Source organism: Nostoc sp. UIC 10607 (assembly GCF_047228265.1).
GTDB lineage: Bacteria > Cyanobacteriota > Cyanobacteriia > Cyanobacteriales > Nostocaceae > Nostoc > Nostoc foliaceum_A.
In genome coordinates this window covers 1-57671 of sequence record NZ_JBIQNW010000031.1, presented here as the reverse complement: position 1 = coordinate 57671, position 57671 = coordinate 1, and the positions used below count along the sequence as shown (strand labels likewise).

Here is a 57671-nt window from a genome sequence, read left to right as displayed (position 1 = left end):
AAGATTTTCCTCCAGGTCATCGTCGATGCTTTCTGAAAAAGAGTTTACAAAAAAACCCTTAGCTAGACTTGATACCCTCGCAAAATAGCCACACAGCTGCGATAATTTTAATAAAATTTAACAATTTCCGCCGATGCTAAGACTTATTACTGACTTCGACGGCCCGATTATTGATGTTTCGGAACGGTACTACCGTGTTTATCAATTTTGCTTGGAAAAAACCCGTCGCCCAGACCAAGTAGTACAAGAACTTCCAAAAGCGGAATTTTGGCAGTTAAAGCGATCGCGTGTTCCTGAAAAACAAATCGCCTTAAATTCAGGGTTAGACGAAGCTCAAGCCCAAGAATTTGCCCAGTTGCGGCGGCAAACTGTCCATACAGAACCTTATTTCAACTATGATACTCTCGCACCCGGTGCTGTGGATGCACTGTTAAAAATTCAACAAGCTGGAATTGATTTAGCAGTTATGACCATGCGCCGAGTTCGGGAACTAGATTATGCCTTCAAAAAACACGATTTAGGGAGATTTTTCCCAGAAAATCGTTGTTATTGCCTGAGTAACGACTATGTTAAAACTCGTGATATTGAAGATAAGCCCTTGTTGATGGCTAGGGCATTAAAAGAACTGCCCCCGGCGGCTGATACTTGGATGGTGGGAGATACAGAAGCCGACATCACTGCTGCTAAAAATCACGGTATTAAGGTGATGGCTGTGGAATCTGGTATCCGCGATCGCACTCAATTGGAACTTTACCACCCCAACTTAATCGTTAAGGATTTTAGCGCTGCTGTAGATTTAGTTATAGAACCTAAACGCCTTGTCTAGAAAGGCTCTTTGACATACTCCCCCGAATTTAGGGAAGCGCATTCGGGGGAGTATGTCAAAAGTCGCTACACTATTTGCCGAGCCATTAACTGAGCAAATAGCCCTTCAACAGTAGCTAGCTCTTGAAAAGTTCCTTGTTGTACAACCCGGACTGCTTGCAATACATGGATGCGATGAGCGTTGCGAATGTACAATAAAAATCGGGATGACTGGATTCGAACCAGCGGCCCCTTCGTCCCGAACGAAGTGCGCTACCAAGCTGCGCCACATCCCGCCACAAAAATGGCATTGTAAATTAAGAATATCACACCTTGTGCCAAATGACAGAATTACATCTATATATATGATCGCTTCACCCAAGGCTTTGCTTGCTACGATTAAATTTGTATAACTCTAGTGGTAAAAGCGGATTGTGACTGTAAAACCAGACTGGTTGCGGGTAAAAGCACCTCAGCGTGAGCGCATCGGTAACGTTAAAGACATTTTGCGGGATTTAGCCCTTAATACAGTTTGTGAGGAAGCGTCCTGTCCGAACATTGGTGAATGCTTCAATGCCGGTACTGCCACGTTTTTGATTATGGGCCCGGCTTGTACACGCGCTTGTCCCTACTGCGATATTGATTTTGAGAAAAAACCCAAACCACTAGACTCCACCGAACCTGCACGACTAGCAGAAGCTGTTCGCCGCATGAAACTTAACCATGTTGTGATCACTTCTGTAAACCGAGATGATCTGGCAGATGGTGGCGCGTCTCAGTTTATAGCGTGTATTAATGCGGTTCGCACTGTTTCACCCAACACCACAATCGAGGTCTTAATTCCTGACTTGTGCGGTAATTGGAATGCTCTAGAGTTGATTCTACAAGCTGCGCCAGAAGTATTAAACCACAATACCGAAACTGTGCCACGCCTGTATCGCCGGGTGCGTCCCCAAGGTAACTACGATCGCACATTAGAATTATTACAGCGCTCTCGCCAAGTTTCTCCTAGCACATACACGAAATCCGGGATCATGGTTGGACTCGGTGAAACTGATGCCGAAATTCGCCAAGTCATGCAAGACTTGCGAACCGTCGATTGTGACATTTTGACAATTGGGCAATACCTCCAACCCAGTCAAAAACACTTGCAAGTAAATGAGTTTATCAACCCAGAACAATTTGCAGCTTGGAAGGCATTTGGCGAAGAAATTGGATTTTTACAAGTTGTTTCTTCACCATTGACAAGAAGCTCATATCATGCTGAACAAGTTAGGGAATTAATGGAACGTTACCCCCGCAGCCAATTTTAGATTTTAAATTTTAGATTGGTGAGCTAAGAGGATGGGGAGACTTTTGATTAATGACTAATTTAAAATCTGTAGCGATTCTTGGTGCGGGTGCTTGGGGTGCATCTCTGGCAAATCTTGCCGCAGCGAATGGTCATAGGGTGGGCGTGTGGTCGCGTCACGGTTCCCAAACTCTCCAAGCAGTTTTAAAAGATGTCCAAATAGTCGTATCTGCTATCTCGATGATTGGTGTGAGAGATGTTGCTTCCCAAGTCCATTCTTTCCCTCTTTCTCCAGAGACAATTTTTGTGACGGCGACGAAAGGCTTAGACCCCCAAACCATCTGCACGCCGTCGCAAATTTGGCAAACAGTATTCCCTAAACATGCAGTGGTTGTTTTGTCTGGGCCTAATTTATCAAAAGAAATTCAAATGGAATTACCAGCAGCCACGGTGGTAGCCAGTAATATTCCCACGGCTGCGGAAATAGTGCAGTTAGTATTTTCTTCTCATCGTTTCCGGGTATATACCAATCCCGATCCCTTGGGTGTGGAACTGGGGGGAACACTGAAAAATGTCATTGCGATCGCAGCGGGTGTGTGCGATGGTTTACAACTGGGAACCAATGCCAAAGCTGCTTTAGTTACCCGTGGACTTACAGAAATGGTTCGCATCGGCAATGACTGGGGTGCAAAGACGGAAACTTTTTATGGTTTATCGGGTCTAGGAGATTTGTTAGCAACGTGCAATAGTCCCTTAAGTCGCAATTACCAAGTCGGTTACCAGCTAGCTGGTGGTAAGTCACTTATAGAAACTCTCGCAAATTTACAAGGAACTGCTGAAGGAGTGAATACTTGCCGGGTTTTGATGCAACGAGCCAAGCAACAAAACATTCCTGTTCCAATTACTGAGCAAGTTTATCGCTTACTTCAGGGTGAAGTCACACCCCGACAAGCCCTTGATGAACTAATGCTGCGAGATATCAAACCAGAATACAACTACTAGTTAGTAGTCGTACAAGTTCAAATTAACGGCTTACAGGGGATACCGAAGAAGACGCAGGGACATTTTATTCTCTGCGTCTCAGGTCTCACCCTCTCTGTGTCAATAAAATTTTTACCGTTAATACTAATCACTTACTCGATATCTATGAGTTCTACTTATACCTGAATAATCCTGAGAAAAAATTGATAAATCGTCAGGATATTACTTTCATAGCCATGTAAATGTGACTATGCCAACTATAAACATGATATTCACTGAAGTATGTTTATACCCTGTTATAAAAGTTACTATCAGTAACCATCAAGGTTGAAATGTTAACTAAGTAGTTTAAATATTGAAAACCTAGCTGCGGATTTGAATAGCTATTGGTTCAATCAAAAGTTTAGCAGCCGATTAAGTTCAGTAATAGTGTATCCAATAGAACCATTACAACTAATTTCTAAAAAAATTGTAATGGAATCTTCAACTATGTTAGTTCATCGTGAATCACGGGAACAATAGCAACAGTTGAATAGCTGACCGTAATCTAAGCTGACCGAAATCTATTGTTACCTGGAGCCATTGAGACGATCTTTATGCCAGCAACATCTTTTTATGCAGATGCCCCCTACAACACCAAAAAGTCCCGCCAGGCTTTGGACTCGGATCTCACGGTTGATGAAAGTGAGTTATCGGTAGATGATTTACAGGAGCTAGAGATGGCTTCTGTTGACCATGCTAACTTTGCTGCTAGCACTAACCGTCGTAGTACAGACCTAGTACGTCTATATCTTCAAGAAATTGGTCGGGTTCGCTTGTTGGGGCGGGATGAAGAGGTTTCAGAAGCTCAAAAAGTCCAACGTTACTTGCGGATGCGGATAGTGCTTGCTAACGCCGCCAAGCAAGGGGATGAAGTGATTACGCCCTATTTAAGGTTAATTGAAGTTCAGGAACGTCTGACTTCGGAACTAGGACATCGCCCGTCTTTAGAAAGGTGGGCTGCTACTGCTGACATAATTTTATCGGATCTCAGACCGACTTTGGCAGATGGCAAACGTCGCTGGGCGGAAATTGCCAAGTTGACAGTAGAAGAGTTGGATCAAATTCAGTCTCAAGGACTCCAAGCAAAAGAACACATGATTAAGGCTAATCTTCGCCTAGTTGTGTCTGTTGCTAAGAAGTATCAAAATCGTGGTTTGGAATTGTTGGATTTAGTCCAAGAAGGCACATTAGGTTTAGAGCGGGCTGTAGAAAAATTTGACCCAACTAAGGGTTACCGCTTCAGTACCTATGCTTACTGGTGGATTCGTCAGGGAATTACACGGGCGATCGCTACTTCTAGTCGCACTATCCGCCTCCCTGTCCATATTACCGAAAAGTTAAACAAAATCAAAAAGGCCCAACGCAAAATTGCTCAAGAAAAAGGTCGCACCCCAACTCTAGAAGATTTAGCAACTGAGTTAGAGATGACACCGACCCAAGTACGAGAAGTTTTGTTGCGGGTTCCTCGCTCCGTTTCTTTGGAAACCAAAGTAGGCAAGGATAAAGACACTGAGTTAGGCGAATTACTCGAAACTGACTGTGTAACACCAGAAGAAATGTTAATGCGAGAATCTTTACAAAGAGACTTGCATCATCTTCTGTCAGATTTGACAAGCCGGGAACGCGATGTTATTTTAATGCGGTTTGGTTTGGCAGATGGTCATCCTTACTCTCTAGCAGAAATTGGCCGCGCTCTGGATTTATCACGGGAACGAGTCAGACAAATTGAATCCAAGGCTTTGCAAAAGCTACGTCAACCCAAGCGTCGCAACCTCATCCGCGACTATTTGGAATCTCTAAGTTAGTCATTTGTCATTAGTCATTTGTCATTAGAAAACTACACTTGACAAATGACTAGGGACAAAGGGCTGATTTGATCCCCAGATCAAAAGCCTTTTAAAGGCTTATAGCAAATTATTTGCATTTAATCGAATAATACTTTCCCCAGACCTTTGCTCAGATACCTTGAAGGTAGGGATCAAATAAACAATTCAAAATTTACTGATTCAAAATTAAAAGTCAAGGGATGCAATCGTTACAAGTATCCTAACTATTAACTGTAGGCAAATTAAATGCAGTACAGCTTAATACTTGAATTTTGATCAAGATTTGATGAATTGTTCTTAAATATTTAGTAAGAATTCTCAATAGGCAATGATTGTTGCAAATTGCTCCCAAGATTTGTTATATTCTCAATTAACGAGCTTTGTTGAGAAATATTAGTATGACTGTCTACACAACTACTTCACTCAAGGCAGAACTGAACGAACGAGGCTGGCGATTAACTCCCCAGCGCGAAACAATTTTACACATTTTTCAAGAACTTCCGCAAGGTGAACATCTGAGTGCGGAGGATCTTTATCAGCGACTAGAAACTGATGGTGAAGGGATCAGCCTGTCAACTATTTATCGGACTTTGAAGTTGATGGCCAGGATGGGAATTTTACGGGAACTAGAACTGGGCGAGGGACATAAGCATTATGAGATCAACCAGCCCTATCCTCATCATCACCATCACTTAATTTGTGTTAGGTGTAACTCCACCATAGAGTTTAAAAACGACTCAATTTTAAAAATTGGGTCGAAAACCGCTCAAAAAGAAGGTTTTCATCTGCTTGACTGTCAAATGACCATTCATGCAGTGTGTCCCAAGTGCCAACGGGCGCTGATGCCGCTTTAGCACTTGGTGGATAATAAGACGAAACTACTCAAATTAACCAAATAAGTGGAATTTTGAGCAGTTCGTAATTTGCTGTTACTAGAGGCAAGCAACCAGTTGGGAATTGATACTAACAACACCAAAGCGGATGTTAAAAGCGTCCGCTCTTAAGATCCTTGAGACTAATGCCGTAGAATTCTTGGGCTTGTTTAATCGCTTTTTTGGTGTCATCTGCCATCACACCATTCAACTTGCCTTTATAAAAACCCCGCTCCCGTAGTCGCGTTTGGATTTCTAGGGTATTAAACTCGCTTTTGCTAGCAGTATTAACTGAGCTATATAACTTAGCTCGCGTAGTTGGGCCAGCAACGCCACTTGCTGCCAAGTAATTAGCTGCCTGGAATCTCCTTACAGCATCGGCAGTATAGGGGCCATAGTAGCCATTTGGCTCTCCCTCTAAATATCCTGCCTGGATCAATTGTTCTTGAATAATTCTAACTGGCTCACCGCGATCGCCTACACGGAGTTTATCTCGATTGACTACCTTTTGGTTTTTGGGAGCCTCTTCTCCATCACCGATGCCAACTCCCGGCAATTTACGCAATGTTGCTGGGCCAACAACTCCATCAACGCTTAATTTGTAAGAATCTTGGAACCGCTTGACAGATTCTTCGGTAATTGGGCCAAATATCCCCGTGGCGTTTCCGTAATAAAAGCCTGCGACTCTTAAGCGTTCTTGCAAAACCCTCACATCTTCACCTTCATCCCCCTTAGAAAGGTAGTTGGGATTACGGCGCTGGCTACTAGCTGAACTAGTAGTACTGGGCTTTTTGGCTTGTGTACTTACAACAGTAGCTTTTTTAGCTTGTGTAGTTGTAGTACTGGGCTTTTTGGCTTGCCAGTTTTCTAATTTTTGCAGGGTGCTTGCTCCAACAATGCCATCCACTGGTAAACCGGCGGCCTTTTGGAAGCGCCGCACAGCTTCTTGTGTGGATACGTCATATACTTGGGTGACTGGAGCTTGATGAAAACCTGCTGTTTTCAACTTTTGTTGTAGATTTCTGACAGAAGGGCCTCGATCGCCTTTTTCTAGTGCCATGACGCTGGTAACAGCGCCAAGAATAGACAAGGACAGAGCGAGGGGCAACATATACTTCCAAGCCCTACCAGAAAGCCGTTTCCAGTCTGGTGCAGCTGCTTTGTTAAACAAAGAACTGAGGGAGACCAATTCACTGGGTGTGCTGTCTTCGTAGGCGAAAGCTAGGTGCAAATACGCAAGATTTTCCATATTTCTTTCCTACACCATTGATTTTTCTTCAATAACTGCTTCAGCTTGATGTACTAGGTTCCTCAAAGCTTCTAATGTTCCTATATTTACATCCTCCCACAAATTGCGCTTGTGTGCTTCTAATAATCTTTCAGCAATATCACGCAGAGCATAAGGGTTCTTTTGCTGAATAAATTCTGACACAACTGGATCGAGCAAGTAAGCTTCTACTATGCCTTGATACATATAATCTTCTACACATTTAGCTGTTGCATCATAGGCGAATAAAAAATCTACCGTCGCTGCCATTTCAAAAGCACCTTTGTAACCGTGGCGCATGGCTCCCGCAATCCACTTAGGATTAACTACGCGAGAACGATACACTCGGGCAATTTCTTCTTTCAGTTGGCGGACGCGTGGTTGGGCGGGTATGGAATTATCACCAAAATACGTTTGGGGATTTTTTCCCTGTAGAGAACGCACCGCCGCTGTTAAGCCACCCTGAAATTGGTAATAATCATCGGAATCTAGTAGGTCGTGTTCACGGTTATCTTGATTTTGCAGGACAACTTGCATTTGCGCCAAGCGTTGCTTGAAGGCTTCGGGGGAGGGAAGTGGGGACTGGGGACTCTTAAGAGGCAGAGGGGCAGGGGGCAAGGGGCAGGGGGAAGTAATTCCCTCTCCTCTGCTCCCTGCTCCCTGCTCCCCTGCTTCTGCTTTCGAAGAGTAGGCGTAAGAACTCCAATTAATGTAGGCGCGAGCTAAATCTTCGTCATCTGTCCAGTTTTGCGATTCTATTAAACCTTGGAGTCCAGCGCCGTAAGCACCTGGACGAGAACCAAAGATGCGATAGCCCGATCGCACTACTGCTTCTTCTACACTTAATCCTTGGCTTGTCCACAAATCAGTTTCTTGGCGAACTGCATCTGCGAGGGGATTTTGCTCTGGCGGTTCATTTAAGTCTGCTACTGCTGACACTGCTTGAGCGAATAAGTCAATTAAGTTGGGAAAAGCATCGCGGAAGAATCCTGAAATTCGCAAGGTGACATCTACACGAGGACGGCCCAAAATCGCCAGGGGCAAAATTTCAAAATCCACTACTCGCCGTGCTGCACCATCCCATACAGGTTGAACTCCCAGTAAAGCTAAGGCTTCGGCTATATCATCACCGCCTGTTCTCATGGTGGCTGTTCCCCACAATGATAAGCCTAGTGTTTTGGGATACTCACCATGTTCTTGTGTGTAATATTCAACGAGGGTTTCAGCTGCTTTTCTGCCGATATCCCAAGCTGTTTCTGTGGGAATGGCGCGAATATCGACAGAATAAAAGTTTCTCCCTGTTGGTAGAACTTCCGGGCGGCCGCGTGTGGGTGCACCAGATGGGGCACTTGGGACATATCCGCCATCGAGTCCGTGTAATAAGTGGGTGATTTCTTGGGGAGTTTTTTGTAGGGCGGGAAGGAGGTGATCGCGTATCCAGGTAGAGACGCGATGAATCGCGTCTTTGCTGGGGGGGGAGACGCGATGAATCGCGTCTGTACAAGAAGAATTTTGATTTATTAGCTGTTCTACTAGGAGGGCGGCGTGTTCTTCTAGAACTTCGACGATATCACCGAGGGTACGGCATTCTGTGCCATTGACTATTGAGTATTCACCGCTAGGCATTGACAAATCGGCTGTGAGGGGATCGAAATCTAGACCCCAATCTTGAGCTATGGCACGGGTAATGCCTGAAGAATGGCGATTGGGTATGCGAGCGATCGCTACTATTAAGTCTCGTAGCTGCCTTCCTTGGGGACATTGCCCAAAAATATGCAACCCATCGCGGATTTGGGCTTCTTTCAATTCACAAAGATAGCCACCGATGGAATTTAAAATTAAGGATTCAGACTTAAAAATTTCTGTTTCATTTTGGATTCCTAAATCTAAATGGAGATTTTCTTTGATCACCAGTTCGTGGATGCGATCGCGAATCACTGGCAAACGCGAAGGATCTAAACTGTCAGCTTCATAATACTCATCAATTAAATTTTCTAACTGTTGCAACGAACCGTAGAGTTCCGCGCGAGTCATGGGCGGCGTGAGGTGATCTATAATCACCGCTTGAGCGCGACGTTTAGCTTGGGAACCTTCACCAGGATCATTGACAATAAACGGGTACAGGTGGGGAAGTGCGCCGAAAGCTACTTCTGGATAACAATTACTGGATAAAGCCACACTTTTACCAGGTAGCCATTCTAGATTTCCATGTTTTCCCACATGAACTACAGCATCAGCACCAAAACATTCTCTTATCCAATAGTAGAAAGCTAAATAAGCATGGGTTGGTTCTAAATCCGGCGCATGATAATTCAAACTGGGGTCATTATCATAACCCCTTGCTGGCTGAATTCCCACGAAAATGTTGCCGAGTTGAATTCCGGGAACGGGGAAAGACGCAGAGGGGCGGGGTGCAGGGGGCAGAGGTGAAAACTCGTCTCCCCTGCTCCCTGCTCCCTGCTCCCTTGCTTCTTCCCCTACTCCCCACCTTTCACTAATACCTTGCTGAACTGCTGGCGGCACAGAAGCGAAATACTGTTGATAGTCTTCCCAAGAAACACTTTGGTTTACCGGAAGCGATTCTCGACCTTCCGGGTCATTTGTTACGCCATCTGTCAGCCGTTGAATCAACTCATCTCCTTGAGCAGGCGGATTTTCTACTTCATAACCAGCTAGATGTAAAGCTTGAAGGATTTCTACACAACTAGCTGGAGTGTCCAGTCCCACACCATTAGCAAGCCGTCCATTGCGGTTGGGGTAGTTTGCCAGAATTAGGGCAATTCGCCGTTCTTGGGGTGGTTTGGAACGCAGACGCGCCCAATTTGCTGCTAGTTTAGCAACGAACTCGATGCGATCGCTCACTGGTTCATAAATTACCACATCTGTCTCTAAATGGGGATTACGAGTTTGTACTGCTTTAAAAGACACAGCACGAGTAATAATCCGCCCATCTACTTCTGGTAGCGCCACATTCATCCCAATATCGCGGGGAGAAAGCCCTTGAAACTGTGACTCCCACTGCTCAATTGATCCGCCACTGAGGATCACCTGCAACACAGGCACATCTAATTTTTCCCATAGTTCAGTTTGGGGTGTTTCGCTTTCCAACCGTGCTAGAGAAAAACTGGTGGTATTCAGCAGCACAGCTATTGATTCGGCTTCTTTGGGTTGAAAAAATTCACTCAACTCAACCTGAACATCGGGTTCACGCAATGAGGAAACAAACACCGGCACAGGTTGTAAATTTTTCTGTACCAAGGCTTCGCATAAAGCATCAATTACCTTGGTATTTCCAGCTAAATAATGAGCGCGGTAGAAAAGGATGCCGATTTTGGGGATTGGGCATTGAAAAGAGGCAGAGGGGCGGGGAGCAGCGGGCAGAGGAGAGGAATTTTCCCCCTGCTCCCTGCTCCCTACTCCCATGCTTCTTCCCCATTCATACAATCCCACACGCGGAACTGGCCGGGGTGGCGGGGGATTGTATGCAGTTAACAGGCAAGTATCAGAGATAAATTGCAGAGCATTAACAAAATTTTCCACACCGCCTTCGCTAAAATACTGCCATATTTGGTTAACAATACCCAAAGGTACGGTAGAGTGGGAGATTAAATCGGGATCAAAAGCGTCGTCTCCTGGCATTACAATAAGAGTTTTACCATTACGTTGCACAATTTCTTGCACTACTTCTAACCCATAACCCCAGTAAGAACGTCCTCCTAAAAGGCGCAAAATAATTACCTGGGCAAGTTCCAAAACTTGCTCCCCATAAGTATCTATGCTTAATTGTTGCTGCAACTGCAACAGGTTGGCGACTCTTAATGCAGGAAAGCTTGTAGGTAATTTTGTCACCGCAGCTGCCAAAGTTTGAATGTCGGTATCAGCAGCCGTAATTAACACGAAAGGCGCTGGAGTTTGTTCTAGAAAAATTAAGCCCTCTGACTGATTCCATCCACCCGATATGCTACTTGTACGATGCATAATGCTGTATTACCGTCTTAAACTATATGGTTATTGCACAATCAAAACAAACCTTTTCCTTGCATTCAGCCCCCTCTTACCAGTAATGATTTAAAATGCTTAGTTCTCCTGATTTGAGCTTTTCTCGAACCTTGCCTATTGTTGTATTTAATCAGCTTGGGGAATTGTTGGAACAGATGGCTCAAACGGTGGGAAGTGCCGCTCTGATACTGACAGAAGCTGTATTGATGCGGATTTACATACCTGTGGAATGGCAAAGGCAAAGGTTTACGTTGGTGGTTTCTGAGCAGTTTAGTGCGCTGTTGATAGGAAACTTAGCGCAGGGGGAGGAAGGGGAGCAGGGAATTGACTCGGCACTCAATGCTAGTTTGACATTTAATTTAGAGGCGATCGCAACATTTGTCTACGAATTGAGAGACTTGTTTGAGTGCGATTCCTCCACTCACCAAAATCTCGAAGGCTATCGCCAAATTATTCGGCCCAATGATGCCACACTCCAAAGTCAATTCTCGCTGTTGTTATTAGAATATCTCTTAACTCAGCCAAACCAAGAGATAATAGCACCTCCAAGCTCAACTGCACCGACAGTTTATATCTGTCAGCCAGTGGAAGATGCTTTAAAAAAACAGATTTCCCAAGAACGGTTGTTAAATCAGGTAACAACGCAGATCCGCAAAAGCCTGGATTTGCCAGTGATTATGGCAACGGCAATTACACAGGTGCGTGAGTTTCTAGAATTAGACCGATTAGTAATCTATAAATTTGCAGGTTCCCAAGTCAAGACTCAACAATACCAGTCTGACACTATTCCCTTCAACGGAACCGCACTGGTAACAGGCATGGAACTGTCGGTTGGTGAACCTTCCGAAATCTATTTTTCTATACACAATAACAACGGTAAACACTCGCCTTCTGTGTCAGTCAATAATCAGCCATTACTAGAATACTGCCACAACTATGGTGGTTATATTGTCTATGAAGCCCGTGCTACAGATGCTATTACATCGGTGTTGAATTACACGGAAAAAAATTGCTTTATTCGAACCTCTCAATGTTGGAATAAGTATCGCCAAGGCTTTACTTTAGCTGTGGATGATGTCGAAAAAACTTATGCTCTGGAAGAGTGTTTGCTGAATTTTTTAAGGGAATGCCAAGTGCGGGCTAAGTTGGCTGCACCGATTATGTTTGAGGATAAACTGTGGGGTTTGCTGATTGCTCATCAGTGCGATGAACCTCACCAGTGGAATGATAGCGAAAAAAACTTCCTAGTTGCGATCGCAGAACAATTAGCGATCGCAATTCACCAAGCTGAGTTAATGCAAACGCTCACCCAAGAAAAAGAAACTCTCGAACAACGAGTTATTGAGCGCACAATGGCCCTGCGTGATGCCCTCCTCGCCGCCGAAGCTGCTAGCCGCCTCAGAAGTGAATTTCTAGCTACTATCAGTCATGAATTGCTCACGCCTTTAACTTATGTTATTGGGATGTCTTCTACATTGTTACGCTGGCCTTTAGGTGAATTGAGTCAACGACAACGGGGTTATCTGCAAACAATCCACGATAGTGGAGAACATTTATTAGAAATGATTAATGACATCCTCGATTTATCGCAAATCGAGGCTGGTAAGGCAGCTTTAAATATTGCGGAATTTTCTTTGGTAAATGTTGCCGAAAATGCTGTAAAGTCACTACAAAAAAAGGCAACAAGTGAACAAATTACTCTTAAACTTGATTTGCAAATCGATCCCAGGCGCGATCGCTTTACCGCCGATGCCGAACGAGTAGAACAAATTCTCTGGAATCTGTTAACTAATGCCATTAAATTCACTCCTGAAAGTGGCTGCGTTACCTTACGCCTTTGGGTGGAAGATGATACTGCTATTTTTCAAGTGGAAGACACCGGGATCGGCATTCCCGAAGAAAAATTACCATTACTGTTTGAGAAATTTCAGCAACTCGATACACCCTATCGCCGCCGCTACGAAGGCACTGGACTTGGACTAGCTTTAACTAAACAACTTGTAGAACTCCATCGGGGTCGAATTGAAGTAGAATCAACTGTAAGTATTGGCTCTATTTTTACTGTATGGATACCAACTCAGGCAATGAAAGTGGTAAGTTAGGAGTTAAGCAAGAGACGCGATGAATCGCCGTCTTTACAATAATCAGTCTTTTGTAGAGACGGCGATTTATCGCGTCTTTTTGATGATTTATCGTATCTTTGCGATCTAGAATTTTCATCAAAAAACCTAACCGAACCATCTTGCCTTTCCCCTTGTCTTTTTCTTCAATTTGAGGCTAGGCTAACGAGCATTTTTTCAAAAATTTTCAACACATGCTCCTCTCCATTGTCTCTAATAAAAATGCCAAAATTTGGGTGAGAGTTGATTTCAATTAACCAATATTGATTATCTCGATCTAATACAATATCAAAACCACCATAATCAAGGTCTAACTCTTCAAAAACTGGTTGAGCAAAATTAGCAATCTCTGACAGTATTTGTGGGTCGTTGATATACTTGGCTTTCGCACCATCCCAGTGGAGAGGACTGAGATTACCTGCAAATTTTGCATCAGTTATATCTTTTTCATAGAGAAGAACCAACTCTTTATTTAAGAAAACGGCTCTATATTCAAATTTTATGTGAATAAATTCTTGAGCGATCGCAACATAATCATACTTTTTATAATTGATATTAAAAATTTCTTTTAAAGCAGTTTCAATCTCATCTTTATTTTGGCATAAAAATACATTATCTCCACCAGCGCCAGAATTCTTTTTGACAATAACAGGTGTTTCAAAATGTTCTTTAATTTCTAATACGATATCTTGAATAGTTGGAAATTTTAAGTAAATTTTATACTGGAGTTCACAAAAAGGGGAAAGAAAACCTACTGTCCGAGGAAGTTTCACTTTTTGCTTTAAAATATGGTAAGTGTATTCCTTGTCTTTTAGGATTTGTGCTACTGCTTGATTTATTAACGGAGTACTATAATTACAAAAATAATGCTGTTTATTATTAAATTTAATTTTTAATAAGTTTTCAGCAGGATGAATAATTTCATAGCTGATATTTAAGTTTTTACAAGCTTGGAGCAATAGCGAAACGTTGTCTAACATAAATACTTAAAGTTAAACATCCAATTACGAATTATTTTAACTTGCTGTTTGCCGTTTAAAAATAACCATTTCAGTTCCAACAACTGGGTTACGCGCTATCAGCTTATCTTGGGAGTCGATAATTTCTAAATGGGTAAAATCAAGTTCTTGAGAGCGTTGTAATATCTCCGCAGCTAGTTTGTCTTGCTGAGATTCATTGAGAGTGTACCAATCATTACTAATTTTGACAGTCAAGTTACTTGTGCGGAAGTTAGCTTGAATTGACTTTATCAGACCAGAGGCAATGCGATCGCTAATTTCAGCTACCTGATTCTCAATAGCTGCAATCAAGGCTTGTTCTGGTGTCAATTCTATGGCTGGTGTTGGCGTTGGCGTGGGAATTGGTTCCGGTTCAGTTTCGGGTTCTGGCGGGGGTGTTATTTCCTGTGGTGGCTGTTGTACTTCTGGCGGTGGCGTAATTTCCTCTGGCGGCTGTGGTTCTGGTGCAACTGACTCCGGTGGAGTAGTTATGGTTGGTGTCGGTGTAGGAACCTCTTCAATCGGTGGAACAGTTGCTACTACAGTAGGTTTACCAGTAAAGACAGTTGCAGTCGTCCAAACAAGAACTACAGCAATTCCAGTAACAATTCCCATCAAAGCTGTATCTGATAACTTTGTTGACAAATTTGATGGTAAAAACAAGCGGATTGTCCTTAACAGTCCACCCCAACGCAACAGAAGCTGCTGGAAAAAACTGGGTGTTTCCTCAGTACCAGGTGGGGGTGCTGTCTCCAGTTTCTCCACCGTTACTTCTAAAACCCCAATCGTCCCTCGGAGAAGTTGGATAATTTTAGCCTTCCAAATTGACTGAACTCTCTGGTAAGGTTTTTGGGGAGGTTGATTTACCTGCTCATCCGTCGGTTTTGACTGATTGTCTTGTGACATGGAACTTTCACCAAAAGCAGCGAATCAAAGACAAACAACGTACATTATTACTGGTGCTGCCTTCTTTTGCCTTAATGTATCACTTCATTGCACATTGCTTCAGCTAAACTGACATTTATTAAATTTGGTGACTTATGAATCTAAAACGCCGTCAATTTTTATTTTTAAGTAGCCTCAGCGCCGTTGGTACAGGATTTTTCAGTTGGATGTTAGCTCATCAAAATCATCAAAGTGCTGATATTACGGATTTAACAACAGCTCTAGCCGCTAACCCAGCCAAAAAAGACTTGTTATTACGTTTTGTGTCTGTGGCTGATACAGGGACTGGGGCTAAAGGACAGTATGCTGTGGCTGGAGCAATGAACGCGTATCACAAACAAAATCCTTATGATTTAGTCGTTTTAGCTGGAGATAACATTTACAATAACGGCGAAATCGAGAAAATTAATGCAGTTTTTGAGCGTCCCTATCAAGCTTTGCTAAAGCAGGGTGTGAAATTTCAGGCTTGTTTAGGTAATCACGATATTCGTACTGCTAATGGTGATCCACAAGTCAAATATGCCGGCTTTAATATGAAAGGAAAACGCTACTATACATTTAGCCGTGGCTCTGTGCAATTTTTTGCTTTAGATACTAACAGTAATGCTGATTGGAAAAACCAGCTACCTTGGTTAGAAAAAGAATTAAGTCTTAGTAAAGCTCCTTGGAAAGTCGTATTTGGCCACCATCCAATTTATTCATCTGGTGTCTATGGGAATAATCCAGGTTTTATTAAAACTTTTACTCCTCTATTTAAAAAATACGGCGTTCAACTTTATATCAATGGTCACGAACATAATTATGAACGCACTCGTGCTATTGATGGTACAACTTATTTAATTTGTGGTGCCGGTGCAGGGAATCGTCCTGTAGGGCGTTCTGAGTGGACAGAGTATTCCACCAGTGATTTAAGTTTTGCCTCTTATGAAGTGTATAAAGATAGGATAGACGTTGCTGCGATCGCTACTGATAAGCGTGTTTTTGATAAAGGCATTATTCAATTAAAATCAGCTTAGTTATATGACTCATTAAGTGTTTCCTGCGGAACGCAGCGCGAACGAATTTAACGGGAGTCCTTTTACTCCATTAAGATAGGTTCAAGTTCCCAGGAGCAACATTTCCTGAACATGGGTTTAGATTTTGGAAAAACCCTTTGTTATTTACATCGGGTTATAAGCATATGTTTTCTGAAGTTAAAAAATGTCTCATGTTAGCCGTACCTTTGGCAGCAGCACAACTGGCTCAATCTGCAACTGCTTTTGTGGATACGGTAATGATGGGCTGGTTGGGAAGTCAGACTATTGCATCTGGAGGTTTGGCAGCTGTTCTCTCTAGTTTTTGTCTGTTGATCGTTAGTGGTATCGTTTCTGCTGTCAGTCCGTTAGCTGCCCAAGCATACGGAGCCGGAAATAGAGAAAAAGTTGGCACAATTGTCCGGCTTGGACTAGGGATATCTCTGGTACTAGGAATACCAGTTACATTGCTGCTTTACAATGGAGGTGCTTTACTACTTTTACTAGGGCAGGATGCTAACACAGTAGCAATAGCAGAGATTTATTTAAAAGCGATCGCACTGGGTTTTATTCCTGGTTTGGGCTTTGCAGTACTTAAAAGCTTTCTTTCTGCTCTGTTGCAACCGCAATTAGTGATGGTGACTGTGGTTTTGGGTACTCTGCTCAACATCACAGCTAATTATGTGTTGATGTTTGGCAAACTGGGATTTCCTGCGCTGGGTTTAGCTGGTATCGGTTGGGCAAGCACACTCTCACTTTGGAGTATGTTTCTTACTTTGGCAGTTTATATATGTAATCAGCCTCAGTTTGCAGTTTACGGTATTTTTAGAACTTTATCTAAAAAAGCTTTTCCCCTAGAGCATCGCCGGATCATTGGCGAGATTTTTCAGGTTGGATTGCCAATTGGGGGGCTGATTGCGGTCGAAGCAGGACTGTTCACCGTTGTTACCTTCGTAATAGGACGATTAGGAACAAACGCTCTTGCTGCCCATCAAATTGCTTTACAAACAATTTCAATGTCATTCCAGATTGCACTAGGCATTTCTCTAGCGACAACAGTACGTGTTGGGCAGTTAGTTGGACAGAATGACCTGCTTGCTACTCGTCTAGCTGGATATGTAGGTATTGCGATTGCAGGTCTATCTATGGGTGTAGCAGGTATTACATTTTGGTTAGTGCCAAAGTCGATTATTTCTCTTTATATTGACATCAGCGATCCAAACAATGCAGATGTGGTTGCCCTCGCGGTGAAATTGCTGGGAGTGGCAGCGATTTTTCAAATAGTTGACGGTGTGCAAGTTACTGCGGGGGGAGCATTACGCGGACTAAAAGACACTCGAATTCCGATGTTGATTGGTATTTTTGCTTATTGGTGTATTGGTTTATTCACTGGTTATACTTTCGGAACCTCGTTGGGGTATGGAGCTATTGGTCTTTGGTGGGGACTGGCTATTGGTTTAGCGATCGCTGCCATAATCATGACTTGGCGGTTTAGCAACAAAACAACTAACCACTGATAAACAAAGAAGAATTATCTGTAGCTATTAGTAAACTTATGGCTGCATATCAATTGCGTTAAAATTAGCCGAATTCTCACCACAAAACTTTATGATTCTTGAGGCAGTTATTCTTAATGTCAAATCTGGTCTAGAATTCGATTTTGAAGCTACTTTCAAAAAAGCTTCTAAAATTATTTCCTCAATGGACGGATATTTATCCCATGAATTGCATAAATGTATAGAAATCCAAGGTAAATACTTATTACTTGTAAGATGGGAAACTTTAGAATCTCATACTGTCGGATTTAGAAGTTCTGCTGAGTATCAAGAGTGGAAAAAACTTCTGCATCATTTTTATGAGCCATTTCCTACTGTTGAACACTTTGAAGAAATGAAAATATGAAAAACAAGATCCCCGACTTATTTGAAAAATCGTGGATTTGTGGCTATATGATAATACGGTTCAGTTAAGGGTTATTGGTGTAGATAATTGGTATTTTAAGACGCGATAAATCGCGTCTCTACATGAGGGTTTTGTTGCTCATTTTGAACTGTATTGGGCTATATCACTCTACTCGTTGCAACTGCGCTACTCTTGGGTCAACAATTTTTTGTCCCAAGCTGGAAAATTTAATTGCCACAGACATCTTATTACCTGTTCCAAAAACATGAGTAATTTCACCAAGTCCAAAGGTTTTATGTAGTACTCTATCGCCTACTTGCCAATTCTGTGTTGTGTCTTGTTTACTACTAGAAGTAGAGGCACTTTTAGTATAACTTTGACGACTCATGCGTTTGGTAGATAATAATTCTTCTGGTAATTCGTCGAGAAATTGCGATCGCATCGCAGGTTCACGAGAACCATACAAACGGCGTTCCCGCGCATGTGATAAATACAACCTCTCTTGGGCGCGAGTAATCCCTACATAACACAGGCGGCGTTCTTCTTCCAAAGATGCGGGATCACCCAGCGAACGGTAGCCGGGAAATAGCCCTTGTTCTAATCCCACCAAAAATACTACGGGAAATTCCAAACCTTTGGAAGCGTGCAAAGTCATCAAAGAAACGGCTGTTTGCCCTTCTTTTAAGTTATCCAAATCGGAACTAAGGGCAGCACTACTCAAAAAGTCTCGCAGGGAAACCTCTTCGTTTTCTTCTTGAAATTGCAGTGCGGCGTTGTAAAGTTCCTGGACGTTTTGTACCCGATCTGTGGCTTCATCTGTGCCTTGACTCATCAAGTCTTGAACGTAACCAGAATCTTCTAGTATTCCTTGCAAAACCTCAGTTACAGGAAGCGTGCCGATTTGTGCTTGCCAACGGCTGATCATTGCGGCAAAGTTATTTACAGCTTTTGTCGCTCGTCCAGCTAATGTATTAACTGATGTTTCATCGCTGAGTATTTCCCATAGGGTTGTCCCCAATTGTTGGGAGGCGTTCATTAAAGCATCAATAGTGGTTTTGCCAACTCCCCGCCGGGGAGTATTGATAACTCTTAATAAACTAACTGTATCAGATGGGTTAGCGATCGCTCTTAAATATGCGATGACATCTTTAATTTCTTTGCGATCGTAAAATCTCATTCCCCCCACAACTGTGTAAGGAATTTGATATTTTACCAACAATTCTTCAAATGGCCGAGATTGAGCATTTGTCCGATAAAGTATGGCAAAACTGCCCCAGTCTAACTCTGGATTTTGGTTTTCTAAAGTGCTAATTTGATTAATCACAAATGCCGCTTCTGCAAGTTCTTCATCGGCTTTGTGACAAGTAATCTGCTCACCCGGCCCCCGCGTTGCTTTTAGGATTTTATCAATCCGTTGGGTGTTATTTTCAATCAGTTCATTAGCGGCTTGCAGAATGTTTTCACAAGAACGATAGTTTTCTTCCAGCTTAACCATCGTTCGAGTGTCATCATCTACTAAACCATCACCAAAATCTTCCTGAAATCCCAGCAAGATGGTGAAATCTGCCATCCGAAAGCTGTAAATTGATTGATCTGCATCGCCAACGACGAAAACTGAGCGATTTTCCCATTCCCATTCGCTCTTTTTGGTTTCGGCATTAGTAACTAATAAATTAATAAGTTGATACTGAGTGCGGTTAGTATCCTGATATTCATCTACGAGAATATGGCGAAACTTGCGATGCCAATAACCCAAAACTTGCTCATTTTGCTGAAATAATCTAGTCGGTACGAGAATTAGATCGTCAAAGTCGAGAGCGTTGTTTTCTGCTAATTTATCTTGATATAAATTGTAGACTTGGGCAATTACCCGTCCGCGATAATTTGGTTGATCTTGCTCAAATTCTTGGGGCGATAAGCCTTGATTTTTAGCGTTACTAATAGCGTAGCGGACAGAGCGAGCGTCAAACTTTTTATCGTCTAAATTTAACTGTTTATTGACGATTTCTTTAATCAGAGTCATCACATCTGATTCGTCAAAGATAGAGAAATTGCGATTCCAACGCCGTCCTTTTTCGTCTACGTATTTTTCAATATCAAAGCGGAGAATGCGAGAAAATAGACTGTGGAAAGTGCCACACCACAAATCTTTGATAGTGCTTTTGTAAACTTGCGATCGCAGTTGTGTTTGTTGGTATTCTGTCAACAAATCCAACCGCTGACCGTGTTGTTTCATAGCCAGTTGTTCAGCAAACAGCCGTTGAATCCGTTCTTTCATCTCCCGCGCGGCTTTGTTAGTAAAAGTAACCGCCAAGATATTTTCTGGATCAACACGGTGTTTCAGAATCAGATTGGCAATGCGATAAGTCAGCGCTCGTGTTTTACCGGAACCTGCGCCAGCAACAACTAGCAACGGGCCGCAGTAATGTTCGACGGCTTGACGTTGGCTAGGGTTAAGGTGACTGAGAAAGTCGATGGTTGTTGTCATGGATGTGAAAAAGCGATTGCCTGGCGTCACATCAATAGAGAGTTGCTATTGCCCAGGTTACAATATCCTAACGAAACTTGGTCAATAAAGATTGTGTGGCAATCTTCTTAACCAGAATGGTACTGTATCATGATTTATATTGTTGTAAATCAAAAAATACTGAGATTTAGGCAAGGTTTGTGTTGTGGCAATTCATGATTGCCATGACAAGACGTTAACTTTTCTACATAGATAAGTTAGCGACCAGTTATTCCTGCGCGTTCTGTCGTAAAATCAGCGACGAGGAATCAAACATCATAAAAATACTGGGCAAGCTCTCACTTGTTCTGTTGTCAACAGTAGGGGCAATTCATGAATTGCCCCTAAAGATTTTCGTAGAGACACGGCAATGTTCCATAGCCCGTGGTTTATTTACTTGAAAAACACTGTAATACCTAACCGAGAGTATTGTCACCAATAGGACTATTCACTCCTTAAGTGCCCAATTGACATTGGGTAGCAATACACGATAAATGATGATTCAACCGTTAAATTTTTCAAAATGAAAAATTTCTTTAATTGCAGGTTTAACCAGTATAAAGAGGGGTGGATATGGATTTTAGCTTAATTGTATCCAACATTTTGAATCCGCCAATCCTGTTTTTCTTTTTAGGCATGACTGCGGTTTTTGTCAAGTCTGATCTAGAAATTCCCCCACCAGTGCCCAAACTCCTTTCGTTGTATTTGCTGTTTGCCATTGGTTTTAAAGGAGGGGTAGAACTAATCAAAAGCGGACTTAATCAGGAAGTGATTCTAACACTCCTGGCAGCAATGATGATGGCTTGTTTTGTTCCAATTTACACCTTTTTTATCTTAAAGTGGAAACTGGATACTTACGATGCAGCGGCGATCGCAGCAACCTACGGTTCTATCAGTGCCGTCACTTTCATCACTGCTGGCGCTTTTCTTAGTGAGCTTGGTATTCAGTATGATGGCTATATGGTAGCAGCTCTGGCCCTGATGGAATCTCCGGCGATCATTGTTGGTCTGATCTTGGTGAGTATATTCACCGCCGATGAAAAGCGAGAGTTTGCTTGGTCGGAAGTTTTGCAAGAAGCATTTCTTAATAGTTCAGTTTTTCTACTAGTTGGTAGCCTGTTAATCGGTGTCTTGACAGGAGAACGTGGTTGGCACGTATTAGAACCCTTTGCTCAAGGGTTGTTTTATGGCATTCTCACCTTCTTTTTACTGGATATGGGACTGGTGGCTGCCAGAAGAATTAAAGACTTACAAAAAACCGGAGTTTTCCTGATTTTATTTGCCATACTAATTCCTATACTCAATGCAGGCATTGGGTTAGTGATTGCCAAATTCATCGGTATGCCTCCGGGAAATTCGCTGTTATTCGCTGTATTGTGTGCCAGTGCTTCTTACATTGCTGTCCCGGCGGCGATGCGGATGACTGTTCCCGAAGCAAATCCCAGCCTGTATGTTTCTACCGCTCTAGCAGTCACATTTCCGTTCAATATTATTGTGGGAATTCCGCTATATCTCTACGGAATTAACCTATTTTGGAGGTAATAATATGCACGTAGTTAAAAAGATAGAAATTATCGCCAACTCCTTTGAGCTTGCCAAAATTTTAGAGAGTTTAGATAAGTCGGGTGTACATAGCCATGCCGTAATCCGCAATGTAGTTGGTAAGGGATTACGAGGAACGACAGAAGATTTAGACATGACCATGCTTGATAATGTTTACATTCTCGCATTTTGTATGCCAGAAGAACTCAAGCGTGTTGTCGAAAATATCAGACCAGTCCTCAATAAGTTCGGAGGTACTTGCTACGTTTCCGATGTGATGGAAATTCGCTCTGTCAGATGTATCGCGTCAATGTAAGAGAGTTATAAATTCAATGAAGCATTTCATGGAACGTCGTGACTTTTTAAAGTTAGGAATGACCGGGGCGTTTGGGATGATGCTATCTGCCAGCGATTTACTCTGGCGGGTAGAACAGGCTACAGCTGACGAAAAGCACCCAGCCCCCACTCAATCCCTCAGCCCCGATGCCGCATTGCAAAAGCTGATGGAGGGGAATCAGCGATTTGTTCAGCATCAACCCCAATACCCCGATCAATCTGCACTGCGGTTGCAAGAAGTTGCTCAAGCTCAACATCCATTTGCAACTATTCTGAGTTGTGCGGATTCACGAGTCCCCGCAGAAATTGTTTTTGATCAGGGCATCGGAGATATCTTTGATATTCGGATTGCTGGAAATATTGCCACACATGAAGCGATCGGCAGTATTGAATATGCGATTGTCTTGTTAGGTTCTCCGCTGTTGATGGTGATGGGTCATGAGCGTTGTGGGGCTGTAACCGCAGCTGTACAAAACGAATCGTTACCTGGTGATATCAGTACTTTTGTTCAGGCAATTAAGCCAGCACTGAAAAAGGTTAAGAATAAGCCGGGTGATGCGGTTGAGAATGCTGTGGCGGCCAATGTGCAATATCAAATTGAACGGTTGAAGCACTCAAAGCTTTTAAATGAGCAATTGGAATCGGGCAAATTGAAAATTGTAGGGGGTCGTTACGATTTGGATACAGGCAAGGTAATAATTATTACTTAGTTTGGCAAAGATTAAATTTCAGACAGTAGCGATCGCTTTTAGTTTTCCTATCAAAGATAATGGCGATCGCACTTCCACTCAGTTTATTCCTGCACAGTCATTGGCAGACGAATGGTGAAAGTAGAGCCAATTCCCGGATGACTTTTGACAATAATTTCACCACCCATCATCTGGCAAAAGTGGCGGCTAATTGCTAAACCCAGTCCCGTACCTCCATACTTTTTCGTAGTCGAGGTATCTCCTTGTGTAAAAGGTTGAAATAACTGCTGTTGTTGACGTTGAGACATACCTATGCCTGTGTCAGTAACAGTGAAAGTAATCATACCCAAGGGAGCCTCCGGTCGGAATTCATTCTTTTCTCTATTAACAGTCAGCGTCACCTTGCCGTTTGTAGTGAACTTACCTGCGTTGCTTAGTAAGTTTAATAACACCTGCCGCATCCTAGTTTGATCGGCGTACATGATGCCAAGTTGATCATCAAAATGCACTTCTAAAACATTGGCATTTTTTTCTATAGCTGGTTTGACTGTGAGGACAACATTATGAATCAGCGTCGCAATCTCGAATGTCTCTGGATAGAGAGTCATTTTCCCCGCTTCAATTTTTGACAAGTCGAGGATTTCGTTGATCAAGTGCAGTAGATGTTTACCAGCAGCATTAATTGTCTCTAAGTCTGTGATAAAATCTCCCGATAAGCCGAGATCGGTAGCGTCGTCTTCTAGAAGTTGGCTCAAGCCAATCACAGCATTTAATGGTGTGCGTAATTCGTGGCTGACATTGGCCAGAAATACGCTTTTTGCCTTGCTAGCAGCTTCGGCTAATTCTTTAGCTTGTTGTAGTTCTTTTGTTCGCTGAGATACTCGCTCAATCAGACGATTTAGAGATTTGGCAAGTAGCCCAATTTCATCTTCAGTGGTGACGGGCGCTCGTAAATCGAAATTAGATTTCCTTGCAACTTGCTCTGCTACTTGGGTGACAGTGATAACTGGTTCAGCGATCGCCCGACTGGTGCGCCATGCGACAATGGCTGCGATCGCTACCGAAACCAGCATACTCATAATTACAATGAATCGCTCAACTACTTTTGCCTGCTCAACGGCTTTTTGCCTTTCTTGCTCTTGATCTTCAGCAGTTTGCAAGATGTTAGTCAAGCTTTGAGAAAGCTGGTCTAGCCGGATGGCTGTTTCACCACGCATAATTGTCAATAACTGCGATCGGGCAGAGGAAATCTGCTGAGGCTGCACTTTTTGGGAGTCAACTTCCTTTAAGACGACCTCGATTTGGTCAACGTAAGCTTTTAAATTATTTTTGTAATCCAGCAATAAAGTCTGTAAAGTCGAACTTGTTGCTGCTAGTCTTTTAGGCTTACTCTCGATAAATCCGGCAATTTTTGACTCTAGTTGCTTGGCTTTTTCAACATTCTTCAGAAAATCGGCTTTTTTGTTTTGTAGCTGTTGTGAATTTTCCAATACAGCAACTAGGTTAGAGCTATGTAATTGTGCCCCTACTACTGCATCTTTATAATTGCTCAGTAGTTGTCCTTGTTCATAGGCTTGATTGAATTGCCTGACTTCCCTTCCTCGGTAGTAGTTGGCAATCACTAACCCAGTCAGTGAGCCAAAAAATCCAATTCCGATAGCTACAAAGTACCCATAGCCAATTTTTTGATGGATGCGCCAAGAACTGGCTTTGAGTTTCCCTCGTGAGGGAAATTCTATAGTAGGGAGTTCGTCTGTCGATGGCTCTTCGGCTGACACTTTTTTGCTTTCTGAACTGCTGTCGCGAGGGGTTGGCTTTTGAGGAAGGCATTTCTCAAACCTCCTGGCCTTCCCACAAAAATCACCAAGTCAGTCTAGCTTATGCAAACACTTTAATTGGTGATTAACATCTACATTATCTTCTTTTATAGCAATAGAAAATCATTGCTTACTAGATAATTAGCATAACCTTATAGAGTATAAGTAGTTTTGATAGCAATTTTGCTAAGTACACTTACTGATAGCGAGTAGAATTCACATTTTTTAGCAACACCGAATTAGTTTACTGCACTAAAGACTTATCTGAGACCGTCTTCTCCTTACTACAACACTTTTCTCAATATTCGGTTGATAGCAATGAGTTGTTGCCATCAGGTACGCCACTACTCTAACTTACTGCTTCCTTATAAAATTAATACAATCAGGAAAAAAACAAAAGCTTTGATATTCGTTGGGCATTGGGAAGCCAGTGCGTTGGGCGGGCAATACCCGACTTGTACTCCTATGGAGAAGCAAATGGCTTCATGGGGCATTAGGTATTGGTTATTTCTCCCTCATCCCCAGGCGCGTATATCATAAAATAGTTATACAGTCTAGTCTATGTGAATACACAAAAACTTTTATTCCGTATTAATATCAATACGAATGCGTTAATTGACGAACGCGGCTTAAGATAGCTTTAATATCAGCTAAAATCGGCTTTTAGGCTTATATAAATGAGAGGTAGGCTGATTTTTGCCTGATTTGTACTTAGATTTAGTACGATTATGAGCAAATGACACAGAATGGGATAATCACAACCTGAGGATTCCAGTTGATTCAAAAAAGAACTCAGAAAGCTGATTATAATACATCCTGCTGCCTTCTAAGTTCTATCCTCCTACTGACTGTCTACCTTGTAGTTGATGCAGTAGATATTACGGGGCAATTATAGTTATAGGACACTAAAACCCTTTTGTGCCCTTTACTCAATTGTACTGATGCACTTGTGCATTACCTAATCAACAGCCTTTTGGTTGTAATTATCCAGATTAAAAAAACTCAACTGTCAAATTTATGGGAGTGAAAATGCCAGAACAAGAATTTACTGAAACCGCATCCAAAGAGACTACAGTGGCAGAAATCAACAGCCAAACGGGAACCATTACCAAACTCCAGCCTCCCGCCCAGTCTCAAGACGAATGGCTAAAATACGGGGAGCAAATTTCTAGCTTTTTAGCAACATTGCCAGAATATCTCGGAAGCTTCTTTAATCAATATAAGCAACCCCTGGTCACTGTTGGTTTAATTGTGGGATCAATTGTTGGGGTTAAAGTACTCTTGGCAATATTAGATGCTTTGAATGATATCCCCTTGGTAGCTCCTACTTTTGAGTTGATTGGTATTGGTTACTCTGCCTGGTTTGTTTACCGCTATTTACTCAAAGCCTCAACCAGGAAAGAGTTAACTAGTGAAATCACCACTCTTAAATCACAAGTGGTTGGTAAACAAATTCCAGAAGCTTAATATCTGACTATCGCTTCTCTACGAGACTCTAGGCGTAGCTTGCTCGTGTGTAGGAGTACGCTCTAATTCCCAATCACCGAAGTCTGATCGCCGACTTCCAGCGATCAGACTTCTCTCAAAATTCTCTACGAAGTTCATTGAGACGAACCACCAGCGGACAATTTACCCTTTAGGTTCGGTTTTATAGTCTGCGAAAGTTCTGGAGATACTTTGGGCAATGCCTGCGACGGGCTACGCCTACGCACAATGTTTTGAGATGAAATTCCCTCTAGCTTGCCCCGTTTTACTAAAGCTTGATGAATCATCGCCGCCACTTCAGCCCGACTAGCTACTTTGTTGGGAGCAAGAATTTGAGGATTTGGATAGTTAACGACCAGACCATTGGCTGTAGCAGCAGCTATTTTGCTATCAGCATAGGTTGGAATATCTTTAGCATCTTTATAGACACTTAAAATCTGATTTGGAGAAGTGGGTGCTTTCAAATTCAACCCACTAACAAGGGCAACTAAAACTTGCACTCGCGTAATATTTTGTTGTGGTTTGAAGGTTTTTTTCGGGTAGCCTTTGAGAAATCCGGCACTGATAGCTTGGTCAATTGCTGGAGTAGCCCAGAATTTTGCTGGTACATCTTGAAATGCGATCGCAGTCTTAGTAAGTTCTTGGTCAAAAGCTTTTTGCAGGATAGCAGCAAATTCAGCGCGGTTTACAGGCTGATTTGGTCTAAAAGAATAATCAGGAAACCCCTTGAGAATCCCACGGGAAGAAAGAACGTCTATAAAACGCCGACCCCAGAAGTTATTGGGCACATCGCTAAATGCTATTGGCGGCGGAATAATAGATTTTTGTTTTGCTGGAGTTACTAAAGGCAATGCTGATGATGTAATTGATGGCTCAAGCCCTGCTGAAGAGGATACAGGTGTCTGTGGTTGTGGGGATTGAGTTAGGATTACCTCAGCAGATGGTAAGACTGCGCGAGAAGAAGTTGCGTTGTTAGTTGACAATGCAGGTGTCTTGGGTTCCACAACAGCCTCAGGTGGAGATGACGGCAAAATGTTGTTGGGGGCTGCATTTGGTTCTACCTTGGGAGTCGGGGAGGGCAATATTTGATTTGGCTGAACACTAGGAGACGGAGTAGAGGAAGGCGAAAGCAGCCCGTTTAAGTTCCAGCTAGAATCCCTGCGGGACAATGACCAAAAAAGAATCGCTCCGATAGTGGTGAAGGCAACCAGAATGGCTATAAATTCATCAAAGCCAAGGGCAGTTCTTTGGGATGACTCCGGTTCGGAAGGAGGTCTATTTGTCATCGTGATTACCCTGGTAGCAGTAAAATTTGTGTCTAAACAAATTAAGCCACAGATGACTCTTTTACACCACCCCTTTTTTAATTCGTAATTCGTAATTCGTAATGACGCTCGCGGACTCGCTACCGCTACGCTAACGTAATTCGTAATACTCGCCTCCGACGAGAAGCAAGCTACGTAATTCGTAATTTATAGCAAAATATTAAGCTTCTGGTTCAACGCGGAGGGATGTCTAACGACAAGCCGGCAGATGATAGGCTCTTTGAAGCGTGAAGCTAACACGAACGTGCTATCGGACTGATTATAAATCGCACGCCAATAGCTTCCAGTTGCCTTAGAACGATTTTCACCCTGATACAACACTTGTTTTACTAGATACCTAAACTGAAACCGCATATTACAGGGTGGCAGAATGTAAAATATTAACTTATTGTTTACCTGTCTTTGTAAAAATCAGGGTGTCTAGTGTCAGAAGAATTCAGTAGCCAAATCTTACCGCCATTTGTGTCTCTTGGTAGCGATCGCGATCTCGATTTAGATTCAACTCTCCAAGAACTACCAATGTACAACTTCCCAGTGGAAATCAATCACACTGGTATGGAAGTGGCTAGTTTTTTGGAAAAATACCCCCAGCTACCAGGAGTAATTTTGGTAGAACAGGGAAAGTTCTTTGGGATGATTTCGCGGCGGCGACTGCTGGAATTTTTGATTCGCCCCTATGGACAAGAGTTATTTGTTCAGCAACCATTAGCCGTTCTCTACAGCTATACGCGGATACCAATTTTGTTGCTTGCTGATACAACATCGATTTTAACTGCGATGCAACTTAGCTTAAAGCGATCGCCAGAATTTTTAGCAGAACCAATTGTAGTACAAACAGAATCTGGTGCTTATAGGTTGTTAGATGTCCAAGAATTGAATATTATTTCTTGGCAAATTCGAGGAATCGACAATCTGGTGCGGTATGAACGCAGCCAAGCCCAAATGATTCAAAATGATAAAATGGCAAATCTGGGACGTTTGGTAGATGGCGTAGCGCACGAAATTTTAGACCCAGTGGGTTTTATTTGGGGGAATATAACTTATGTTTCCAACTACAGCCAAGATTTACTCAAGCTGATAGCAGCTTACGATCAAGAGTTACCATCAGTTTCCCAGGCAATTAATCTTCTTAAAGAAGAGATTGAATTTGATTTTTTAGAACAAGATTTGTCGCGATCGCTTGCTAGTATCCGCACTGGAGCAGAAAGATTAAAAAAACTTGTCACCAGTTTACAAAACTTTTGTCATATCGATGAGCTTTATCCCAAACCAGTAGATTTACATGCTTGTATAGATAGTATTATTTTATTAATTAATAGCCGTCTTCAAGGAGAAATTGAAATCGTCAAATACTACGGTCAATTACCTCCAGTCTATTGCTTTATGGGGCAAATAAACCAGGTTATGATGAATATTTTCGGCGAAGTTGTAGATACTTTACTCAATGAAGCAGTGCGACAGTCTTTGCATATAGAAGATACAAAAACTATTCAAAAACCTCGAATTGAAATTACTACAGAAGTAATTTCGCAAGAAGCAAGTAACCCAAATGCACCAGATTCTCGTTGGATATTAATTCGCATTGCTGACAATGGCCCTGGAATGTCTCAAGAATTGCAACAGCAAATTATGGAGTCTTTTTCTCTGGAAACAAAGAATAGTAAAAATACCAGTTTAGCAGTAAGTTATCGAATTATCACCGTGAAACATGGTGGTAAATTAAATTTCCATTCCCAGATTGGTATAGGTACAAAATTTGAAATATTGTTACCTCTGGTGTAGTAATATGCTTTTAGAAAAGTGTTACACATATTAACACTTTTTTCTAATAAACGTTTGCTCAAATACTGATTTTTAAATCAGCACGAAATCGTGTTGTAATTATTCTTTTATAAGTTTAAGAGATAAAGTGAATTGGCTAAAAAAAAGTATTTGGGTACAGCAAATCTTCCTGTACCCAAATAGCAAGACTAAAGCGTTATTAGACTACCTTTGTCAACAATCAGGGAAGCTTTCAATGGGGTTTATTTTACTCGTTAAACGCTTTTTAAAACAGGCAATTTGTTAACGGGTAAGTTTGATTTAGCGTAGTTTACTCTGTCCGCAGAATCTCAGTCCCTTCAGGGCTGAGAGTGTCAATTATACTGCCTATTTAGAAACCAATATACTTGATTTAGTGAGACTTTATCCTAGAATATACCCTCTGGCCCACCCTTAAAAAGCAGGGCTGTTTCATTCTTTCACCTGAGTTATTTATGATTAAAATATCGTTTTTAGCAGGCTTTCGCCACGTTTGTAAATCTCACGTGCGTAATCAGTCCAAGCGCCTTGTCCCCAATAACGAAAACAACTGGTTTGCAGCAAAAGATTATGTAGGAGAACGTTACGGTATTGAGATTGTCTAGTGATCGGTTCTGCTGAGTTAGCTTGCAGTAACGGATCAATCTTTTGATGAAATAAACTGCTTAATTGGTACATGGGAGACAACACATTTTCATATCCTTTTACCCAACTGATATGATTTGTCCACGAAGCTCCATCCAGATGAAAATTAGAGTTTGTTCGCTTTAATTCTTGAATGGCATTCTCTACAGCTTGCGGTTGAATATTCTCTGGTGAAACTCGCTCCCAAATTTGATGTTGTCCCACTGGCTGACAAGTTGGATAATCTTCAGGTTTGCAGCCCGCTGCTTCGATTAATTCCAAATATTCTGTACCACACATCCCAACTACACCTGACTTTCCTCCCCCATTATTTACCATATCCCACCAAGCTTGTTTAAACGCGCTAGGAAATTCATTCATCATCACGCCGCCATTTTCACCATCTCCAATTTGGCTAACTATTGGTGGTACAAAAACACTACCGATTTGTTGTTTTGATAAGGTTTTGGCTTCATAATAAGGCTGCATTTGTGCGACTAATTTAGTATCTGAACCTTGGGTTTTAATTAAGGCTGTGATGCTAATTATTTCGCCTTGAGAATTACGAGCAACTAAACGATGTGGTAAATGTTTGTGGGTAAGAGATTGACCGCTAATTGTTTCTACAGAATGTTCTTGAACAAGTAGCCAGCGATATCCACATTCTTTCAGCGCTTTCACAAATTCAAAGAGAGCATCAGGGTGATTTGGTAGGTGCATTTCTGGGGGCGAAAATCCTTTGACTCGCGCTAGTGCTTCCCAGCCAAAAATTGCCGCAAAATGATGTTGCCATGCGATGATATGCAATTTGATATCTGCTATGGGTGTGGAAGGAATAACTGCATGGCCCCACATTGTACCCAACCACTCTACATAAGGTTGATAGGTTGGATCGCAAGTAATCCGTTTAAGATTATCCAGAACATCACCGCGTCCCATTTGCCGCAGTCCCCACAGCAGATTACCTGAGTAATCCAACATCACACGGGGATTGCAACCTTGACTTACAAGTTCGGGGATCAAGTCTCCCATGCGGCTGTAACAATATGCAAAAGGATCTGCATTGTGGTTATCCCCTTCATGAGGATGTTCAAACATATATTGCAGATTGCTTATCAGTGAACCGCCATGTCCAGCAGGTATAGTTGGCTGGTGCATGTGTAAGGCGATCGCAAACACAGCCTTGATGTCTTCTAAGCGGATATTTGTTGTTGGTAAAAATACTGGTTGATCATGGTTAACTACAGAGAGAACCTCTGTTTCCCAACCAGAAATATTCGGCAAGCCATCAATGATTTCGGGCAAAGGAGTAAGCGTTGTGGGGAAGGAAAGCATTTCTGGTTGCTCCGAAATAAGTTATATCTATAAAATTTGCACGAGTATCTAATAGCACCTAGCTCAGTACAGATCCAATAAATACCCTGAGCCATAACATTTTTAATTTGGTGATTTTCAGTAACTGCGAACTCAGGCAAGTCTAGTAATCATCGGTGCAGTCTACCCAGATATTCGCATCTTTGTGTTCTATTTATTGATAAAGTTTGTTTACCATCTGCTAATACGCTAGATGTAGTCAGAATATGATCAGCAGGGATCAACGCTTTTGGCAAAATATAGTTAGTCTATGCAGATTGCCGATGTCTGGAGTTAGAAGCTGATTGAGTTGGGTTGGGTAAGGGATGGCTGATTGCGGTCAATCTAGTTGATTTGGTCGGGTACTCCCGTTTTTACCCTCAAGGTAAAGGCAATTGACCGCAGGAGAGGAGGCGATCGCCTCTAAAAATTTAAGACTTATGTGCAGACACGCAAAAAATCATGTTCTTGACAAGAACAAATCACCGAAACGATGGATTCTAGTCAAAAAATTCAGTTTCGGGATCAGCTTGTTCAGTTTTTGACTCGGCTGTTGTTTTCTTGGTGCTGGCGGAGTTGCTATTCGTAAAATTAGCTCTAGCAACCAAGGGGCAAGGCGTTGACACAATACAGCTAAATGACTTTGCCATCCAACTAAAATTTCTGGTGAATCATTTTGCATTCCGGTGACGAGTGCTTTAGCCACTTCCTGGGGAGTCATGGGGATCACCCAGCGAAATAATTTTAAGTCGCGCACCATGTCTGTGTCTGTCAGAGAAGGCAGTAATGCAATGACTCGGATATTGTAATCAGCTAGTTCGCGCCGTAAGGCTTGGGTAAATCCTAAGATGGCAAACTTGGTAGCTGAGTAAGTTGCCATCGTCGGTGCAGCTACCTTCCCCATCAGACTCGACACATTGACGATTGTGCCTTGCTTTTGGCTAGCCATGCGTCTAGCGATCAGACTAGTGAGGTTGTACATCCCTAATAAGTTCACAGAGAGTTCTTCTTGAACTTGGGGCAGTTTAGATTGCAAAAAGGAGGTTTGGTATGCGACTCCCGCACAATTAACCAGCAGGTGAATCTGTCCGTAATTGCGCCACAGTTGGGCAACAGCGATATTCACTTCGATTGTCTGGGTCAAATCTAAAGCCACGATCGCAGTTTCCGTGCCCATCGCCTCGATTTCGTTAGCTACCTCGACTAACTTTTGGCGATCGCGTGCTACCAATATCAGTCGCTTGATGCCTTGTTGCGCTAGTTCGAGGGCGATCGCTCGTCCAATCCCACGGGAAGCCCCTGTAATTAGGGCAACTTTACCTTGAATCTCCATTGGTTTTATCCTCCAAAATCTAAGTCTTACCAAACTCTTCGTTATTGCCGATATACACAATCAAGAGCTACTCGCTTGTCGGCACAAGGTAAGACAAATATGCAATCGTAATTGAAATCAAACTGAAACTAAGCCTTTGGCAACGAGATATTTCATGGTTAATCTGCAATCCCTCATAATTGTCTATACGAGGCAGAAATTTCTCGTTTTTAACCCGTCAAACCCGAACACACTTGGCTGAATGGGTATAGCTCATAGATTTTATTTCTCCTAGATCAGAGCGTTCATCAGCATCGTTGTCATACACACGTTAGCAATTAAATCAAGGTATTGCAATATTCTTTAATAAGATTTCTTAATACTTCTTAACGACAAGCATATATATAGTAAAGATTTTATTAAATAAGTTTTTATGAATACCTCAGTACAAATATCTCAATTCCCTGACAAATAGCTCCTGTTTTAGGAAATTGTCATATCTAATTCATAGCTTAGAAGCAAAAAAGACATATAGATTTTGGTTGATGGTTGCAATAGTTAGAGTTTCTAACTAACTTGGAAATTACTATCAGCATATTTACTGGTTTTTTGAAAAGGGAATATCCAGGTTTTAATTTTTTTTAAATAATAGAATAGGGCTAGTTCATTGTCTTTAATGCAAATTACAACGACATATTTATCTGCCAAAAATTTAGTGTAAATACTAATTTGTTTGGGTTTAACTTTGAGTTAATCAAAGGAATGCTTGAGACTTGTACCTTCCATAGCAAACTTAAATCATTCATGAACAACAAGATCCCCGACCTTTCTAATAAGTTGGGGATCTGAGATGTAAGTCAAGATAATTTCTAATTTTCTGCCTTCTATTGTACACCGTATAATTACTTAAGGTTTAACCCATTCCCCGGCTGTAAAAACTTCAGCCGGCGAAAATCGAAGTCCTTAGTAGGTTTTCATGATTATTCTTGGCTTTTTCATACTAATGACCAAGACGGCGAGCGACGATTCATCCCATTCTCACCGTCTTTCTGTAAAACCTCTAAGAGGTCTTTTGATTCAGATCATTTTAGATGTTTTTCAGCTTAGAACTAACGGGGGGTAGGGGTAGGTTGGGGATTTGATGGTTTGCTTGATTGGGTAGTTGACCCATTCCAAATTTGAGTGAATTGATCTACCGACAACGACTGTAAAAGACTGAGATTCAGAGGCTCTTTACTAATAAATGTGGCGTAGGATGGCTGCAAATAGGAGCGGTATTCAGGATGGTTGAGAAGATGGGTTTCCAAAAAAGCTACGCTGAGGGCGTTGAGATAGGAATAAACAGGAGCACGATCAGGGCCCAGCAAGGCAGGTGGCACAGGTAAGACATCATTTTCAGAAGTAGGTTCTGCGATCGCTGAAAAGTGGGTAGCATTTTCGATTAAGGCTAGATACTTATTATTCGAGTCAGAAAGCCAGGTAAAGGGGCGAATTTGTTCAAATACGGGTGGGGCGAAAATATCTTGACTACCTGCTACCAGCATTACAGGTATTTTAATTTGACTTACTCCGCCCTCACCCAAAATTGAGCTGTTAATCGGATTAATCGCCATGATCACCTTGATGCGATCGTCTTTGAGTTCGTAATTTGTCGGGGGTAAATCAATTGCTTGACACTGCAAAAAGAGCGACAAATTAAAGGATGAATTATTGGGATTACAATCTTGCCTCAGTTGCTCAAAGTTAATCTTTGCTCCTGCTAGAGCCAAAACAGTATAACCGCCAAAGGAATGACCGATCGCCCCAATTTGCTGAAAATTGAGTTTTCCCAAGAGGGCGGGATCAGATTTATCTAGACGCTGGAGTTCATTGAGGAGATACTTAATATCCAAAGGTCGGTTGATAAATTCTTCTGCATCTGGCGGCCCAGCCAAACCCGCAAAATATTGTTGAATGCGTTCGGCATTACTACCAGGGTGTTCCAGTATAGCAACAGCAAAACCGTAGGATGCTAGATGTTCAGCCAGGTAGACAAAGGTAAAGCGGTCTGAGGCGAGACCATGAGAAATGACGATGAGGGGAAAGGGAGGCGACAGGGAATTCTGAGTTGGGAGTTGTGAGTTTTGAGTTGCAGGTAAATAAATATCCACCGGTAGACGGCGATTACGAGAAAAGTCATTTAGCTCCAGGCTTTTTTTCTGCCAGCGGAATTTTCCTGGCGATCGCAAATCTAGCTGTTGTGAGAAGTCAATTGTTGAATTGGCTGCTTGAGCGATCGCTTCTTTTTGAAGAGAGGCAACAACTTCATCCCTTTTTTTGAGCAATTGTGACAAGTCATCAACTATCCTTAACCCTTCTGTGAAATTCACTCGCACAGTATTGCTAGGAAATTTCCGCAGCAAATTCACAACCGTTAAACCTTCTTGATCAACAGCAGCCAAAATCAAAGAGGCACGTATGGCATAGAAGCCGTTCTGTCGAGACTCAGTGAGGAGTAATTCTCCTAGCTGTTGCATCACTTGTTCGCCTATAGGCGAGTAGGTAACCTGAGATACTAATGTAGGAGTGACATTAAACTTTTGCTGGAGCAGATCCCGCAATTGAGCGAGTTGTTGGGGGGTAGCACGGCTAGCATAAAATGAAAAATCTTGATCGATTTTGCCAACTTTCGCAAAAGTTTCCAGCGAGTCCACAGACAAGGAGAATTCGCCAAAGGGAGGGTAATAAAAGCTAATGCGTTCAGCTCCCAATCCGGGAGTCGCAGTCAAAAAGGTAGATAGGAAACCTAAACCCAGGTATCTCAAAAAATTTTTCATTAGAAAAACCCACTGTCTAACCCTGCGAAACAAGTTTGAGCAGGGAGGAAAGCGGGGCGGGATCTATAACCGCTTTCCTGTTTACTCGGTTTAGATATATCAAACAGGTTACAAGCACAAGGAAGCAAGTACTTACAGTCATAGTTTCGCATATACGCTTTAAACCAGCACTGAATTATCAAAACACATGGGTAGCAAATTTTTCAGCCAAACAGCATCAGTAGCGCGATAATAAATATAGAGATCGAAATATTTTATATGTCCTTTGCCTCCTGCGCCTGTTGTGTTGTCGTCCTCAATCAGCAACAGGAGCAAAATATCTCCCACCAAAATCAGTGCCAGGATGTGCCAGTTAACCCCAGCAAGAGCATGGTTAAAAGTTGCACTGTAGTTGAACATGGTCGGGTTGTCGTTAAATCTTTAGAACCACCACTCAATCAAGCTTCCGAGTAACTTTCAGGCATTCAAAGCATTTCATCTAAAGGTAAAACATCGTGGAAGCGGTTGTAATCAATGTAGCGATGTCCATCGGGTGTGTGGTGGATGATATCGACAAATTGATTGTTCCACAAAATTTCATTAGCACCATAACTATGACGGGCATGGACAACCTGTGCAACCGTTTCATCAATGCCACTCAAAGAGATGATCAGCATAGTATTTGTCTGGGTTAACGATTCTGGTGTCATCCCATATAGAGGACTAAACTCATCAATGACATGCATCACTGACCAGCTCAACGTGAAGCTAGGTGTTTGGTTCCTCAGCAGTTTAAGATCATAGAACCGACGCATGAACTGCCCTTCTAAGGAAACTTCGTCGCGCATTAAGTAGACTCGCATCTGCGCCTCCAGAATCATATTGCGACGCTGATTAGCGGTGCGAAATATGAGAGTCGGCATCGCATCATGAGGTGTAATTACAGCAACACGACTAAAGAGTACACGAGCTGTGGGTCGGGAGAATCGAGCAAACGCTAGTCCCGTCATCACAGCAATTCCCACCAAACCGATCATTGCTTCAATGGTGACAATAATGTTGGCGTAAGTTGTTTTAGGATACATTGCCCCATAGCCGATAGATGCTAGGGTTTGGACGCTAAAGAAAAAGACATCTAAAAAAGAACCAGGTCTGGCATTGGCAATACAATCTCCTCCTATCAAGTAAGCTATGGCAAATAGAGCATTGATAGTTATATAGAAAGTACAAATCAGGAGCAGAAAGCCAGTCCAGGGAATTGTTAGCAGCAGATGGTAGGGATCGCGCCAGTAGGAATGCCATGCACCCATACCCATAATCTCAAATTTTCCATCTCGAGCTTGAATCTGAATAGGTGAGATCAGGCGCTGTCGTTTCTTCGGTGAAAGTCTCTTCAGTCGAAATTTCATTGCAAGGTAGCCAAAAGCAAGGCAACTGCTTAGTATTGTAAATTAAGTTGCTTTGGAGACATTTCGGTTACCCGCAAGGGAACGAAAATCGGCGAGAATGCCATTCCTTCTAAGGGTGTCTGGGATAGCCGCCCGCCGGTTTAGTCATTGGTCATTAGTCATTTGGTACTGTTGACTTCAATTTTCTCACGGCAATTCAAGAAAATGAGCGAACGCAGCAGCGTGTCGGAAAGACTTGCGATGTTTTCGTAGCTGTGGGATGAGTTAATTTTCTTTTCTTAAATCAGCAAAAAAAATAGGGTGTGCAATGCCCACCCTACTAAATTAATCTGCTAGAAACTTATTTTTCCGACTTTAGTGATTGACCTTTAGAACAGCGATCAAACCACTCCTGGTATTTTTTCTCGTGTGACTCATCTTCAACACCAATGGTCACTCGCACCTGCTTACAGCCGTGATTTTGCTCTAGTGCGATCGCATTCAACAATAAACTAGCAGTTTTAGGTGAGCTAAATTCGCCGCTTACTGTTAAACCACTGTCAAAATGTGTAGCCTCAAGTCCTTCTACTTCGGTCAAGTCAATGCCAGAAATTTCCTCTTGTCCTAAATCAATTTCTGCAAGTTGTTTGTGTCCTGGGCTAATTTGTTCCACAATCAACCTTTCACGCCGGACAGGAACTTGTATCATCCGGGTTTCGATTACTTTGCGAACAATCACCTCACCAACTTTACGCTTACTGCTTTCAACAACTAGGCGTTCTTCTAGTAGACGAATAATCTGTTCTTCGGTAACATCATCTAAATTTACTGGCTCAACTGGGCTATTTGTAGTTTGATAATTGTCTAGTTGCTCAGTTGAGTTTTCTGATAGTGTGCGCTCGCCTGGTGTTTCTGTTTCTAAATATTCAGGCATATACTCGATTTCTGATTTGTTTAAGTCTATGAAAACAGATTTAGTCGGCTTGTCGATTTTTTTTATTCTCTGGCTCTGCAATCGAAATAAAGAAGGATATTTATCGGCTAACTGCTGACCATATTCTAGAGTTCCTTGATTCGCCTGATTAGATATAACTAAGTTTAATCGGCGATTAGCATCCACAATTAAGTCGTGAACTACTCCTACTAGCTGACCTTGCTGATCGAACACAGCAAAATTGCTCACCTTATTTCTTAAATCTGCTAACGAGGTGCTAGTGCGAGAGTCAGAGTTTGCCTGTCCAATGTTTTTTGTCATCGGTTGGCTATTCATATGCAAATTTTATGAACTGCTTTCTACTTAGCTAAATTAAATGTAATGTATTGATCATCTGAATGCTATTTAGAAAATGTTTGTGGCAAATGTATTTGTCCAACCCATATTCGCAATTCAAATTCTAAAATGCTATCAGATATTGCAAGCACAGGTAAAGCTAATTCTACAGCCTCACCTGTACTGTGTCGAATTAATTATTAGTCATTAGTTAGCAACTAATGACTCTGTTAGTTAGCGCTCTTCAATCGGAAGATTACCAGAATTCACATCTAACTCTTCACGACGCACAGTTTCTTGAGTTTCAACTGTGTCTTGATCGACCACTTTTCTAACTCTAACTTCTTCGCGCAAAAATGCTTCTTTGCGAATTTCAGGAGTTTCTTCGTGGATTTCTACGCGAGCAACTTCGCCTTCACGGAAGTCTGCTTCGCGCCCAGAAACGGCAGTACCTGCATCTGCTGGAGTTACACGCTCAATCACAACTCGTTCTCTTTCGACTGGGACTGCAACCCGCGCAGTATCAGTCTCAACGTGCTTGCCAATCGTTACTTCTCCAGTTTTTTGGCGGCGTTTACTGGCAATCAGCCGTTCTTCATACAATCTCAAAGTTTGATGATCTTGCTCATGTAACCCGTATAAAGAAGGCTCATGTTCGTAATTGTAGCTATCACGATTGTAAGTAGGCGTAACTGGCTGCTGATAGGTTGCATCCACTGGTGCTGTAGCTTCCAATGGTAATGATGCTTCTACAGGCTGGGTATAGTCTGTGGGTCGGCGATATACCCCACGCACCCGTTCTTCATAATCGTAATCAAGGGTTTGACGTTCATTGAACTCAGGTAAATCTTCTGCTTGCTCTCTAGTCAAGCCAATTGTGTAGACGCGATCAACGTTATAGTCGATACGAGCGCGACCAATTGGTAATAACACTTTTTTACCAAAAATCCAGAAGCCTAAATCAACGACTAGATAGCGGAAATGACCTTCCTCATCCACTAAAACATCGCTGACAGTGCCAATTTTCTCATCAGTTCCTTGTGTATAAACGCCAAGTCCATTAATGTCGTGACCTTCAAAAGTATCACGATAGTTAGGCTCAAAATCTTGTAATTTGTAGAGAACCATTATATTTTCCTCAAAACTTTTATTCCCATCTCCTAATAACTAAGTTAGACATTTAATTACTTGTTTGCCTCTTTCTGGCGAATGAATTATTTCATAAGTTAAATAATCAAAAGTTATAGATATTTTTTGATATCAGAACCAAGGAAATTTGCGTTTCTACATTGTTGATCAAGATGTAAATTTTTCCAAGGTTAGATTCCCGATTTCTCTCAGAAACCGGGAATTTTGTTGAATACAAAAATACAGACAGAGATAAAAATTAGCTTTGCCTGCATGATTATTTCAGATAAATCTACTAAACAAACTTATTGACTAGCGACTTAAACAGTTTCATGTGTAGTGGTACCATGTTCCTGCACATGTAAATTACCCGCAGTATCAACATCTAACTCTTCTCGACGAATGGTGTCTTGTGCTTCCACAGTATCCCGTTCTACTACTTTCTTTACCCGGACTTCTTCACGCACAAACGCTTCTTTATGTATCTCAGGCGTTTCTTCGTACACTTCTATGCGTGCTACTTCCCCTTCTTGGAACTTAAGTTCATTGGTATCTACAACCTTTCCTGTTTCTGTTGGCACAACTCGCTCAATCAGAACTCGTTCTTTTTGAATAGGTACTGTAACGCGTGCAGTTTCTGTTTCAATGTGTTTACCAACCGATACTTCTCCGGTTTTTATGCGGTGTTTGTTGGCAATTAATCGTTCTTCATAGAGTCTAAAAGTTTGATGATATTGCTCATTCAACCCGTATAAAGCTGGTTCTGTCTGGTAATTGTATGTATCGCGATCAAAAGTCACACCGCTGGTTGGAGAACGAAATACACTCCGTACCTTTTCTTCGTAATCATTATCAACGATCGCGTCTTCTTTGTACTCAACTAAATTTTCTACTTGTTGTCTGCTTAATCCATCAACATAGACGCGTCTTGCAGGATAATCGATCCGGGAAAGACCAATTGGTAGTAATATTTTCTTACCAAAAAAATCTACGCTTGTATCAATAATTAAATACCGGAAATGACCATCGTCATCAACTAAAACATCAGCCACTGAGCCAACTCTTTCTCCTGCCTCAGTATAAAGATCCAATGCTTTAACATCGTCTCCGCCGAAAGTTTCTCGATAGTTTGGGTCAAAATGTTCAAGTTTGTGAAGAGGCATACGCTGTTCCCAAGTTGTTTATCAGGTTTATTTATAAGTGTAAAAAATATTGTGCTAAGTCTCATCCTGCTGGCGACTGAATTCAATTGAGATTTTTTCTGGTTTATAGCTCATACTTTATGAGGTAAAGACTCAAGTTGAACACTCCCGATCATCAATAGGAGTACAACTAAAGTTATACAAAACTCTAGCTTATGCTCGTATAAACAATTCTTTACTGGAGATGATCTCGAAGACTAGTCAGTGTAGACGTACTTGTAGAGCATTCATACCAATTCACGAAAACCCTTGATACATATACATTTATTGTAGGGGCATGGCATTACTAATTGGTGTCAAATCTTGATGTTGGTCACCTTTGAACTTAATTGCCTGTGTCAAACTTTCAATAGCTAAATCATGAGTATTTTTTAATGCATGACAACGGGCTTTATAACACCAAGATCAATAAAATTTAGGCTCAAGTTTTAAGGCTCTATTATTAGAAACGATCGCCTCATCATATCGTTGTTTACACAACTTGAAAATTAAAGCTAATACTTGCCCAATTATTCACATCCAAGATATATGAGTCGGTTGCTGTGCCGTTCATCTCCGTTTTAAGGGCGCTGGCGTTATGCAAGTCTTGTAGCAAGGCTTGTGCAACGTCTAAGGGATTCAACAATGGGCTAATCGGACGTTGTTCGGCTGTGGAATACTTAACACTGCTCAAGGCGGCGAGAGTTTCGCTAAAAGGGGCAGTACTAAAAATCAGTTGTTGTTCGCACTCAGAAGCTGGCCCTGAAATCACCCATTGGGAAGCACCATTAGTTTGGGGTAGGGTGAGGGTTTCACCTGGGGCGATGACGACTTCTTTGAGAAGGGGCTTGGTGTCGGCAGTGTTTGGTTCTTGGGGAGTTTCCCAAGAATAGAAAGCAACTCCTGTCTGATTATTGTTTAATCCCAGCAAGATTAAATATACTGGGCGATCACTCTGGTTTTCCACTCGATATTGCATTCGACTACCGATAGGCACAATCGGAGTGGGGAGAGACGCAATTAATCGCGTCTGTACTGATTTTTTAAAAGTTCGTACTGTTTCGCGCTGCATGACGACGCGAGGCGATATGCCACTAATTATTTCTAAGGTTGCCTTGAGAGGTAAGCGGGAAGAACCTTCATTTTCTGTCAGCCGCCATAACTTGGCTGCAAACAGGGTTGATAATTTTGGCGCTAACCTTTGTACTGTTAATTTTACTGCTTCTCCTACTTCTCCGGTGGTATTGGGAATTAGCTCGCCACCAAGAGAAAATAGACCATAATGACTGGGAATTTCCTGTAGTTTGGCAAATAAATAATCAGCGGGTTTTTCTCCTGCTACTACGGTGGACACATGGGAAAATCCAGCAAAGGCACTTGTAGCGTCTACCCGCTCAATTCTTTCCAATCCAGTATCCAAAGCTATTGTTAAATTAATATTTCGGGGTAAAACTCGGACTGCTTCTTGGACGAGTTGCCCAACTTGTAGGGGATTTGCACCTTCAATTTTGGAAATTTGCGCTTTTGCTGTTAACCCAGTGCGCGATCGCAATACTAATTGCTCTGTTGTTGCGAGGGTGAATCGAGAATTCACTCCGTAGTATAGCAGCACTTGTGGAGGTAATCCTGCTAACCACAGATGGACTGTTTTACCGTCTTCTTCAATAGCTGTTACCGCGCCTTCTGCACCATTTACACTGTCTGGCAGTAGAGACGGTATATCTTGATTTTTCTTATTACTTAATAACGCTGATTGCTGTTTACTACCCAATTTGGATAGAGAATTTTCCACATGGGAGAGGGCGACTTGAATTGTGGTGGCTGGGGTGAATTCCCATAAATACTGTGTCAAGGCGTAGGTAAATAACCCGGCACTAAAACCAGAGAATAGTCCTTCCCTTGCCGGCTGCTTCGGTTCTGAGGTAGCTGCTAAAACAATTGGAGTGCTAGGTAATTTCTGAGTTTGAAGTTGTTTGAGAAAGTCGAGTTCTTCTGCTGCTAGCTTGGCTACTGACTCCTGAAGGGCGCGAATTTTTAATCCTAAGACTGTGCTAGGAGCATAATAGCTAGTATCCAATACTGCTGTTACTCTGTCTGTGGGGAGCGATCGCAATAATAGCAGTAGAGTTTCTTCTAATATATAATTGACTATTTGTTCATCTTGTGGATTCTGAGCCACATTAGCTGGCACCAGAGCATTGTGCATTGTATCTGGCAATGTTTCCAATTTGACACGGCTGCCATAGCCGCTAAAGTGGAAGACCACCACATCACCGGGTTTAACTTGCTTACCCAGGTGATCCAAAAAAGCCGCCTCAATGAATTCCCTGCTAGCTTGTTCCTCAGTTAAGGTTAAAATATCTGACCCTTGGAAACCAAAGCGATGAATCAAAAGTTCTCTTTGGAGTTCCACATCCATCATAGAACCACTGAGGGCGGGAATTTGCGGGTATTGGTTAATACCTATTAGCAATGCTAATTTGCGCGGACTGGGTTGTGCCAAAGCCTGGTAATAGCGATTTCCCAAAGTCAACCACTGAGCTTCAGTTACCCCCAATACCGCGAGTATTGAGCCAATTCTTTGTAAAAACGTGCGCCGTTCCATAATTAGCTATCAGCCCTCAGCTATCAGTTAGCAGCTTACAGGGCTGAACTCTATAGTGTAAAGTGACAGTCGATACTGCTGATCTATTGACAATTTGCCCTAAGCCGGCACTTGTATTCGCATTGCTCGCGCTAACTCTGCCGCCACCTCAGGACGGGAAAATTCTGGGGGAGGTAACTCACCGCGCCGCAGCATTTCTCGAACTTTTGTCCCTGATAGGTGAATGCGTTCTTCTGGCCTGCTGGGACTGGTTTTAGATGTTGCCATCTGCTTAGTGCGCGTGCAGTAGAAAGCGTGTTCAAATTTCATCGGCACAATGCCCAATTCACTTGGCGCAAATTCATCAAAGATGTATTGAGCATCGTAAGTGCCGTAATAGTCACCCACGCCAGCATGATCTCGTCCGACGATAAAGTGAGTACAGCCGTAGTTTTTGCGGACTAAAGCATGGAATATGGCCTCACGAGGCCCAGCATAGCGCATTGCTGCTGGATTTATTGCTAAAGATACCCGGTCTAAGGGGTAGTAATGTTCTAGCAAAATTTCATAGCAACGCATCCGCACATCAGCGGCAATATCATCTTCTTTTGTCGCCCCGACTAATGGGTGCAAAAATAGACCATCCACAGTTTCTAAAGCGCACTTTTGAATATATTCATGGGCGCGGTGGATAGGGTTGCGAGTTTGAAAGCCAACGATGGTTTTCCAACCCTTGTCTCTAAACATTTGCCGTGAGGCGGCTGGATCAATTTGGTAAGTGGGAAACTGGGGATGAGGTTCGCGTTGCAACAGCCAAATATCACCCGCCAGATTTACAGTACCTTGGTTATAGAGTACCTGCACGCCTGGATGTTTGACATCATCAGTGCGGTAGACATTTCTTGCTTCGCGGGTTTTATCGTAGTGATATTTTTGCGTGAGTTGCAAAACCCCAATAAATTCACCTCTGGAGTTATCCAGACGGATTAAGCCGCCTTCTTGTAACGGGGAAGCTACTTCTTCGCTGACAGATAGTGTAATCGGTATTGACCACACAAGACCGTTAGCTAGTCGCATTTCTGTAACAGTGCGATCGTAGTCTTCCTGGTTCATAAAACCCGTCAGCGGACTAAAAGCACCGATCGCAATCATTTCTAGATCAGAAACGGCGCGATCGTCAAGTTGCACTCGTGGCAAAAAGTCAGCTTTTGAGAGAAACTCTGCTCTTTGTTCTGGTGTGGCGATACGATTAACCAACTGTCCACCGTGGGGGGCTATGGCATCTGGATTGTGACTCAACTTAATCCCCTCTCTACTTTTACTGCTATTGTTTCAGATTATGTACTAACTTATCAAAATGCTGGTACTGAGAAAAAAAGAGTTTAGGGAATGGAGGAAAGTTTTTGCAACTATCTAAGCGATCTGATTAGGTTACGCTAAAGCTAATCCAGCCTCAAGTTTCAGAATAGTTCCTTTATTTGGAATTGCTTATGACTGCTGTATCTCCCGTTGTTAAACCTGTTAGCCAAATGCGGCTAGCGCCTGGTAGTAAAGTGAATATCCAGGATATCAGTTGGGAGGAATTTGAGTCCATTTTGCAAGAACTGGGGGAAAAGCGATCGCTACGAGTTGCTTACAGCAAGTCTACGTTAGAAATTATGGTTCCTCTACCCGAACACGAAAAATCAAAGGACTTAATTTCCGATATTGTAAAAATCTTGCTGAAGATCGCCGGGAAAAGTTATGAACCCTTCGGTTCAACTACCTTTAAGCGGGAAAATACGGCGGGGGTAGAACCAGATGCTTGCTTCTACATCCAAAATTACCAAAGAATGATCAGTCGTCGCAAACTAGAACCAGATGATCCGCCTCCTGATTTAGCAATTGAAATAGATGTGACATCAAAAACAACTCTTGATGCATACGTTGCGATCGCAGTTCCAGAACTATGGATTTACGATAGTAAAAAGCTGAGAATTTATTTACTCAGGGATGGACATTACATCGAATCTGATAACAGTCCTAACTTTCCAAATATCCCTCTTACTCAAATTATTGCCGCTACAGTTGAACGAGCTTGGCAAGTAGGAACTGTACAAGCTTTGAAAGAATTTGAAGGAACAAGCATAAAGGGTCAAACCAAGGTTAATGAGCGACGTAAGCAAACGACCGCAAGTCATCCGTGATTTGCTAGAATTAGCAACTTATATTATAGATTTTTAATCTGTGAAAACTTAAAATGTGAAAATATTAATAGTAAAGACTATGGATACCAAATATTAGGTTGAGTTGATTTCAATAAATCCAAAAATTAGCATTTCTATTAGAAATAAAATATCCCTCCTCGCTTACACGGAGAGGGGAGGTTTTGGTTACTAACTAAACCGGGGTTGGGTTCAACTAAACTGTTCAATTATTCCGCCACCTAACACTTTCTCCCCGTCGTACCACACCGCAGCTTGTCCGGGGGTGATGCTGATTTGGGCTTCATCAAACACCAAACGCACACGGGAGTTTTCCAACGGAATTACTGTCACTGGTGTAGGTGTTGAACGATAACGAATTTGCACTTTGGCATGAATTGGGGTAGATGGTTCAGCAATGGAAACCCAGTTTACCCGTCCTACAGTGCATTCTGGCTGAGTTACCTTAGTGCGATCGCCTACTACTACTTTATTATTTGCCGCATCTAATTCAATCACATACAACGGTTCGGCAGCAGCAATTCCTAAGCCTTTGCGCTGACCAATGGTGTAGTGATGGACACCATCATGCTGTCCCAAAACTTTGCCTGTAGTATCTACAATATCGCCTGTTTTGGGAGCTAAATATTTATCCAAAAATGCCCGCATGGAACCGTTACTTTCCACTAAGCACAAATCTTGACTTTCTGGCTTATCAGCAGTTTTCAGTCCGTATTCAGTTGCGATGCGGCGCGTGTCAGTTTTTTCTAGTTCGCCTAAAGGAAATATAGTTGCTGCAAGTAAATCTTGAGACAAATCATAGAGAAAGTATGACTGGTCTTTATTGCGGTCAACAGCCCTTAATAACTGGTAACGTCCAGTTGCTTCGTCATAACTAATTCGGGCATAATGACCGGTGGCAATGCGATCGCAGCCCAATTCTTCACGAGCATACTGCACCATTGGCCGAAACTTCACCGTTTTATTGCACTGGGAGCAAGGTAAAGGCGTGATTCCAGCACTGTAACCAGTCACCAGGAAATCGACAATATGCGTCTGAAAGACATCTCGAATATCTACAACCTCATGGGGAACGCCCAATTGTTCACAGAGATCAGCCGCGTCGATCATACCTTCAGAGCAACATTGACCTTTGCCTTTCATTAGCCAAAGAGTCAAACCAATCACTTCATAGCCCTGATGGTGCAGGATAGCTGCGGCGGTGGAACTGTCAACGCCACCAGAAAGACCAACGACGACTTTTTTCATACAAAGCACGACACGATAGCTGCGTGGTTGTCCAATTGTAGCACACACTCTTCAAAGCCTTGCTACCAAAGCACTTCAGTTTTCTAACTGTTGACTGTTAACCGTCAACCGTCATCAGTCAACATGAAATCCCATCCCCTTTTAGGAGTGGGATGAGCTTAATCCTCCATTACCCTTATCTAAGAATAATTACAGATGTATTTTTTGCCACGCACATGAGCTAATTTTACGTTAACGCTATATAGTTGCTACAACGGTGAACTAATTAGTTCCTGATGGAAATTGCCTAGAAATACTTTGACTACTTTCTAATTACTATGTCGAGAGAAATACCAAGTCAATTTATCCCATTTCAGATGCTGCGCCGAAGTTCTGAGGGATGGAAGCCCACTATCAGACTTCTCTCCTTGTTAGTTGGAGGATGGTTACTGCTGATTCCAGACTCTACCCCAGTACAAGCACAAATCCACAACAGCAACGTGCTACTTGCTCAACAAGCAGGTGATACTTTACCGCCACCGCCAATTCCCTTTGGCCAACAGCCATCACCGCAGTTACAACCAGTGGAGGAGAGTCAATTGGAGCAGGATTTTCAGCCCTCCCAACCAGTACAAAACAATCAATTAGAGCAGAATTTTCAGCCATCTCAACCAGTACAAAATAATCAATTTGAGCCGAACTTTCAGCCCTCTCAACCTGAACAGTTTAGTCAATATAACCAGAACTTTGAGCGCTACTTAGTTTATGTAGATGGTAGCGATTTCCAAACGCTACAAGCAATCCGTCAGATTGAACCCAGTGCTTACATTCGCCAGTATCAAGGCCGAAATGTAATTCAGTCAGGTGTTTTTAACAGAGTATCTAACGCTCAACAACGGGTGAGTGAGTTAGAGTCACGAGGGATATATAGCGCCCGGATTATCAGCTTTGCTAACGGACAGGAAATAAATTCAGGCAATAGAAGCTTTGTAGGCGATCGCACTAATATAAATGCTAATAGACCAGTTTCTAGATATTATGTCGCCATTCCCACCACTCCAGAACAATTACCTACGATCGCAGCACAAATTAGGCAGAATCTAGCCCGATTTAGTCAAGATTTAGGACGATCTGGCGGAGTCCTCGAAAGGACGCAACCACGAGGGCCACACGTAGCAGTAGGGCCTTTTTCTGATCGATTCCAAGCTGAGGAATGGAATAAATATCTGCGAAATATAGGATACGGTAACGCTAGAGTTTACTACGGAAAGTGAATAAGTCAGAAGTGGGAACTAAGATAAATCCTCAGTAAATTCATTTTATCTAGATTCAGCATGGTGATCGCTCCTAGAACACCAATTCAGTAATCCTGGAAGAACCTCTCTCCCAACCCCTATCCGCATCGGAGAGGGGAATTTAGCTCCCCCTTCCCTGCTAGGGAAGGGGGCTGGGGGGTTAGGTTTTTGATTACTGAATCGATGCTCTAGAGAGGTCTGTTGTCTCCATAAAACTATCAAGATTTGGCAACTGCGATAGTGATTTAGTCCCCGATCAGCTGAGGAACGGTAGAATATACCTAATTTTCGTAGCTTCAAAAGCCAAACTATGACGATGCATTCTCCACTCCAACGTGCATTTAATAACCGCCGTGTTCTGAAAGTGATCAGCGGCTTAAATAACTTCGACGCCGCTAGCGTCGCCGCTACCGTTAAAGCTGCTGAATTTGGTGGTGCTACTTTTGTCGATATTGCCGCCGATCCAGCCTTAGTCCGGCTAGCTAAAAGTTTGACAAACTTACCAATTTGTGTATCAGCAGTAGAGCCAGAAAAATTTGTGCAAGCTGTAGCAGCTGGTGCTGATTTAATTGAAATCGGGAATTTTGATTCTTTCTATGCTCAAGGTCGCCGCTTTGAGGCTCTGGAAGTGCTAGCGCTGACTAAGCAAACCCGCGCTCTTTTACCCGAAATTACCCTATCTGTTACCGTTCCCCACATCCTAGAACTAGATCAACAGGTACAGCTAGCAGAAGAACTGGTGAAAGCTGGAGCGGATATTATCCAAACCGAAGGTGGTACTAGCAGTAACCCAGTTCACCCTGGAACTCTAGGATTAATTGAAAAAGCTGCTCCTACCTTGGCAGCAGCTTTTGAAATTTCTCGTGTGGTGTCAGTACCAGTATTATGTGCTTCAGGAATTTCTAACGTTACCGCACCATTAGCGATCGCTGCTGGTGCTGCTGGTGTTGGTGTTGGTTCCGCCATCAACCAACTCAATAGCGAAATAGCAATGATTGCCGCTGTGCGTGGCTTGGTAGAAGCCTTAGCAACTGCAAATGCAGTAATGAGTTAGGAGTGATGAGTTAGGAGTGATGAGTTAGGAGTGATGAGTTAGGAGTGATGAGTGATGAGTAGAAGAAACTTATTCATTCAAAACTCCAAACTTCAAACTCTTAACTCCAAATTTCTAACTATTAACTCATAACTTCTTTTAATGCATAAATTACCTGGTCTTGCTGCTGTTGTGTCAATTCTGGGAACATAGGCAAAGATATGACTTCATGGCAAGCTTGCTCTGCTATTGGTAAGTCTCCAATTTGATAGCCCAGACTTTGATAAACTGGTTGCAAATGTAAAGGGTAGGGGTAGTAAATCATTGAACTCACACCCTGCTCTTGTAATTGATTACGCACCCAATCTCGATATTTAGCGCTAGAACCATTTCGCCCTTCACCTGATATCCGAATAGTGTATTGATTCCATACCCCAACACCCTCAGGTAATTCTTGAGGCGGCACTATCCCTGGAACTTGACTCAGGAACTGATAGTAATAGTTGGCGATATCTCGTCGGCGATCATTCCAAATATCTAAATAACGTAGCTTAATCTGCAAGATGGCTGCTTGGAGAGCATCTAAGCGACTATTTACACCGATTTCCTCGTGTAAATATCGAATTTTACTACCATGATCCCGTAATATTCGCAGTTTAGTGGCGATCGCTGGGTCATTAGTCGTTATTGCTCCGCCATCACCACAACCACCAAGATTTTTGGTAGGGTAGAAACTAAAGCAACCAATATGTCCAATGCTTCCTACTTTTTCATTAGCCCACATTGCCCCTGTAGACTGAGCGCAATCTTCAATTATTGACAAATTGTGAGACTGAACGATCGCCATCAATGATGTCATATCCACAGGTTGTCCAAATAAGTGAACCGGGATAATCGCTTTGGTTTTGGGTGTAATCGCCGCCGCTACTTGTTCCACATCGAGATTAAAGGTAGTAGCCTCAATGTCAACAAAAACAGGCTTTGCACCAACGGCGCTAATTACTTCAGATGTAGCAATAAAGGTGAAAGGCGTTGTAATCACTTCATCGCCTGCACCAATCTCCAAGACTCGTAATGCTAAGTAGAGTGCATCAGTACCAGAATTACAAGCCACACATTGAGTAACAGTATTATAAGCAGCAAACTGTTGCTCAAAGCCTTCGACTAGGGGGCCGCCGATATAGCGACCAGAAGCCAATACTTCTAAGACAGCTGCACTTACTTCTGCTTCGATGGTGGTGTATTGCTGCTTAATATCAAAAGCAGGGATGGGATTTACACTTTGGATCATGAGTTCTTATTTTATCGGGAGATACAAAGGATGCACTTCGAGAGTCAATTTTTGCTGATTGAATTGTTAATCAAAAAGGAGCTACTAAAAGACTATCGCCCAAGATACGCATCTATTAGGGTTTTTACTTAAATTGTGGCGCAGTAAACTACCGCACATTTAATTTACAGATAGTAGGCATACTAAGTGTTTGCCATGTTAAGGTTGTACCATTTTGAATTGATGAAGGTGATATATATCAACCAAGATCCAACACATCGGATCAAAGTTCCAGGTGTGTGGGCTGCTTTGAAAAGAGAATACCAGGAGATAGAGAACCCATGCAGGATCTGATCAGGCTGGATTTCGTAGATTTAGCTATTGCTGTGGGATTGATGGCGATCGCCATTGGTTTATCTGCTTGGGAAAAATTAGGATTAGAGTTTAACTTAGCCCTTGCTAGTGGGAGAACTATCTTACAACTTCTTGTATTGGGATACATTTTAGATTTCATCTTCGCTTTAGACAATGCTTGGGCAGTTTTGGCGCTATTAGCAATAATGCTGATAATTACGGCGATTGTCGCACGAAATCGCATCAGCCAAAAAATTCCTCATGTGTTGCCTTTGGTGTGGGGTGCAATTTTAATTAGTACCGCCCTGACAGTGCTTTACACCAACTTCTTGATCATTCAACCAGAAAAATGGTACGAACCCCAGTATATAATTCCCCTAGCAGGGATAGTCTTAGGTAATGCTACCAATGCAGCTGCGATCGCAGGCGAACGTCTTGTCAGCACCATTAATTCCAGCCATCTCGAAATAGAAACCCACTTGAGTTTAGGTGCAACGCCCCAGCAAGCAGTTAGCCAGTACCGCAAAGACGCCATCAGAGCCGGATTTATGCCGACTCTCAATCAAATGATCCTCATCGGTATGGTGGCAATACCAGGAATTACCACAGGACAGTTATTAGCTGGTGTCCCACCCCTGGATGCTGTATCTTACGAAATTTTGATTGTATTTATGGTTGCTTTTGCTAATTTGTTGACAACAGTTTTAGTTGTGAAAGGGTTGTCTCGTCAATTTTTTAATTCTGCCGCGCAGTTAGTAAGGTGAAGGGATTAATCTACAATCCAAGAATATTTTATCAATCCCTTGTAGGGGCGCACAGATGTGCATTGGTGTCAAATATGTCTACTTATCCACCCAAAGTCCGTGTATAAATTACCTGACCTTGGGAATCATAGAGGAAAAGGGACAAGTTAGCATTGTCACTAATTACAGCTAAGGCTTCCCGTAAAATTTGCAAGTGATTGGTAACATCAACAGCAGTCTCCGAGTTCTCAGAATAAGGATTAGCCAAGTTATTTTGTCTTACTTGGTCATACTCAGGGGTTAACCGGACAATAATTCCTGCGTTGTCTATGCTAAATGTGCAAATCCGAATTCCATTAATACAGGTTTTATCTAGGTCAGTGCGGGTTTGTTGCAAACTACTAACAACTTGTAGTTTTTCTTGTGCTTGTTTGAGGGCTACTGAATAGGGTTCGATGAGAGACTGAGCCTGAGTGTAGTACAAGCTATCCTGGGAAATCTGTTTTGCAGTTTGCAAAGCCTGATCCCAGTATGTCGCCGCTGCTTGCCATTGGTTTTGTTGCTCATATACTTTGGCTTGCTTGGCAGTGCTAACGGCTTGTTGGTAGGTTTTAACAGCTAATCGTTCTTTGGTCGCGCGATCGCGTGCCCCTACTAACTTAGGTTTATAATCTAGCAACAGCTTTTCGGCTTCTTGGTATCCAGGACTAGTCCGGGGAATGCTATTCAAGGCATTAATGGCCACGAGCCAAGTAGACTGCACTTTTTGCCAGTCATTCAAGGATTTAGCAGTAGCTTGCCGATTCTCGGCTGCATTAGCCACAGCTTTTGCTGCTGTTATTTTTTTCAGCCATTTTTCCTCAGTAAATATCTGTTGATTTACAGCGTGCAAACGGACACGATAATTTAATAATTTCCCTTGCACTAGCCCATAGAGTTCACTGCCGGAGCTTATAGTTTCTAGTGGCGCTATAGCCTGTCGCCATAAGTGTTGCCTAGCTTGTAATTCCTCTAGGCTATGTGCGGGAGTTTGAACTTTTTGTGTCGCCAAGGATGCCGTTTGCAAAGCCTTGACCACCTGGTTGATTTTTTCTGACCGTCCAGACAAACTTGCTTTTAGTTCTTCTGCCACCTGGGAATGGGGTGACCAACTAGGAATTGTGTTCAAGGATGCGCTGGCTGCCGTAAATTGCTGTTGTAGTGCGACTAATTCTTTTTCAGACTTGGCGCGGCGCATCAGTTGTGGAGATTTTGTTTTTAATTGCTCGGCGTTTTGTATTTCTTTACACTCAGACATTACACAAGGGCGAGTCAAGAAGTAAGCACCACCGCCTAAGACTACAATTCCCACCAAGACTGCACCCAGTAAGATAGGTTTGATTTGGAATGCTGGCTTTGAAGCCGACAAATTCGGCGCATCTGCAAATGGGTCAAACGCTTCCTCTTCCTCTGTCTCATCGATGAATGGAAAATATGTCAAAGCTGAAGAAGACGCGGCGAATTCTTCCCCCTTGTCTCCTTGTCCCCTTGTCCCCTTGTCCTCTTGTCCATCTCCCCATTCCCCTATCTGCATAGCCAAGAAACATTTGGCATAAGGGAGTTGTTCACCAAAAATTCTGAGGAAACATTGCACTCGCTGGTATCTGTGGGGTGCTAGAGACTGAAGTACTTCCTCAATTACTGCAAAGATTATCTGAGCGTCAACTATTACATCTGATTCGTGTTGCGTTAAAATCATTAGCCCGTCTTTATTGACGGCACACTTAACCTCGAAGACTTCAGCCGTTGAGACTTCTACAAGTAATTGTTCCTGCAAAGTTTTGGCTAAAAGCTGTAAATCTTCCTGCTGGACTGCTACTTTCATAGAGCTTTCCCGCTGAACTTCTATATTGTTTTGATTATCTTTAAGGGGATGAAATGAACTTTTTAGGTTTGTTGAATGCAAATGCACAGTTTAACCAACCACAGCCTGAAAATTTGAACGACCAACTTTCTAACACAAATTCTGGGTTTTCACCAAAAATTAAAAAAGCAGTTATTGTTCGCGTCGATACATTTTCACAGTGCTAGATGCAAAATTAAATAATCTGTGCTCAGATATAAATTACAAATAAAAAATGGGAATAATAGAGATTTTGGGTATTTTCACTGCATTATTTCGTGACAATTAAATTCACGGTATATACTGCTGTGCAAAATTCTAGTGGCAGAGCAGTTGTGACAAATTTATCCAAAGGTTAAGGAAAGGATGCTAAGTCAGAGGGTTTTGACAGAAAGGTAGTTATCTTCTATGCTGAGAAACTTACTGAGGAGATTAATGACGTATTGTGGGTCTGCCACAAACAGGTTTGCTATCGAAATTAATGTGCCTCATTTGCTTAATTCGATAAAATTGATCCGTGAAAAAGAAATTTTTATAGCTGCCAAAAGCTTAATTCTGCAATAAAAGTGCTGCAAAATATTAAGACAGCACTAAGCAAAGGCTTGGAAAGTGTGAATGCAAGGTGTATCAATGGATTTATTAGAGTATCAAGTTAAAGAATGGTTTGGGAAGATAGGCATTCCTGTATTGCCTTCCCAACGAATTGACCATCCCACAGATTTGAAACGTTTAAAAATTCGCTTTCCAATTGTACTGAAATCTCAAGTACATGGAGCGGAACGGGCAAAAGCAGGTGGAGTCAGGTTTGCCGAAACGACAATTGATGCGATCGCAGCGGCTCAAAATATCTTTAGTTTACCAATCTGGGGCGAATTGCCGGAAGTTGTGCTGGCAGAATCCCAATACGACGCCAACCAGGAATTTTATCTAGCGGTGGTTTTAGATACTGCTGTTTGCCGACCAGTACTTTTAGGTTGCAAAGAAGCAGACATTGATTGGGAATCCGCTGGGGAAAGAATGCATCATGTTGTCGTGGAACAGGAATTCTCGCCTTTTTATGCCCGACGACTGGCTTTGAAAATGGGTTTGCAGGGGACGCTGATGCAGTCGGTAAGCAGCGTTGTCCAGAAGATGTACCAGTTATTTGTGCAAAAAGACCTGGATTTAGTCGAAATAAATCCCTTGGCAGTTAGTGCTAATGGTCAAGTTATGGCTCTTAATGGTAAAGTCAGGGTCAATGAACGGTCGATCAAGCGTCATCCAGACCTCGCCGAGATGGCAGCAAAAATTATCAGCCGTAATACCAGTACTGGAATAAATGGTATATTGGGCGACTGGGATGGCGTGAAAATGCACGGGAAAATCGGTATTTTAGGTAATGGTACTGGTTCAGTGATGGCAACTTTAGATTTAGTCGCTAATGCTGGTGGCAATCCAGGTGTTTGTTTGAATCTACGTCATGCTTTCCTTACAGATACTACACCAACTACCTTCCGCGATCGCCTAGAGACAGGTCTAAAAATACTGGAGGCTGACAAAAGCATTCAAGTAATACTAATTAATTTTCTAGGTAGCATTCCTCAAACGGAAGAAGTAGCAGAAGTTATAGCTAAAGTTGTGCAGCAAGACAACAGCGAAATTAAATCACAGGTTGTAAATTCTAATGGTAGTAAAATTCGGCGAGAGCGGAATTTTAAACCCTTGGTTGTTCGTCTTGCTGGGTCTGAATTTAATGCTGTTAGAACATATTTAGCAACACTAAAAACTCACAGCGACGCGCTCCTGGTGGTAGAAAATTTAGATGAGGCAGTGGCGGCAGCAGTTCGTCTTGCTAAACCAATGGCTAATAAAAAGTAGTGATTGTCATTTTGTTCCAATTCAAAAATCAAAAATTATTAATTTTTACCGCGTAAACATATCGTTGGGCATTGGGTATTGGGTATTAATTATTCCCCTAATCCTTACCCCCCTTGCCTAGCGGTTTAACTCACTGGGTTGTCAAATTTACGGTAATTTTTTATGAACCTAACGCCAGAAAGTAAAGTCTTAATTCAAGGCTTTTGTGAATTTATATCAGGCACTCATGTTGCTCAAATGAAAGCTTATGGCACAAATTTGGTAGCTGGTGTCAATCCTGGATGTGGCGGACAGGAACTGCATGGACTGCCAGTATTTGACTTAGTAGAAGAGGTAATAGAACAACTTGGGGTAATTGATACAACAATTATCTGTGTAGATCCTTACGACGTTCTAGATGCGGCATTAGAAGCGATCGCATCCCATATTGCTCAAATTATTATTATCACCGCCGGCGTGCCACCTTTGGATATGGTGCAATTACTCCGCAAAGCCGAGGCCTGTGAAACTTTGGTAATCGGGCCCAACAGTCCTGGGATCATTGTGCCAGGAAAAATTCTTTTAGGTACTCAACCTAGCGAGTTTTATACTCCTGGGGCAGTAGGGATCGTTAGTCGTAGTAGTACGCTCACCTACGAAGTTGCTTACGAATTAACAAAAGCCGGTTTAGGGCAGTCGATTAGTGTCAGCATTGGTAGTGATGCGATCGTTGGTTCCTCATTTCTTCAATGGCTGCAAATTCTTGATGAGGATGAAACTACAGAGGCGATCGTTTTAGTCGGTCAACCTGGTGGCGGTAGTGAAGAAGCAGCAGCCCGATACATTGCTGAGGCAATTGATAAACCAGTAATTGCCTACATTGCAGGTAGACAAGCACCACCAGGAAAAAGTTGGCGTCAAACTGGTACTTTAGCAACGGTTATCGGACGCGATCCCAACTTTGGCACAGCCCAAAGTAAATTAGCTGCTTTCAAAGAAGCGCAAGTTCCAGTAGCTGAACGTCCTTCTCAGATTCCAGAATTATTGAGAAAGGAAATTAAGTGAACTACCGCACACTTTCTCTACGCGGTAAATGTGGGCTTCTCAATTGATTGGCAACAGCCTTGGCAGTAGTAGACTTGCGCCTATACCGCTTTGGTCTGAAGTTTGCAATAAACCTATTTTGCGTCAATAAGACCTGAATCCTTACATTTTCCTAAATCTTATCCTTACCTTTTTATTAGTTAATCATCAGCATATAAACTCAATTATCAAAAGTTACTAAACCTATAGGAACGGCATAACGTAATAGACCTACAATGTCATAAATATCTAATCTCTTCATTAATTGCACTTGTTGTGATTTAAATATTTTAATACTGATCTTTAATAACCCTGCAATTTTTTTTCCAAACGCGATCGCCAATACTCGAAACGCCAACAACACATTCCGCGCCATCAGCGCTACTATTAATGTCGGTAAGTTGGATGAGGGTAGCCTGTGGGGGTAGGTTCAATTCTATTCACAAGTTTCCGCTTACTGATTGAACCTGAGATTTTTCGCTCTCGCTGAGTCAAGGTATTGATAGTCTGCCATTGCTGACGGGGCGACGAAATAGATTAAAAAGATCATGTATTCGATAACTATCGCTCATGGACAGCATCACATCAGATAAAAGCTTATATCGATTGGGCTTGTCAGTTTAAATCTAGTGATATTGCTAGCCTAATAACTATTCTCGTAATGAGAATTGCTGCTATTCATGACAAAGAATTCAAAAAGGTAAAATTATAAAGAACCGTCAGAACGTAATCATGTCAACTATCCAAACAACTGTGGTTCTTGCCATGACGGCCGATGGAAAAATTAGCGCCGTAGATCCTCAAGCGCCTCGTGAATCCGATGCAGCTGATCAAGCACATTTAGAGTATCAAGCCTCCCTTGCCGATTTAGTCCTGGTAGGAGCAGGAACGATTCGGGCTGAGGGGGGAACCTTTACAATTCGCAATCCCGAACTGTTGGCAGCACGTGAGGTTCGGGGTCAGTCTCCCCAGCCCATTACCTGCGTTGTCTCAGGTTCTCTTGACCTATCGCTGGACTTGCCTTTTTTAAGCCAGGACATTCAGCGATGGATATTTACGACACGGGCTGGTTTGGAGCGCAATTCTGATACAACAACCTTGCAAAAACTGGCTGAATTAATTGATTTGGGAGATACAGACTTGGACTGGGATCGGGCGTACAGCTTGATGGCAGAGCGAGGTATTCACAAGGTCGTTGCTTTGGGAGGTGGCTCTTTAACAGCGGCTCTAGTAAAGGCAGGGCGAATTGACGATTGGTGGTTGACAATTTGGCCGGTCATTTATGGAGGAAAGCACGCCCCTAGTCCAGTCGAGGGAGAGGGTTTTCTTCCCAATGCTGCGCCTAATCTCCAACTCGTCGAAACTCGCCAGGTTGGAAGTGAGTTGTTTTTACACTACCGCACACTCAATTAAAATAGGCTCCCAGAATTAAGCGCTATTCTCGTTGATACTAAAAAGCGCCCTCCCAGTCAGGGAGAGCGCTTTTTGATTTAGCTAAACTTCAGAATTAACCGTTGATAGCAGGAGCAGTCAGAGCGACAGGAGCAAC

General features: G+C 42.4%; 43 protein-coding genes and 1 tRNA gene. 21 read left to right on the top strand and 23 right to left on the bottom strand.

Annotated elements, in window-relative coordinates; all coding sequences use genetic code 11:
- The first annotated feature begins 133 nt into the window (after positions 1–133).
- On the top strand, positions 134–826 hold the full coding sequence (locus ACEYW6_RS22800; RefSeq protein WP_196510482.1) for an HAD family hydrolase: 693 nt from the start codon (positions 134–136) through the stop codon (positions 824–826).
- Between the two features lie 65 nt (positions 827–891).
- Here ACEYW6_RS22800 and ACEYW6_RS22795 read toward each other — a convergent pair whose 3' ends face one another.
- Together ACEYW6_RS22795 and ACEYW6_RS22790 are read right to left on the bottom strand one after the other, a co-directional pair.
- The gene (locus ACEYW6_RS22795; protein WP_412981551.1) at positions 892–1020 is read right to left on the bottom strand and encodes a hypothetical protein; all 129 of its coding nucleotides are present in this window, start codon (positions 1018–1020) and stop codon (positions 892–894) included.
- Between the two features lie 6 nt (positions 1021–1026).
- Positions 1027–1100: transfer RNA gene (locus tag ACEYW6_RS22790), tRNA-Pro, on the bottom strand.
- 138 nt (positions 1101–1238) lie between these two features.
- Between ACEYW6_RS22790 and lipA the strand changes: the two genes are divergently transcribed.
- From lipA to ACEYW6_RS22770, 4 genes are all read left to right on the top strand, one after another.
- A complete protein-coding gene (gene lipA, locus ACEYW6_RS22785; RefSeq protein ID WP_412981550.1) occupies positions 1239–2117 on the top strand; it encodes a lipoyl synthase in 879 nt (292 codons plus the stop codon).
- Between the two features lie 50 nt (positions 2118–2167).
- Positions 2168–3097, top strand: a complete 930-nt coding sequence (locus tag ACEYW6_RS22780) for an NAD(P)H-dependent glycerol-3-phosphate dehydrogenase (protein WP_412981549.1) — start codon at positions 2168–2170, stop codon at positions 3095–3097.
- A 575-nt stretch (positions 3098–3672) separates the two neighbouring features.
- Complete coding sequence (sigC, locus tag ACEYW6_RS22775; protein WP_412981548.1) at positions 3673–4923, top strand: RNA polymerase sigma factor SigC; 1251 nt, start codon at positions 3673–3675, stop codon at positions 4921–4923.
- A 419-nt stretch (positions 4924–5342) separates the two neighbouring features.
- A complete protein-coding gene (locus tag ACEYW6_RS22770; RefSeq protein ID WP_190728729.1) occupies positions 5343–5798 on the top strand; it encodes a Fur family transcriptional regulator in 456 nt (151 codons plus the stop codon).
- A gap of 130 nt (positions 5799–5928) precedes the next feature.
- On the opposite strand, the gene ACEYW6_RS22765 is transcribed toward ACEYW6_RS22770, so the two are convergent.
- Positions 5929–7065 (bottom strand): peptidoglycan-binding protein, encoded by a 1137-nt coding sequence (locus ACEYW6_RS22765; RefSeq protein WP_412981547.1) that lies wholly within the window; start codon positions 7063–7065, stop codon positions 5929–5931.
- 9 nt (positions 7066–7074) lie between these two features.
- On the bottom strand, positions 7075–11061 hold the full coding sequence (cobN, locus tag ACEYW6_RS22760) for a cobaltochelatase subunit CobN (protein WP_412981546.1): 3987 nt from the start codon (positions 11059–11061) through the stop codon (positions 7075–7077).
- Between the two features lie 95 nt (positions 11062–11156).
- Between cobN and ACEYW6_RS22755 the strand changes: the two genes are divergently transcribed.
- A complete protein-coding gene (locus tag ACEYW6_RS22755) occupies positions 11157–13184 on the top strand; it encodes an ATP-binding protein (protein ID WP_412981545.1) in 2028 nt (675 codons plus the stop codon).
- Positions 13185–13348: 164 nt separating this feature from the next.
- Here ACEYW6_RS22755 and ACEYW6_RS22750 read toward each other — a convergent pair whose 3' ends face one another.
- Both ACEYW6_RS22750 and ACEYW6_RS22745 read right to left on the bottom strand, forming a co-directional pair.
- Entirely contained in the window at positions 13349–14182 is an 834-nt protein-coding gene (locus ACEYW6_RS22750) for an ATP-grasp domain-containing protein (RefSeq protein WP_412981544.1), read from the bottom strand.
- Positions 14183–14218: 36 nt separating this feature from the next.
- Positions 14219–15106, bottom strand: coding sequence for a hypothetical protein (locus ACEYW6_RS22745; protein WP_412981543.1), 888 nt, complete (start codon positions 15104–15106; stop codon positions 14219–14221).
- A 134-nt stretch (positions 15107–15240) separates the two neighbouring features.
- Here ACEYW6_RS22745 and ACEYW6_RS22740 point away from each other — a divergent pair, with 134 nt between their 5' ends.
- The 3 genes from ACEYW6_RS22740 (at position 15241) to ACEYW6_RS22730 (ending at position 18060) form a co-directional block, all read left to right on the top strand.
- Positions 15241–16161, top strand: a complete 921-nt coding sequence (locus tag ACEYW6_RS22740; protein WP_412981542.1) for a metallophosphoesterase family protein — start codon at positions 15241–15243, stop codon at positions 16159–16161.
- 191 nt (positions 16162–16352) lie between these two features.
- Positions 16353–17675: an MATE family efflux transporter gene (locus ACEYW6_RS22735; RefSeq protein WP_412981541.1), complete on the top strand. Its 1323-nt coding sequence runs from the start codon at positions 16353–16355 to the stop codon at positions 17673–17675.
- A 91-nt stretch (positions 17676–17766) separates the two neighbouring features.
- Positions 17767–18060, top strand: coding sequence for an antibiotic biosynthesis monooxygenase family protein (locus ACEYW6_RS22730; RefSeq protein ID WP_412981540.1), 294 nt, complete (start codon positions 17767–17769; stop codon positions 18058–18060).
- A 163-nt stretch (positions 18061–18223) separates the two neighbouring features.
- On the opposite strand, the gene pcrA is transcribed toward ACEYW6_RS22730, so the two are convergent.
- Positions 18224–20548: a DNA helicase PcrA gene (gene pcrA / locus ACEYW6_RS22725; RefSeq protein ID WP_412981539.1), complete on the bottom strand. Its 2325-nt coding sequence runs from the start codon at positions 20546–20548 to the stop codon at positions 18224–18226.
- Between the two features lie 591 nt (positions 20549–21139).
- On the opposite strand from pcrA, the gene ACEYW6_RS22720 reads away from it, so the two are divergent.
- The 3 genes from ACEYW6_RS22720 to ACEYW6_RS22710 are packed head-to-tail and all read left to right on the top strand — an operon-like array spanning position 21140 to position 23154.
- The gene (locus ACEYW6_RS22720; protein ID WP_412981538.1) at positions 21140–22108 is read left to right on the top strand and encodes a sodium-dependent bicarbonate transport family permease; all 969 of its coding nucleotides are present in this window, start codon (positions 21140–21142) and stop codon (positions 22106–22108) included.
- Between the two features lie 4 nt (positions 22109–22112).
- Positions 22113–22424, top strand: coding sequence for a P-II family nitrogen regulator (locus tag ACEYW6_RS22715; protein ID WP_412981537.1), 312 nt, complete (start codon positions 22113–22115; stop codon positions 22422–22424).
- Positions 22425–22452: 28 nt separating this feature from the next.
- Positions 22453–23154: a carbonic anhydrase gene (locus ACEYW6_RS22710; protein ID WP_412981536.1), complete on the top strand. Its 702-nt coding sequence runs from the start codon at positions 22453–22455 to the stop codon at positions 23152–23154.
- A gap of 83 nt (positions 23155–23237) precedes the next feature.
- Here ACEYW6_RS22710 and ACEYW6_RS22705 read toward each other — a convergent pair whose 3' ends face one another.
- The gene (locus ACEYW6_RS22705) at positions 23238–24911 is read right to left on the bottom strand and encodes an ATP-binding protein (RefSeq protein ID WP_412981535.1); all 1674 of its coding nucleotides are present in this window, start codon (positions 24909–24911) and stop codon (positions 23238–23240) included.
- Between the two features lie 1068 nt (positions 24912–25979).
- Between ACEYW6_RS22705 and ACEYW6_RS22700 the strand changes: the two genes are divergently transcribed.
- Positions 25980–26417: a CAAD domain-containing protein gene (locus ACEYW6_RS22700; protein ID WP_190896212.1), complete on the top strand. Its 438-nt coding sequence runs from the start codon at positions 25980–25982 to the stop codon at positions 26415–26417.
- Between the two features lie 134 nt (positions 26418–26551).
- Here the strand turns inward: ACEYW6_RS22700 and ACEYW6_RS22695 are convergent, their stop codons facing one another.
- A complete protein-coding gene (locus tag ACEYW6_RS22695) occupies positions 26552–27721 on the bottom strand; it encodes an S-layer homology domain-containing protein (protein WP_412981534.1) in 1170 nt (389 codons plus the stop codon).
- A gap of 462 nt (positions 27722–28183) precedes the next feature.
- Between ACEYW6_RS22695 and ACEYW6_RS22690 the strand changes: the two genes are divergently transcribed.
- Positions 28184–29542, top strand: a complete 1359-nt coding sequence (locus ACEYW6_RS22690) for a sensor histidine kinase (RefSeq protein ID WP_412981533.1) — start codon at positions 28184–28186, stop codon at positions 29540–29542.
- A gap of 477 nt (positions 29543–30019) precedes the next feature.
- Here the strand turns inward: ACEYW6_RS22690 and ACEYW6_RS22685 are convergent, their stop codons facing one another.
- The 10 genes from ACEYW6_RS22685 to sat form a co-directional block, all read right to left on the bottom strand.
- Positions 30020–31519 carry a glycosyl hydrolase family 57 gene (locus ACEYW6_RS22685; protein WP_412981532.1) on the bottom strand — a complete coding sequence of 500 codons (1500 nt, stop codon included), beginning with the start codon at positions 31517–31519 and terminating at the stop codon, positions 30020–30022.
- 478 nt (positions 31520–31997) lie between these two features.
- Positions 31998–32870: an SDR family NAD(P)-dependent oxidoreductase gene (locus ACEYW6_RS22680; RefSeq protein WP_190896171.1), complete on the bottom strand. Its 873-nt coding sequence runs from the start codon at positions 32868–32870 to the stop codon at positions 31998–32000.
- Between the two features lie 1088 nt (positions 32871–33958).
- Entirely contained in the window at positions 33959–35665 is a 1707-nt protein-coding gene (locus tag ACEYW6_RS22675; RefSeq protein ID WP_412981531.1) for an alpha/beta hydrolase, read from the bottom strand.
- Positions 35666–35824: 159 nt separating this feature from the next.
- On the bottom strand, positions 35825–36064 hold the full coding sequence (locus ACEYW6_RS22670) for a hypothetical protein (RefSeq protein ID WP_190896174.1): 240 nt from the start codon (positions 36062–36064) through the stop codon (positions 35825–35827).
- A 65-nt stretch (positions 36065–36129) separates the two neighbouring features.
- On the bottom strand, positions 36130–37053 hold the full coding sequence (locus tag ACEYW6_RS22665) for an ion channel (protein ID WP_412981530.1): 924 nt from the start codon (positions 37051–37053) through the stop codon (positions 36130–36132).
- 340 nt (positions 37054–37393) lie between these two features.
- The gene (locus tag ACEYW6_RS22660) at positions 37394–38287 is read right to left on the bottom strand and encodes a YsnF/AvaK domain-containing protein (protein WP_412981529.1); all 894 of its coding nucleotides are present in this window, start codon (positions 38285–38287) and stop codon (positions 37394–37396) included.
- Between the two features lie 249 nt (positions 38288–38536).
- Positions 38537–39430, bottom strand: a complete 894-nt coding sequence (locus ACEYW6_RS22655; RefSeq protein ID WP_412981528.1) for a DUF2382 domain-containing protein — start codon at positions 39428–39430, stop codon at positions 38537–38539.
- Between the two features lie 320 nt (positions 39431–39750).
- Positions 39751–40593 carry a DUF2382 domain-containing protein gene (locus tag ACEYW6_RS22650; protein WP_412981527.1) on the bottom strand — a complete coding sequence of 281 codons (843 nt, stop codon included), beginning with the start codon at positions 40591–40593 and terminating at the stop codon, positions 39751–39753.
- Between the two features lie 511 nt (positions 40594–41104).
- The gene (locus tag ACEYW6_RS22645) at positions 41105–43216 is read right to left on the bottom strand and encodes a caspase family protein (protein ID WP_412981526.1); all 2112 of its coding nucleotides are present in this window, start codon (positions 43214–43216) and stop codon (positions 41105–41107) included.
- A gap of 99 nt (positions 43217–43315) precedes the next feature.
- Complete coding sequence (gene sat, locus ACEYW6_RS22640; RefSeq protein ID WP_412981525.1) at positions 43316–44494, bottom strand: sulfate adenylyltransferase; 1179 nt, start codon at positions 44492–44494, stop codon at positions 43316–43318.
- A gap of 191 nt (positions 44495–44685) precedes the next feature.
- On the opposite strand from sat, the gene ACEYW6_RS22635 reads away from it, so the two are divergent.
- Positions 44686–45381, top strand: a complete 696-nt coding sequence (locus ACEYW6_RS22635) for a Uma2 family endonuclease (RefSeq protein ID WP_412981524.1) — start codon at positions 44686–44688, stop codon at positions 45379–45381.
- 210 nt (positions 45382–45591) lie between these two features.
- Here the strand turns inward: ACEYW6_RS22635 and mnmA are convergent, their stop codons facing one another.
- Positions 45592–46647, bottom strand: coding sequence for a tRNA 2-thiouridine(34) synthase MnmA (gene mnmA / locus ACEYW6_RS22630; RefSeq protein ID WP_412981523.1), 1056 nt, complete (start codon positions 46645–46647; stop codon positions 45592–45594).
- A gap of 317 nt (positions 46648–46964) precedes the next feature.
- Here mnmA and ACEYW6_RS22625 point away from each other — a divergent pair, with 317 nt between their 5' ends.
- Together ACEYW6_RS22625 and ACEYW6_RS22620 are read left to right on the top strand one after the other, a co-directional pair.
- Complete coding sequence (locus ACEYW6_RS22625) at positions 46965–47900, top strand: hypothetical protein (RefSeq protein WP_412981522.1); 936 nt, start codon at positions 46965–46967, stop codon at positions 47898–47900.
- 331 nt (positions 47901–48231) lie between these two features.
- Positions 48232–48975 carry a DUF561 domain-containing protein gene (locus ACEYW6_RS22620; protein ID WP_196511323.1) on the top strand — a complete coding sequence of 248 codons (744 nt, stop codon included), beginning with the start codon at positions 48232–48234 and terminating at the stop codon, positions 48973–48975.
- 121 nt (positions 48976–49096) lie between these two features.
- On the opposite strand, the gene ACEYW6_RS22615 is transcribed toward ACEYW6_RS22620, so the two are convergent.
- Positions 49097–50245, bottom strand: a complete 1149-nt coding sequence (locus tag ACEYW6_RS22615) for a DegT/DnrJ/EryC1/StrS family aminotransferase (protein WP_412981521.1) — start codon at positions 50243–50245, stop codon at positions 49097–49099.
- Positions 50246–50565: 320 nt separating this feature from the next.
- Between ACEYW6_RS22615 and ACEYW6_RS22610 the strand changes: the two genes are divergently transcribed.
- Positions 50566–51342: an ABC transporter permease gene (locus ACEYW6_RS22610; protein WP_412981520.1), complete on the top strand. Its 777-nt coding sequence runs from the start codon at positions 50566–50568 to the stop codon at positions 51340–51342.
- Between the two features lie 82 nt (positions 51343–51424).
- Here ACEYW6_RS22610 and ACEYW6_RS22605 read toward each other — a convergent pair whose 3' ends face one another.
- Entirely contained in the window at positions 51425–53185 is a 1761-nt protein-coding gene (locus ACEYW6_RS22605) for a hypothetical protein (RefSeq protein WP_412981519.1), read from the bottom strand.
- Positions 53186–53833: 648 nt separating this feature from the next.
- On the opposite strand from ACEYW6_RS22605, the gene ACEYW6_RS22600 reads away from it, so the two are divergent.
- Together ACEYW6_RS22600 and ACEYW6_RS22595 are read left to right on the top strand one after the other, a co-directional pair.
- Entirely contained in the window at positions 53834–55060 is a 1227-nt protein-coding gene (locus ACEYW6_RS22600) for a succinate--CoA ligase subunit beta (RefSeq protein ID WP_190896203.1), read from the top strand.
- Positions 55061–55222: 162 nt separating this feature from the next.
- Positions 55223–56104 carry a succinate--CoA ligase subunit alpha gene (locus ACEYW6_RS22595; protein WP_190896205.1) on the top strand — a complete coding sequence of 294 codons (882 nt, stop codon included), beginning with the start codon at positions 55223–55225 and terminating at the stop codon, positions 56102–56104.
- A gap of 199 nt (positions 56105–56303) precedes the next feature.
- On the opposite strand, the gene ACEYW6_RS22590 is transcribed toward ACEYW6_RS22595, so the two are convergent.
- Positions 56304–56498 carry a hypothetical protein gene (locus ACEYW6_RS22590; RefSeq protein WP_412981518.1) on the bottom strand — a complete coding sequence of 65 codons (195 nt, stop codon included), beginning with the start codon at positions 56496–56498 and terminating at the stop codon, positions 56304–56306.
- Between the two features lie 356 nt (positions 56499–56854).
- On the opposite strand from ACEYW6_RS22590, the gene ACEYW6_RS22585 reads away from it, so the two are divergent.
- Entirely contained in the window at positions 56855–57535 is a 681-nt protein-coding gene (locus tag ACEYW6_RS22585; protein WP_412981517.1) for a RibD family protein, read from the top strand.
- Positions 57536–57671: the final 136 nt, after the last annotated feature.

What these genes read in the sequence shown, in the direction of transcription:
- ACEYW6_RS22800 (WP_196510482.1), top strand. Translation starts at nt 134, where the DNA reads ATGCTAAGACTTATTACTGACTTCGACGGCCCGATTATTGATGTTTCG.
- ACEYW6_RS22780 (WP_412981549.1), top strand. Translation starts at nt 2,168, where the DNA reads ATGACTAATTTAAAATCTGTAGCGATTCTTGGTGCGGGTGCTTGGGGT.
- sigC (WP_412981548.1), top strand. Translation starts at nt 3,673, where the DNA reads ATGCCAGCAACATCTTTTTATGCAGATGCCCCCTACAACACCAAAAAG.
- ACEYW6_RS22770 (WP_190728729.1), top strand. Translation starts at nt 5,343, where the DNA reads ATGACTGTCTACACAACTACTTCACTCAAGGCAGAACTGAACGAACGA.
- ACEYW6_RS22765 (WP_412981547.1), bottom strand. Translation starts at nt 7,065, where the DNA reads ATGGAAAATCTTGCGTATTTGCACCTAGCTTTCGCCTACGAAGACAGC.
- cobN (WP_412981546.1), bottom strand. Translation starts at nt 11,061, where the DNA reads ATGCATCGTACAAGTAGCATATCGGGTGGATGGAATCAGTCAGAGGGC.
- ACEYW6_RS22755 (WP_412981545.1), top strand. Translation starts at nt 11,157, where the DNA reads ATGCTTAGTTCTCCTGATTTGAGCTTTTCTCGAACCTTGCCTATTGTT.
- ACEYW6_RS22750 (WP_412981544.1), bottom strand. Translation starts at nt 14,182, where the DNA reads ATGTTAGACAACGTTTCGCTATTGCTCCAAGCTTGTAAAAACTTAAAT.
- ACEYW6_RS22745 (WP_412981543.1), bottom strand. Translation starts at nt 15,106, where the DNA reads ATGTCACAAGACAATCAGTCAAAACCGACGGATGAGCAGGTAAATCAA.
- ACEYW6_RS22740 (WP_412981542.1), top strand. Translation starts at nt 15,241, where the DNA reads ATGAATCTAAAACGCCGTCAATTTTTATTTTTAAGTAGCCTCAGCGCC.
- ACEYW6_RS22735 (WP_412981541.1), top strand. Translation starts at nt 16,353, where the DNA reads ATGTTAGCCGTACCTTTGGCAGCAGCACAACTGGCTCAATCTGCAACT.
- ACEYW6_RS22730 (WP_412981540.1), top strand. Translation starts at nt 17,767, where the DNA reads ATGATTCTTGAGGCAGTTATTCTTAATGTCAAATCTGGTCTAGAATTC.
- pcrA (WP_412981539.1), bottom strand. Translation starts at nt 20,548, where the DNA reads ATGACAACAACCATCGACTTTCTCAGTCACCTTAACCCTAGCCAACGT.
- ACEYW6_RS22720 (WP_412981538.1), top strand. Translation starts at nt 21,140, where the DNA reads ATGGATTTTAGCTTAATTGTATCCAACATTTTGAATCCGCCAATCCTG.
- ACEYW6_RS22715 (WP_412981537.1), top strand. Translation starts at nt 22,113, where the DNA reads ATGCACGTAGTTAAAAAGATAGAAATTATCGCCAACTCCTTTGAGCTT.
- ACEYW6_RS22710 (WP_412981536.1), top strand. Translation starts at nt 22,453, where the DNA reads ATGGAACGTCGTGACTTTTTAAAGTTAGGAATGACCGGGGCGTTTGGG.
- ACEYW6_RS22700 (WP_190896212.1), top strand. Translation starts at nt 25,980, where the DNA reads ATGCCAGAACAAGAATTTACTGAAACCGCATCCAAAGAGACTACAGTG.
- ACEYW6_RS22695 (WP_412981534.1), bottom strand. Translation starts at nt 27,721, where the DNA reads ATGACAAATAGACCTCCTTCCGAACCGGAGTCATCCCAAAGAACTGCC.
- ACEYW6_RS22685 (WP_412981532.1), bottom strand. Translation starts at nt 31,519, where the DNA reads ATGCTTTCCTTCCCCACAACGCTTACTCCTTTGCCCGAAATCATTGAT.
- ACEYW6_RS22680 (WP_190896171.1), bottom strand. Translation starts at nt 32,870, where the DNA reads ATGGAGATTCAAGGTAAAGTTGCCCTAATTACAGGGGCTTCCCGTGGG.
- ACEYW6_RS22675 (WP_412981531.1), bottom strand. Translation starts at nt 35,665, where the DNA reads ATGAAAAATTTTTTGAGATACCTGGGTTTAGGTTTCCTATCTACCTTT.
- ACEYW6_RS22670 (WP_190896174.1), bottom strand. Translation starts at nt 36,064, where the DNA reads ATGTTCAACTACAGTGCAACTTTTAACCATGCTCTTGCTGGGGTTAAC.
- ACEYW6_RS22665 (WP_412981530.1), bottom strand. Translation starts at nt 37,053, where the DNA reads ATGAAATTTCGACTGAAGAGACTTTCACCGAAGAAACGACAGCGCCTG.
- ACEYW6_RS22660 (WP_412981529.1), bottom strand. Translation starts at nt 38,287, where the DNA reads ATGACAAAAAACATTGGACAGGCAAACTCTGACTCTCGCACTAGCACC.
- ACEYW6_RS22655 (WP_412981528.1), bottom strand. Translation starts at nt 39,430, where the DNA reads ATGGTTCTCTACAAATTACAAGATTTTGAGCCTAACTATCGTGATACT.
- ACEYW6_RS22650 (WP_412981527.1), bottom strand. Translation starts at nt 40,593, where the DNA reads ATGCCTCTTCACAAACTTGAACATTTTGACCCAAACTATCGAGAAACT.
- ACEYW6_RS22645 (WP_412981526.1), bottom strand. Translation starts at nt 43,216, where the DNA reads ATGGAACGGCGCACGTTTTTACAAAGAATTGGCTCAATACTCGCGGTA.
- ACEYW6_RS22635 (WP_412981524.1), top strand. Translation starts at nt 44,686, where the DNA reads ATGACTGCTGTATCTCCCGTTGTTAAACCTGTTAGCCAAATGCGGCTA.
- mnmA (WP_412981523.1), bottom strand. Translation starts at nt 46,647, where the DNA reads ATGAAAAAAGTCGTCGTTGGTCTTTCTGGTGGCGTTGACAGTTCCACC.
- ACEYW6_RS22625 (WP_412981522.1), top strand. Translation starts at nt 46,965, where the DNA reads ATGTCGAGAGAAATACCAAGTCAATTTATCCCATTTCAGATGCTGCGC.
- ACEYW6_RS22620 (WP_196511323.1), top strand. Translation starts at nt 48,232, where the DNA reads ATGACGATGCATTCTCCACTCCAACGTGCATTTAATAACCGCCGTGTT.
- ACEYW6_RS22615 (WP_412981521.1), bottom strand. Translation starts at nt 50,245, where the DNA reads ATGATCCAAAGTGTAAATCCCATCCCTGCTTTTGATATTAAGCAGCAA.
- ACEYW6_RS22610 (WP_412981520.1), top strand. Translation starts at nt 50,566, where the DNA reads ATGCAGGATCTGATCAGGCTGGATTTCGTAGATTTAGCTATTGCTGTG.
- ACEYW6_RS22605 (WP_412981519.1), bottom strand. Translation starts at nt 53,185, where the DNA reads ATGAAAGTAGCAGTCCAGCAGGAAGATTTACAGCTTTTAGCCAAAACT.
- ACEYW6_RS22600 (WP_190896203.1), top strand. Translation starts at nt 53,834, where the DNA reads ATGGATTTATTAGAGTATCAAGTTAAAGAATGGTTTGGGAAGATAGGC.
- ACEYW6_RS22595 (WP_190896205.1), top strand. Translation starts at nt 55,223, where the DNA reads ATGAACCTAACGCCAGAAAGTAAAGTCTTAATTCAAGGCTTTTGTGAA.
- ACEYW6_RS22590 (WP_412981518.1), bottom strand. Translation starts at nt 56,498, where the DNA reads ATGGCGCGGAATGTGTTGTTGGCGTTTCGAGTATTGGCGATCGCGTTT.
- ACEYW6_RS22585 (WP_412981517.1), top strand. Translation starts at nt 56,855, where the DNA reads ATGTCAACTATCCAAACAACTGTGGTTCTTGCCATGACGGCCGATGGA.